At 69.3% G+C, this 55,281-nt stretch carries 54 protein-coding genes (1 of these 54 only partly in view); 34 read left to right on the top strand and 20 right to left on the bottom strand.

Going from position 1 to position 55,281, the window contains the following annotated elements:
* The 6 genes in view from IC63_RS02120 to IC63_RS02095 are tightly spaced (at most 12 nt apart) and all read left to right on the top strand, a layout consistent with a single transcriptional unit that may run on beyond the window.
* Positions 1-234, top strand: partial view of an amino acid ABC transporter permease gene (locus IC63_RS02120; RefSeq protein WP_036716478.1) — the 3' end only. Its footprint begins 420 nt before the window's first position; the window shows 234 of its 654 coding nt (coding positions 421-654); its start codon lies beyond the left edge, outside the window; its stop codon occupies positions 232-234.
* A complete protein-coding gene (locus IC63_RS02115) occupies positions 227-949 on the top strand; it encodes an amino acid ABC transporter ATP-binding protein (RefSeq protein ID WP_036716477.1) in 723 nt (240 codons plus the stop codon). The genes IC63_RS02120 and IC63_RS02115 overlap by 8 nt, the downstream gene beginning before the upstream one ends.
* A gap of 1 nt (position 950) precedes the next feature.
* Complete coding sequence (locus IC63_RS02110; RefSeq protein ID WP_036716475.1) at positions 951-2,186, top strand: NAD(P)/FAD-dependent oxidoreductase; 1,236 nt, start codon at positions 951-953, stop codon at positions 2,184-2,186.
* 1 nt (position 2,187) lies between these two features.
* Positions 2,188-3,189 (top strand): 4-hydroxyproline epimerase, encoded by a 1,002-nt coding sequence (locus tag IC63_RS02105; RefSeq protein WP_036716473.1) that lies wholly within the window; start codon positions 2,188-2,190, stop codon positions 3,187-3,189.
* Entirely contained in the window at positions 3,186-4,844 is a 1,659-nt protein-coding gene (lhpI, locus tag IC63_RS02100; protein ID WP_036716472.1) for a cis-3-hydroxy-L-proline dehydratase, read from the top strand. Before IC63_RS02105 ends, lhpI begins: the two co-directional genes overlap by 4 nt.
* Positions 4,845-4,856: 12 nt before the next feature.
* Positions 4,857-5,885 carry a trans-3-hydroxy-L-proline dehydratase gene (locus IC63_RS02095; protein ID WP_036716471.1) on the top strand — a complete coding sequence of 343 codons (1,029 nt, stop codon included), beginning with the start codon at positions 4,857-4,859 and terminating at the stop codon, positions 5,883-5,885.
* Here IC63_RS02095 and IC63_RS02090 read toward each other — a convergent pair.
* Positions 5,882-6,832: a 1-acyl-sn-glycerol-3-phosphate acyltransferase gene (locus IC63_RS02090; protein ID WP_232222484.1), complete on the bottom strand. Its 951-nt coding sequence runs from the start codon at positions 6,830-6,832 to the stop codon at positions 5,882-5,884. The genes IC63_RS02095 and IC63_RS02090 overlap by 4 nt on opposite strands.
* Before the next feature lie 44 nt (positions 6,833-6,876).
* Positions 6,877-9,447, bottom strand: a complete 2,571-nt coding sequence (gene pepN, locus IC63_RS02085) for an aminopeptidase N (RefSeq protein WP_036716470.1) — start codon at positions 9,445-9,447, stop codon at positions 6,877-6,879.
* Positions 9,448-9,608: 161 nt separating this feature from the next.
* Here pepN and IC63_RS18345 point away from each other — a divergent pair, with 161 nt between their 5' ends.
* The 4 genes from IC63_RS18345 (at position 9,609) to IC63_RS17825 (ending at position 14,028) form a co-directional block, all read left to right on the top strand.
* The gene (locus tag IC63_RS18345; protein ID WP_052041801.1) at positions 9,609-10,193 is read left to right on the top strand and encodes a hypothetical protein; all 585 of its coding nucleotides are present in this window, start codon (positions 9,609-9,611) and stop codon (positions 10,191-10,193) included.
* Between the two features lie 185 nt (positions 10,194-10,378).
* Positions 10,379-11,953, top strand: coding sequence for a Re/Si-specific NAD(P)(+) transhydrogenase subunit alpha (locus IC63_RS02075; protein WP_036716469.1), 1,575 nt, complete (start codon positions 10,379-10,381; stop codon positions 11,951-11,953).
* Positions 11,954-12,034: 81 nt separating this feature from the next.
* On the top strand, positions 12,035-13,489 hold the full coding sequence (locus IC63_RS02070) for an NAD(P)(+) transhydrogenase (Re/Si-specific) subunit beta (protein ID WP_036716573.1): 1,455 nt from the start codon (positions 12,035-12,037) through the stop codon (positions 13,487-13,489).
* A 326-nt stretch (positions 13,490-13,815) separates the two neighbouring features.
* Complete coding sequence (locus IC63_RS17825; protein WP_036716467.1) at positions 13,816-14,028, top strand: hypothetical protein; 213 nt, start codon at positions 13,816-13,818, stop codon at positions 14,026-14,028.
* Here the strand turns inward: IC63_RS17825 and IC63_RS02060 are convergent.
* Positions 14,018-14,527: a L,D-transpeptidase family protein gene (locus tag IC63_RS02060; RefSeq protein WP_036716466.1), complete on the bottom strand. Its 510-nt coding sequence runs from the start codon at positions 14,525-14,527 to the stop codon at positions 14,018-14,020. The two genes, IC63_RS17825 and IC63_RS02060, sit on opposite strands and share 11 nt — an antisense overlap.
* A 136-nt stretch (positions 14,528-14,663) precedes the next feature.
* Here IC63_RS02060 and IC63_RS02055 point away from each other — a divergent pair, with 136 nt between their 5' ends.
* The gene (locus IC63_RS02055; RefSeq protein WP_036716464.1) at positions 14,664-16,013 is read left to right on the top strand and encodes a DUF3422 family protein; all 1,350 of its coding nucleotides are present in this window, start codon (positions 14,664-14,666) and stop codon (positions 16,011-16,013) included.
* A gap of 159 nt (positions 16,014-16,172) precedes the next feature.
* Entirely contained in the window at positions 16,173-16,499 is a 327-nt protein-coding gene (locus tag IC63_RS02050) for an arsenate reductase family protein (RefSeq protein ID WP_052041810.1), read from the top strand.
* A gap of 12 nt (positions 16,500-16,511) precedes the next feature.
* On the opposite strand, the gene IC63_RS02045 is transcribed toward IC63_RS02050, so the two are convergent.
* Both IC63_RS02045 and IC63_RS02040 read right to left on the bottom strand, forming a co-directional pair.
* Positions 16,512-17,150, bottom strand: a complete 639-nt coding sequence (locus tag IC63_RS02045; RefSeq protein WP_052041800.1) for a YitT family protein — start codon at positions 17,148-17,150, stop codon at positions 16,512-16,514.
* A 50-nt stretch (positions 17,151-17,200) separates the two neighbouring features.
* The gene (locus tag IC63_RS02040; protein ID WP_036716463.1) at positions 17,201-18,142 is read right to left on the bottom strand and encodes a nucleoside hydrolase; all 942 of its coding nucleotides are present in this window, start codon (positions 18,140-18,142) and stop codon (positions 17,201-17,203) included.
* A 66-nt stretch (positions 18,143-18,208) separates the two neighbouring features.
* On the opposite strand from IC63_RS02040, the gene IC63_RS02035 reads away from it, so the two are divergent.
* Together IC63_RS02035 and IC63_RS02030 are read left to right on the top strand one after the other, a co-directional pair.
* Positions 18,209-18,481: a DUF4169 family protein gene (locus tag IC63_RS02035; protein WP_332257714.1), complete on the top strand. Its 273-nt coding sequence runs from the start codon at positions 18,209-18,211 to the stop codon at positions 18,479-18,481.
* Positions 18,474-18,725 carry a ribbon-helix-helix domain-containing protein gene (locus IC63_RS02030; RefSeq protein ID WP_052041799.1) on the top strand — a complete coding sequence of 84 codons (252 nt, stop codon included), beginning with the start codon at positions 18,474-18,476 and terminating at the stop codon, positions 18,723-18,725. The genes IC63_RS02035 and IC63_RS02030 overlap by 8 nt, the downstream gene beginning before the upstream one ends.
* On the opposite strand, the gene IC63_RS16795 is transcribed toward IC63_RS02030, so the two are convergent.
* A complete protein-coding gene (locus IC63_RS16795) occupies positions 18,726-19,664 on the bottom strand; it encodes a class I SAM-dependent methyltransferase (protein ID WP_052041798.1) in 939 nt (312 codons plus the stop codon).
* Between the two features lie 222 nt (positions 19,665-19,886).
* Between IC63_RS16795 and IC63_RS02020 the strand changes: the two genes are divergently transcribed.
* Positions 19,887-20,633, top strand: coding sequence for a YebC/PmpR family DNA-binding transcriptional regulator (locus tag IC63_RS02020; RefSeq protein WP_036716461.1), 747 nt, complete (start codon positions 19,887-19,889; stop codon positions 20,631-20,633).
* Between the two features lie 54 nt (positions 20,634-20,687).
* Here the strand turns inward: IC63_RS02020 and IC63_RS02015 are convergent, their stop codons facing one another.
* Positions 20,688-21,947, bottom strand: a complete 1,260-nt coding sequence (locus IC63_RS02015; RefSeq protein ID WP_036716459.1) for a SulP family inorganic anion transporter — start codon at positions 21,945-21,947, stop codon at positions 20,688-20,690.
* Positions 21,948-21,992: 45 nt separating this feature from the next.
* Here IC63_RS02015 and IC63_RS02010 point away from each other — a divergent pair, with 45 nt between their 5' ends.
* Positions 21,993-22,616, top strand: a complete 624-nt coding sequence (locus tag IC63_RS02010) for a LysE/ArgO family amino acid transporter (protein ID WP_036716457.1) — start codon at positions 21,993-21,995, stop codon at positions 22,614-22,616.
* 64 nt (positions 22,617-22,680) lie between these two features.
* On the opposite strand, the gene choV is transcribed toward IC63_RS02010, so the two are convergent.
* Genes choV through choX form a run of 3 tightly spaced genes read right to left on the bottom strand, consistent with a single transcriptional unit; the run spans position 22,681 to position 25,515 of the window.
* A complete protein-coding gene (gene choV / locus IC63_RS02005; RefSeq protein WP_036716455.1) occupies positions 22,681-23,712 on the bottom strand; it encodes a choline ABC transporter ATP-binding protein in 1,032 nt (343 codons plus the stop codon).
* Complete coding sequence (gene choW, locus IC63_RS02000; RefSeq protein ID WP_036716454.1) at positions 23,709-24,560, bottom strand: choline ABC transporter permease subunit; 852 nt, start codon at positions 24,558-24,560, stop codon at positions 23,709-23,711. Before choW ends, choV begins: the two co-directional genes overlap by 4 nt.
* A 1-nt stretch (position 24,561) precedes the next feature.
* The gene (choX, locus tag IC63_RS01995; protein WP_036716453.1) at positions 24,562-25,515 is read right to left on the bottom strand and encodes a choline ABC transporter substrate-binding protein; all 954 of its coding nucleotides are present in this window, start codon (positions 25,513-25,515) and stop codon (positions 24,562-24,564) included.
* A gap of 118 nt (positions 25,516-25,633) precedes the next feature.
* Here choX and betI point away from each other — a divergent pair, with 118 nt between their 5' ends.
* From betI to IC63_RS01975, 4 genes are read left to right on the top strand one after another with little or no spacing between them, the layout of a single operon-like run.
* Entirely contained in the window at positions 25,634-26,212 is a 579-nt protein-coding gene (betI, locus tag IC63_RS01990; protein ID WP_036716452.1) for a choline-binding transcriptional repressor BetI, read from the top strand.
* 40 nt (positions 26,213-26,252) lie between these two features.
* Complete coding sequence (locus IC63_RS01985) at positions 26,253-26,927, top strand: thermonuclease family protein (RefSeq protein WP_036716450.1); 675 nt, start codon at positions 26,253-26,255, stop codon at positions 26,925-26,927.
* A gap of 60 nt (positions 26,928-26,987) precedes the next feature.
* Positions 26,988-29,792, top strand: coding sequence for a DNA polymerase I (gene polA, locus IC63_RS01980; RefSeq protein ID WP_036716449.1), 2,805 nt, complete (start codon positions 26,988-26,990; stop codon positions 29,790-29,792).
* 7 nt (positions 29,793-29,799) lie between these two features.
* On the top strand, positions 29,800-30,753 hold the full coding sequence (locus IC63_RS01975) for a cation diffusion facilitator family transporter (RefSeq protein WP_232222483.1): 954 nt from the start codon (positions 29,800-29,802) through the stop codon (positions 30,751-30,753).
* Positions 30,754-30,811: 58 nt separating this feature from the next.
* On the opposite strand, the gene IC63_RS01970 is transcribed toward IC63_RS01975, so the two are convergent.
* Positions 30,812-31,027 (bottom strand): zinc-finger domain-containing protein, encoded by a 216-nt coding sequence (locus IC63_RS01970; RefSeq protein ID WP_052041808.1) that lies wholly within the window; start codon positions 31,025-31,027, stop codon positions 30,812-30,814.
* 149 nt (positions 31,028-31,176) lie between these two features.
* Between IC63_RS01970 and IC63_RS01965 the strand changes: the two genes are divergently transcribed.
* Complete coding sequence (locus IC63_RS01965) at positions 31,177-32,106, top strand: ABC transporter ATP-binding protein (protein ID WP_036716446.1); 930 nt, start codon at positions 31,177-31,179, stop codon at positions 32,104-32,106.
* On the opposite strand, the gene IC63_RS01960 is transcribed toward IC63_RS01965, so the two are convergent.
* From IC63_RS01960 to IC63_RS01950, 3 genes are read right to left on the bottom strand one after another with little or no spacing between them, the layout of a single operon-like run.
* Positions 32,103-33,062: a magnesium transporter CorA family protein gene (locus IC63_RS01960; RefSeq protein WP_036716445.1), complete on the bottom strand. Its 960-nt coding sequence runs from the start codon at positions 33,060-33,062 to the stop codon at positions 32,103-32,105. The two genes, IC63_RS01965 and IC63_RS01960, sit on opposite strands and share 4 nt — an antisense overlap.
* A 14-nt stretch (positions 33,063-33,076) precedes the next feature.
* Entirely contained in the window at positions 33,077-33,451 is a 375-nt protein-coding gene (locus IC63_RS01955; RefSeq protein WP_036716443.1) for an HIT domain-containing protein, read from the bottom strand.
* A gap of 15 nt (positions 33,452-33,466) precedes the next feature.
* The gene (locus IC63_RS01950) at positions 33,467-35,044 is read right to left on the bottom strand and encodes a DUF5928 domain-containing protein (RefSeq protein WP_036716441.1); all 1,578 of its coding nucleotides are present in this window, start codon (positions 35,042-35,044) and stop codon (positions 33,467-33,469) included.
* A gap of 144 nt (positions 35,045-35,188) precedes the next feature.
* Between IC63_RS01950 and IC63_RS01945 the strand changes: the two genes are divergently transcribed.
* Positions 35,189-36,007, top strand: a complete 819-nt coding sequence (locus tag IC63_RS01945) for a sulfotransferase family protein (protein WP_036716439.1) — start codon at positions 35,189-35,191, stop codon at positions 36,005-36,007.
* Between the two features lie 98 nt (positions 36,008-36,105).
* Here IC63_RS01945 and hemN read toward each other — a convergent pair whose 3' ends face one another.
* Positions 36,106-37,461 carry an oxygen-independent coproporphyrinogen III oxidase gene (hemN, locus tag IC63_RS01940; protein ID WP_036716438.1) on the bottom strand — a complete coding sequence of 452 codons (1,356 nt, stop codon included), beginning with the start codon at positions 37,459-37,461 and terminating at the stop codon, positions 36,106-36,108.
* 54 nt (positions 37,462-37,515) lie between these two features.
* Between hemN and fnrL the strand changes: the two genes are divergently transcribed.
* Entirely contained in the window at positions 37,516-38,262 is a 747-nt protein-coding gene (gene fnrL / locus IC63_RS01935; protein ID WP_052041807.1) for a transcriptional regulator FnrL, read from the top strand.
* A gap of 24 nt (positions 38,263-38,286) precedes the next feature.
* On the opposite strand, the gene IC63_RS01930 is transcribed toward fnrL, so the two are convergent.
* Positions 38,287-39,126 (bottom strand): universal stress protein, encoded by an 840-nt coding sequence (locus tag IC63_RS01930; RefSeq protein ID WP_036716437.1) that lies wholly within the window; start codon positions 39,124-39,126, stop codon positions 38,287-38,289.
* A gap of 173 nt (positions 39,127-39,299) precedes the next feature.
* Between IC63_RS01930 and ccoN the strand changes: the two genes are divergently transcribed.
* From ccoN to ccoS, 8 genes are all read left to right on the top strand, one after another.
* Positions 39,300-40,916: a cytochrome-c oxidase, cbb3-type subunit I gene (gene ccoN, locus IC63_RS01925; RefSeq protein ID WP_036716561.1), complete on the top strand. Its 1,617-nt coding sequence runs from the start codon at positions 39,300-39,302 to the stop codon at positions 40,914-40,916.
* A gap of 11 nt (positions 40,917-40,927) precedes the next feature.
* Positions 40,928-41,653, top strand: coding sequence for a cytochrome-c oxidase, cbb3-type subunit II (ccoO, locus tag IC63_RS01920; RefSeq protein WP_036716436.1), 726 nt, complete (start codon positions 40,928-40,930; stop codon positions 41,651-41,653).
* A gap of 12 nt (positions 41,654-41,665) precedes the next feature.
* On the top strand, positions 41,666-41,869 hold the full coding sequence (locus IC63_RS01915; protein WP_036716434.1) for a CcoQ/FixQ family Cbb3-type cytochrome c oxidase assembly chaperone: 204 nt from the start codon (positions 41,666-41,668) through the stop codon (positions 41,867-41,869).
* A gap of 230 nt (positions 41,870-42,099) precedes the next feature.
* Entirely contained in the window at positions 42,100-42,987 is an 888-nt protein-coding gene (gene ccoP / locus IC63_RS01910; protein WP_052041806.1) for a cytochrome-c oxidase, cbb3-type subunit III, read from the top strand.
* Positions 42,988-43,277: 290 nt separating this feature from the next.
* Positions 43,278-44,738: a cytochrome c oxidase accessory protein CcoG gene (gene ccoG / locus IC63_RS01905; RefSeq protein WP_036716433.1), complete on the top strand. Its 1,461-nt coding sequence runs from the start codon at positions 43,278-43,280 to the stop codon at positions 44,736-44,738.
* A 5-nt stretch (positions 44,739-44,743) separates the two neighbouring features.
* A complete protein-coding gene (locus tag IC63_RS01900) occupies positions 44,744-45,295 on the top strand; it encodes a FixH family protein (RefSeq protein WP_084115392.1) in 552 nt (183 codons plus the stop codon).
* Between the two features lie 16 nt (positions 45,296-45,311).
* Positions 45,312-47,540, top strand: a complete 2,229-nt coding sequence (locus tag IC63_RS01895; RefSeq protein ID WP_052041797.1) for a heavy metal translocating P-type ATPase — start codon at positions 45,312-45,314, stop codon at positions 47,538-47,540.
* Positions 47,540-47,698, top strand: a complete 159-nt coding sequence (gene ccoS / locus IC63_RS01890) for a cbb3-type cytochrome oxidase assembly protein CcoS (protein ID WP_036716432.1) — start codon at positions 47,540-47,542, stop codon at positions 47,696-47,698. The genes IC63_RS01895 and ccoS overlap by 1 nt, the downstream gene beginning before the upstream one ends.
* A 956-nt stretch (positions 47,699-48,654) precedes the next feature.
* Here ccoS and IC63_RS01885 read toward each other — a convergent pair.
* Positions 48,655-50,304, bottom strand: a complete 1,650-nt coding sequence (locus IC63_RS01885; RefSeq protein WP_332257713.1) for a serine hydrolase — start codon at positions 50,302-50,304, stop codon at positions 48,655-48,657.
* A 297-nt stretch (positions 50,305-50,601) separates the two neighbouring features.
* On the opposite strand from IC63_RS01885, the gene clpS reads away from it, so the two are divergent.
* Positions 50,602-50,883 carry an ATP-dependent Clp protease adapter ClpS gene (clpS, locus tag IC63_RS01880; RefSeq protein ID WP_408633541.1) on the top strand — a complete coding sequence of 94 codons (282 nt, stop codon included), beginning with the start codon at positions 50,602-50,604 and terminating at the stop codon, positions 50,881-50,883.
* Positions 50,884-51,876 carry a class I SAM-dependent methyltransferase gene (locus tag IC63_RS01875; protein WP_036716429.1) on the top strand — a complete coding sequence of 331 codons (993 nt, stop codon included), beginning with the start codon at positions 50,884-50,886 and terminating at the stop codon, positions 51,874-51,876. It abuts the gene before it with no gap.
* Position 51,877: 1 nt separating this feature from the next.
* Here IC63_RS01875 and IC63_RS01870 read toward each other — a convergent pair whose 3' ends face one another.
* Positions 51,878-52,291, bottom strand: a complete 414-nt coding sequence (locus IC63_RS01870) for a hypothetical protein (protein ID WP_036716428.1) — start codon at positions 52,289-52,291, stop codon at positions 51,878-51,880.
* Between the two features lie 79 nt (positions 52,292-52,370).
* Between IC63_RS01870 and hemF the strand changes: the two genes are divergently transcribed.
* Positions 52,371-53,243 carry an oxygen-dependent coproporphyrinogen oxidase gene (hemF, locus tag IC63_RS01865; protein WP_036716427.1) on the top strand — a complete coding sequence of 291 codons (873 nt, stop codon included), beginning with the start codon at positions 52,371-52,373 and terminating at the stop codon, positions 53,241-53,243.
* A 3-nt stretch (positions 53,244-53,246) separates the two neighbouring features.
* Here hemF and IC63_RS01860 read toward each other — a convergent pair whose 3' ends face one another.
* Both IC63_RS01860 and hemE read right to left on the bottom strand, forming a co-directional pair.
* The gene (locus IC63_RS01860) at positions 53,247-54,113 is read right to left on the bottom strand and encodes a DMT family transporter (protein WP_036716426.1); all 867 of its coding nucleotides are present in this window, start codon (positions 54,111-54,113) and stop codon (positions 53,247-53,249) included.
* Positions 54,114-54,117: 4 nt separating this feature from the next.
* On the bottom strand, positions 54,118-55,179 hold the full coding sequence (gene hemE, locus IC63_RS01855) for a uroporphyrinogen decarboxylase (RefSeq protein ID WP_052041796.1): 1,062 nt from the start codon (positions 55,177-55,179) through the stop codon (positions 54,118-54,120).
* Positions 55,180-55,281 lie beyond the last annotated feature (102 nt).

Here is a 55,281-nt window from a genome sequence, read left to right as displayed (position 1 = left end):
GCCACCCGCGTCGCGCTGCCGTCATGGATCGGCCTGGCGCTGGGGGTGATGAAGGATTCGGCGCTGGTCTATGTGGTGCAGGTGACCGAGCTGCTGAAATCCACCCAGATCCTCATCACCCGCCTGCAAGAGCCGCTGTTCCTGCTGCTGATCTGCGGCGCGTTCTATTTCCTCATCAGCTTTCCGCTGGCCCGGCTGGGCGGCTATCTCGAAAGGCGCTGGTCCCATGATTGAGATCCAGGACGTCCGTAAGTCCTTCGGCGCGCTCGAGGTGCTCAAGGGCATCGATTTGACCGTTGCCAAGGGCGAGGTGCTGACGGTGATCGGCGGCTCGGGGTCGGGCAAATCGACGCTGCTTACCTGCATCAACGGGCTCGAGCCGATCGACAGCGGCCGCATCCTCGTCGACGGAACCGAGGTTCATGCCAAGTCCACCGACCTCAACAAGCTGCGCCGCAAGATCGGCATCGTGTTCCAGCAGTTCAACGCCTTTCCCCATCTGACGGTGCTGGAAAACGTCACCCTCGCGCCCCGCAAGGTGCTGGGGATGAGCCGCGCCGACGCCGAGGCGGTCGCCGTCCGGCAACTGCAGCATGTCGGCCTGAGTGACAAGCTGGGCGTCTATCCGGGCCGCATGTCGGGCGGCCAGCAGCAGCGCATGGCGATCGCCCGCGCGCTGGCGATGCAGCCCGGCTACATGCTGTTCGACGAGGTGACCTCGGCGCTGGACCCGATGCTGGTGGGCGAGGTGCTGGACACGCTGCGGATGCTGGCGTCCGAGGGCATGACCATGATCTGCGTCACGCACGAGATGAAGTTCGCGCGCGAAGTCTCTGATCGGGTTGCGTTCTTCCACCAGGGCGTGATGGCCGAGATCGCGCCGCCGGCGCAACTGTTCGACGCTCCGCAGACGCCGGAACTGCAGCGTTTCCTTGCCGCGACGGCCTGAGATGCCGGACGTCCTGGTGATCGGCGCGGGCGTTGTCGGGCTGTCTGCGGCGATCGCGGCGCAGGCGCGAGGGCTGTCGGTCACCGTCGTGGACCGCGAGGGGCCGGCGGCGGGCGCCTCGGCCGGCAATGCGGGGGCGTTCGCGTTCACCGACATCCTGCCGCTGGCCTCGCCCGGCATCATGCGCAAGGCGCCGGGCTGGCTGCTGGACCCGCTGGGGCCGCTGTCGGTCCCGCCCCGCTATGCGCTGCGGATCGCGCCGTGGATGGTCCGCTTCGCAGCCGCTTGCCGGCCGGGGCGGGTCGCGGCGTCGGTCGCAGCGCAGACAGCGCTGATGGACCTGTCGCGCGCAGAGTTGGAACCCTTCCTGCGCCAGACCGGCACCCACGCGATGCTGCGCAAGGACGGCAACCTGCAGGTCTATGAAACCGAGGCCGAGTTCGCCGCCGCCGCACCCGGCTGGGCCGCGCGCACCGCGCACGGCATCGCGTTCCGCCATATGGAACGGGACGAGATGGCCGAACTGCAGCCCGGCCTGTCGCCCCGCTTTCTGCGCGGGACCTTCACGCCGGGCTGGTTTTCGATCGCCGATCCCAAGCTCTACACCCTCGCGCTGGCCGATCATCTCCGCGCGCAGGGGGGCAAGATCGTCACCGCCGAGATCACCGCCCTGCGTCCGACAGGCTCGGGGGTCGAGGCCACTGCCGCCGACGGGCGCAGCCTGACCGCGGGGCAGGCGGTGGTTGCGGCGGGGGCCTTCTCACATCGCCTCGCCCGGAGCCTTGGCGAGCGCATCCCGCTGGAAACCGAGCGCGGCTACAACACCACCCTGCCGCCGAACGCGCTGGACCTGCGCACCCAGATCACCTTTGGCGGCCACGGCTTCGTCGTCAGCCGCCTGTCCACCGGCATCCGCGTCGGCGGCGCGGTGGAACTTGGCGGGCTGGACCTGCCGCCGAACTTCGCCCGCGCGCGGGCGATGCTGGACAAGGCCAAGGCGTTCCTGCCGGCGCTGAGGACCGAGGGCGGCACGCAATGGATGGGCTTTCGCCCCTCGCTGCCCGACAGTCTGCCCGCCATCGGCCATGCCCGCGCCAGCCGCCGCGTCGTCTATGCCTTCGGCCACGGCCATCTGGGCCTTACGCAATCCGCCGGCACCGCCCGGCTGGTCGCCGATCTGCTGACCGGCGCCGCCCCGGCGATCGAGCTGTCCCGTTTCTCTCCGCAAAGGTTCTGACATGGCCGTGCATACCTTCTCGTGTCTCGACGGGCACACCTGCGGCAACCCGGTGCGGCTGGTGTCGGGCGGCGGTCCGCGCCTGCAGGGCCGGGACATGCTGGAACGGCGCGCCCATTTCCTGCGCGAGTTCGACTGGATCCGCACCGGGCTGATGTTCGAGCCGCGTGGGCACGACATGATGTCGGGCTCGATCCTGTATCCCCCGACCCGCGACGATTGCGACGTGGCGGTGCTGTTCATCGAGACCTCGGGGTGCCTGCCGATGTGCGGCCACGGCACCATCGGCACGATCACGATGGGGATCGAGAACGGCCTGATCCAGCCGCGCGAGCCCGGCCGGCTGTCGATCGAGACCCCCGCCGGCAAGGTCGACATCACCTATGTCCAGCAGGGCCGCTTCGTCGAGGAGGTGCGCCTGACCAACGTCCCCGGCTTCCTTCATGCCGAGGGGCTGACCGCCGAGGTCGAGGGCCTGGGCGAGATCGTCGTGGACGTGGCCTATGGCGGCAATTTCTATGCCATCGTCGAGCCGCAGAGGAATTTCCGCGACATCGCCGACCACACGGCGGGGCAGCTGATCGGCTGGTCGCCGAAGCTGCGGGCGGCGCTGAACGCGAAATACGACTTTGTTCATCCCGAACATCCCGCGATCAACGGGCTGAGCCACATCCTGTGGACCGGCGCCGCGACCCGGCCGGGGGCACATGCGCGCAACGCCGTGTTCTATGGCGACAAGGCCATCGACCGCAGCCCCTGCGGCACCGGCACCTCGGCCCGCATGGCGCAGCTGGCGGCCAGGGGGCGGCTGGCGGTGGGCGACGAGTTCCACCACGAATCGATTATCGGCAGCATCTTCAAGGGCCGGGTCGAGGCGGCGGCGCGGGTGGGCGACCGCGACGCGATCATCCCCTCGATCGCCGGGTGGGCGCGGATGACCGGGATCAACACCATCTTCATCGACGACCGCGACCCGTTCGCCCACGGCTTCGTGGTGACATGACCGCGACCCTGGTCCTGCCCGGCAGCGCCCAGGGGCCGGTGCTGGCGGCGGACGAGCCGCTCAGCTTCTGGGGCGGGGTCGATCCGGCGACGGGGACGGTGATCGACGTCCACCACGCGCTGGCAGGGCAATGCCTGACGGGCACGGTGCTGGTCCTGCCCGGCACGCGGGGGTCGTGCAGCGGGTCGGGCGTGGTGCTGGACCTGGCCCTGTCCGGCCGCGCCCCGGCGGCGCTGGTGTTTTCCGATCCCGAGGACGTGGCGACGCTGGGCGCGCTGATCGCGGGCCGAATGTTCGGGCGGACGCTGCCGGTGATCCGGCTGTCGGCCGCGGATCACGCCCGTCTGGCGCGGGCCACCCACGCCCGCATCACCCCCGACCGGATCGAGACCGACGGCGCCACCATCCCGCTGACCGCCCCCGACGCGGCCGCGCTGGAGCTGACCGAGACCGAGCGCGCCATGCTGGACGGCCGGAACGGAGAAGCGGCGGCGCTGGCGATGGACATCCTGGCCGCGATGGCCGCCCAGCACGGGGCGCGGCGGCTGATCCCGGTCACCCGCGCCCATATCGACGGCTGCATCTATGCCAGCCCCGCGAACCTGACCTTTGCCCGCCGCATGGCCGACCTGGGGGCGCAGGTGCGGGTGCCGACGAGCACGAACGCGATCTCGGTCGATCACGAGAGCTGGCGCGCGCAGGGCGTGCCGCCGTCCTTTGGCGGCCCGGCGCAGCGGCTCGCCGATGCCTATGTCGAGATGGGCTGCCGGCCAAGCTTTACCTGCGCGCCCTATCAGCACGAGCCTCCGGCCCGGGGCGAGGTGATCGGCTGGTCGGAATCGAACGCCGTGATCCATGCCAACAGCGTGCTGGGCGCGCGGACCGCCAAGCACCCGGATTTCCTGGATCTGTGCATCGCAGTGACGGGCCGTGCGCCGGAAACCGGGGTCTATCTGGATGAAAACCGTGCTGCCCGCCGGATCATCGACGTCTCCCAGCCCCCCGGCGCCGACGATGCGTTCTGGCCGCTGCTGGGGTGGCTTGCGGGCGAACGCGCGCCCGACCGCATCCCGCTGATCCGCGGCGTGGCGGGCGCTTCGGCCGACGACCTGCGTGCGCTGTGCGCGGCTTTCGGCACCACCTCGGCGGCGCCGATGCTGCATGTCGAGGGGGTGACGCCCGAGGCGCATCAGGTCGCGCCCGACGCCGATCGGATGGGGATCACCGCCGCCGATCTCGCCGCCGCCTGGCGGACGCTGAACGACGGGCCCGAGGCGGTGGAGCTGGTCGCCATCGGCAGCCCCCACGCCTCGGCCGCCGAGTGCCGGGCGCTGGCGGGCCTGCTGGGCGGGCCGGTCGCCATCGCGACCATCGTGACGCTCAGCCGCCGGGAACTGGACGCCATCCGCCGCGACGGCACCGCCGCGCGGCTTGAGGCGGCGGGGGTACAGCTGATCCCCGATCTCTGCTGGTGTTCGATCTCCGAGCCGGTGTTTCCGCCCGCGACGCGGACGGTGATGACCAATTCCGGCAAATACGCCCATTACGGGCCGGGCCTGTCCGGACGGGCGCTGCGCTTCGGCAGCCTCGCCGACTGCGCCCGCGCCGCCCGCAGCGGCCGCGCGCCCCGGACACTGCCCGACTGGCTCAGCTGAAAGGAACCCCCGATGCGGTCGACCCAGACCATCCACGTGATCTCCGCCCATGCCGAGGGCGAGGTCGGGGACGTGATCGTCGGCGGCGTCCTGCCGCCGCCGGGCGAGACGATCTGGGACCAGTCGCGCTGGATCGCGCGGGACAGCCGGCTGCGGAACTTCGTTCTCAACGAACCGCGCGGCGGCGTCTTCCGCCACGTCAACCTGCTGGTGCCGCCGAAACACCCCGAGGCCGACGCCGCCTTCATCATCATGGAGCCCGAGGACACGCCGCCGATGTCGGGGTCGAACTCGATCTGCGTCTCGACGGTGCTGCTGGACGGGGGGCTCATTCCGATGACCGAGCCGGAGACGCGGCTAACGCTCGAGGCCCCGGGCGGGCTGGTGCGGGTGCGGGCCGAGTGCCGCGACGGCAAGGCGCAGCGCATCTTCGTCGAGAACCTGCCGAGCTTTGCCGCGCGGCTGGAAGTCCCGCTGAAGGTCGAGGGGCTGGGGACGATCACCGTGGATACGGCCTATGGCGGCGACAGCTTCGTCATCGTCGATGCGGCGGCGCTGGGATTCACGCTGGTCCCCGACGAGGCGCACGAGATCGCCCGGCTGGGGGTGCGGATCACCAAGGCCGCCGACGAACAGATCGGCTTCCACCACCCGACCAACCCGGACTGGCGGCATTTCTCGTTCTGCCTGTTCGCGGGGCCGGTCGCCCGGCAGGGCCGCGAGCTGACCAGCGCCGCGGCGGTGGCGATCCGGCCGGGCAAGGTGGACCGCTCGCCCACCGGCACGGCGCTGTCGGCGCGGATGGCAGTGCTGGCGGCGCGCGGGCAGATGGATCAGGGGGACGTGCTGACGGTGCGCTCGCTGATCGGATCGACCTTTTCGGGTCGCATCCTCGGCCCCGCGAAGGTCGGCGACACCAAGGCGATCCGCCCCGAGATTTCGGGACGGGGCTGGATCACCGGCATCCACCAGCACATGCTGGACCCCGACGATCCCTGGCCCGAGGGCTACCGCCTGAGCGACACCTGGGGCGCGCGCTAGAGCTTTTCGCCCATCGGGCGCCGGATGCCGCGGCGGCGGCGGCGGGCCTCGCGCAGATGCGACATATGCGCGGCATCGGGGCCGGGCGGGGGCAGGTCCAGCACGGCGCGGCGCAGCGCCTCGATCCCGTCCTCGGACCGGGCGGGCAGGGTGGCAGGGTCGATCGGCCTGCCGATGGTGACGCGATAGGTGTGGCCGGCCTTGTTCAGCACCTCGTTGAACAGCGTCACGTCGCGCAGCGTCGGGTGCAGCGCGTCCAGCAGATAGAACAGGGCCGAGTTCCGGGCCCGGATGCGCAGCGGGATCACCGGCACGCCGAACTTGCGCGCGATCATCGCCGCGCTGGTCATCCACGGCCGCTCGTGCAGCGTCAGCCCGTGGCGCTTGGCCAGCCGCCCCGAGGGGAAGATCAGCCCGATCCGCCCCTGACCCAGCGCCTGCCGGGTATAGTCCATCGTGTATTTGGTCTTGGCGTGGGACCGCTTTTCCATCCGCCATTCGACCGGGGCGATCAGCTCCTCGGTCTGCGGCAGGACGCGGATCATGTCGTGGTTGGCATAGATGAACAGGTCGTCCCGGACCGCCGAGACGACCGCGTGCAGCACGATCCCGTCAGCGATCCCGGTCGGGTGGTTCGACACGATCAGCGCCGGGCCGGTGGCGGGGATGTTGTCCAGCCCGTCCACCCGGATGTCGCGCACGATCAGCGCCGAGATGCGGCGCATGATCTCTTCGGTCGGCAGGTCGCGGAATTCCGATGCGAGCGCGATCGAGCGGGGATAGCGCAGCAGCCGCATCATCAGCGCTCGGGCGAGCGTGTGGTGGGGCTTGCCCGAATACAGCCACGGCGCGCGTTCCGCGATCAGCGGGTCCAGCCGCTGCTGCATCTCGACCCGCGCCGGCAGCCGGCTGGCGGTATCGGGGCGTGAGTTGGACGACTGGCTCATCGTGGCCCATTATTTCCGCTGAGACCAACGCCCGCAAGGGAGGCTCAGCTCCCCGCGGCGCGAATCCGCGTGACCATCTCGGCCGTGTTGCCCGAAAGCCCCGGCAGCGCGGCGATACGGTCCAGCGCGGCCACGGCATGGGCGCGGCGAGTCGCGTCATAGCGCGGCCAGGTTTCGAACAGCGAAAACATCCGGGCAGCTGTCTGCGGATTGACCGGGTCCAGCCGGATCAGCCAGTCGGCGACGAAGTCGTACCCCGACCCGTCGGCGGCGTGGAACGCGGCGTGGTTGGCGCCCAGGCCCCCGACCAGCGCGCGGAAGCGGTTGGGGTTCTTCCAGTCGAAATCCGGGCGCTGCGCCAGCCGCCGGGCAACCGCCACGGCGTCGGCGGGGGGCGCGGCCATCGGCTGGACGCCGAAGAACTTGTCCATCACCAGCCGGTTGTCGCGGAACCGCTGCTCCATCTGCGACAGCGCCCCGGCGGCGCGGCCGGTGCGGACCAGCTGGCCCAGCGCGCCCATCTTCTCGGTCATGTTCGAGGCCGAATCCCACAGCGCCGCCGCCCGGTCGCCGCCATCCAGCCGGGTCAGCAGCGCCAGCGCGTCCAGCCGCAGCGCCCGCCGTCCGGCGGGTCCGGCGTCGGGCGCGTAGGGTCCGGGGACCACCATCGCGTCATACAGCCCCGCCAGCGCCGCCTCGTTGGCGGCGGCGAGATCGTGGGCCAGCGCCTCACGCGCGGCGTGGATCGCGTCGGGGTCGGGGGTCAGGCCGCGGTCGGCGATGACCGAGGCGGCCTCTTCCTCGGGCGGCAGGCGCAGGACCAGCGCGGCAAAGGCCGGATCGGCGGCGGCGTCGCGCAGGAAATCGCCGATCGCGGCGATATAGGCCGCGCCGGCATCGGCCGTGCCGGTGGCGCGCGCGATCAGCGCGTCGAGGCCCAGCGAGCGCCCGGCCTCCCACCGCGCGAAGGGGTCGGTGTCGTGGGCGAGCAGCAGGGCGCGGTCGGCCTCTGACAGCGTGCGGCGCAGCATGATGGGGGCGGAGAAGCCGCGATGGGCCGAGACGACCGGGCGCGCGCCCAGCCCCTCGAACCGCCAGCTCTGCTGCGGCTCGGTCAGTTCCAGGATCTCGGTCGGCCGCACCTCGTCGCCATTCGGCCCGATCAGCCCCACGGCCAGCGGGATCACCCGCGGCGGCTTGTCGGGCTGGCCCGGCGTCGGCGCGGTGGATTGCGCGAGGGTGAGGGTCAGCGTGCCGCCGGCCTCGGTCGCGGCCCAGTCCTCGGTCATCACCACATGGGGGGTGCCGGCGTCGGTATACCAGCGCTTGAACTGGGTCAGGTCGCGGCCGGTGGCGTCCTCGAAGACCTTCAGCCAGTCCTCGATCGTCGCGGCGTCCCCGTCATGGCGGTCGAAATACAGGTCCATCGCCGCCTTGTAGCCGTCCTCGCCCACCAGCCGCTTGAGCATCCCGATGACCTCGGCGCCCTTTTCATAGACCGTCGCGGTGTAGAAATTGTTGATTTCCTCGTAGCGGTCGGGCCGAGGCGGATGCGCCAGCGGGCCGGCATCCTCGCGGAACTGGCGGGCGCGCAGGGTCACCACGTCCTCGATCCGCTTGACCGCCGCCGAGCGCATGTCGCCGGTGAACTGCTGATCACGGAAGACCGTCAGCCCTTCCTTGAGGCACAGCTGGAACCAGTCGCGGCAGGTGATGCGGTTGCCGGTCCAGTTGTGGAAATACTCATGCGCGATCACCGCCTCGATGCGTTCATAGTCAGTGTCGGTCGCGGTGTCCGGCGAGGCCAGCACGAGTTTCGAGTTGAAGATGTTCAACCCCTTGTTTTCCATCGCGCCCATGTTGAAATCGTCCACGGCCACGATGTTGAACACGTCCAGGTCGTATTCCCGCCCATAGACCTGTTCGTCCCAGCGCATCGACCGCACGAGGCTGTCCAGCGCGAATCCCGCGCGATCCTCGTCCCCCGGCCGCACCCAGACGTTCAGCGCCACCTGTCGCCCCGACATGGTGGTGAAGCTGCCGCTGACCGCCCGCAGGGCGCCCGCGACAAGCGCGAACAGATAGGCGGGCTTCGGCCAGGGGTCATGCCACTCGGCCAAGCCGGGGCCGCTGGCCACCGGGTTGCCGTTCGACAGCAGCACCGGCAGGTCTGACCGGATGGTGACGCGGAAGGGCGCCATCACGTCGGGGCGGTCGGGATACCAGGTGATGTGGCGAAAGCCCTCGGCCTCGCACTGGGTGCAGAAGATGCCGCCGGACAGATACAGCCCCTCCAGCGCCGTGTTGTCCTGCGGGTCGATCTCGACATCGGCCGCAAAGGTGAACTCGCTGTCCGGCAGCAAGGCTTCGCCGATGGTCAGCGTTTCCTCGCCGATGGACAGATCGGCCTCGTCCAGCGTCCGGCCGTCGATCGAGATTGCGCGGGTGCGCAGCCCCTTGCCCCCGTCCAGAACGAGATCCCCCGGCCCGGTGCGGGACAGCCGCAGGGCCGAGCGCACGCGGGTGCCGCGCGGTGACAGGGTGACGTCCAGCCGGGTCTCGAGAACCGTGAACGGCCAGGGCCGGTAATCGGCCAGAAAACGGGTCCGGACCATGCTTGCCTCTCTGCGAGAAAAATGTTTGGACGGCGGAACTTGTGCTTTGGACGTGTGTTAAGCGCAGGATAGGCGGGTCGCAAGCCAAGGCCGGTCGCCCGGAATGTCGGGTGGCCCTTGGTCGGTGGTCCGGCAGTTTCAGACCTTCCAAGGAGACCATCATGGCCAACTACGATCCGAACGATCCGCGCCGCACCGACGCCACCGACCCGCACCGCCCGGTTGACCCGAGCGGTCGCACCACGGTGGTGACCGAGACCTATGTCGAACCGGTCGAGAAGAAGGCCTCGCCCCTGCCGCTGATCATCGGCATCCTGCTGGCGCTGGCGCTTGCCTGGTGGCTGCTGTCGACCTTCATGGGCAAGGACGAGGTCGTCACGACCGACACCACCACCACCACCACGACCGCGCCGGCGACCACCACGACGACCGACAGCGAGACGACCACCACCGCGCCGGCGACGACGACCACCGACACCACCACCGCACCGGCGGCGACGACGACCGATTCGGCCACCACGACCACGGCGCCCGCCGCTGCGGCTGATGCCGCGGCCGACGCCGCTGGCGAAGCCGCGGAGACCGCCGGCGAGGCCGCTCAGGACGCCGCTGCGACCACGGGCGCTGCGGCCGAGGCTGCGGCCGACACCGCCGCCGAAGCCGCGTCGGACGCGGCCGCTGCTGCGGACGCCGCGACCACCACCACCACGACCACGCCGGTCACCACCCCGGCCCCCTCGAACTGAGGTCGTGACAGAATCGCCGGCCCCTTGCGGGCCGGCATCGAAAGCCGCCGCGCCTCTAGCGCGGCGGCTTTTTTCCGTCGCGGCGGGACATTTCGCACAACGGCAAAACCCGGCCGCACCGCTTGTGAAACATTGTTGCGCGGTGATAATGCGGCCTTGGCACATTCAGCATGGGGAGAAGGCCGGTGAGAATTGGCGCGCTGAAGGAAAGTTTCGACGGTGAGGCGCGGGTCGCGGTCACGCCGTCCTCTGCCGGGCACCTGCAGAAGCTGGGCCACGAGGTCCATGTCGAATCCGGCGCCGGCGCGCGGTCGGGCTTTTCCGACGCCGCCTATGAACGCGCCGGCGTCACCGTGCATCCCAACGCCGCCGCGCTGATCGAGGCGGTGGATGTCGTCGCCAAGGTGCGCCCGCCCTCGGACGCCGAGATGGGGCAGATGCGCGAGGGGCAGACGCTGATCTCGTTCCTGTATCCCGGCCAGAACGCCGAGCTGCTCGAGGCGGCGCGGACCCGGGGCGTCAACGCCATCGCGATGGACATGGTCCCGCGGATCAGCCGCGCGCAGAAGATGGACGCGCTGTCCTCGATGGCCAACATCGCCGGCTATCGCGCGGTGATCGAGGCCGCGAACAATTTCGGCCGCTTCTTCACCGGGCAGGTGACCGCGGCGGGCAAGGTGCCGCCGGCCAAGGTGCTGATCGTCGGCGCCGGCGTCGCGGGTCTGGCCGCCATCGGCGCGGCCACCAGCCTGGGCGCGCAGGTCTATGCCTTCGACGTCCGCCCCGAGGTCGCCGAGCAGATCGAATCGATGGGCGCCGAGTTCGTCTATCTCGACTTTGCCGAGGAACAGACCGACGGCGCGGCGACCGGCGGCTATGCGGCACCCTCGTCGCCCGAGTTCCGCGAGGCGCAGCTGAAGAAATTCCGCGAGCTGGCGCCGGAGATGGACATCGTCATCACCACGGCGCTGATCCCCGGCCGCCCCGCGCCCAAGCTGTGGACCGAGGACATGGTTGCGGCGATGAAGCCCGGCAGCGTCATCGTGGACCTTGCCGCCGAACGCGGCGGCAACTGCGACCTGACCGTGCCGGACGAGAAGATCGTGACCGAGAACGGCGTCACGATCATCGGCTATACCGACTTTCCGTCGCGGATGGGTGCGCAGGCGTCCGAGCTTTACGGCAACAACATCCGCCACATGCTGGCCGATCTGACCCCCGGCAAGGACGGGACGGTCGTGCACAACATGGAGGACGACGTGATCCGCGGCGCGACCGTGACCAAGGATGGCGACGTCACCTGGCCGCCGCCGCCGCCCAAGGTGCAGGCGATCGCGGCGCAGAAGCCCAAGGAAAAGCCCAAGGAGCTGACCCCCGAGGAACGCCGCGCCAAGGAACAGGCCGATTTCCGCGCCCAGACCCGCAGCCAGATCACCATGCTGGGTGCCGGCGCGGTGCTGATGCTGCTGATCGGGCTGTTCGCTCCGGCCTCGTTCCTGTCGCATTTCATCGTCTTCGTGCTGGCCTGCTTCATCGGCTTCAGCGTGATCTGGAACGTCGCCCATTCGCTGCACACGCCGCTGATGGCGATCACCAACGCGATCTCGTCCATCGTGATCCTGGGCGCGCTGCTGCAGATCGGGTCGGGCTCGGCCTGGGTGGTGATCCTGGGCGCGCTGGCTGTGCTGATGACCGCGGTCAACATCTTTGGCGGCTTCCTGGTCACGCGCCGGATGCTCGCCATGTTCCAGAAGTCGTAAGAGGGGTGTGACCGCATGGAAACCACTGTGATCACCACCGAACCGGGGCTGGCGCCCGTCGTGTCCCACGGGCCCGGCGTCATGGACGCGCTGCCGGCCTTCGGCTTCACCACCGCCGCCTATGTCGTCTCGGCGGTGCTGTTCATCCTGTCGCTGGGCGGGCTGTCGGGCCAGGAAAGCGCCAAGCGCGCGATCTGGTACGGCATCGTCGGCATGGCGCTGGCCGTTGTCGCCACGCTGTTCGGCCCGGGCCTCGGCAACTGGTGGCTGTCGCTGGTCATGATCGCCATCGGCGGCGCGGTCGGCTATGTGCTGGCGACCCGCGTGCAGATGACCGAGATGCCGCAGCTGGTCGCGGCGATGCATTCGCTGGTCGGCCTCGCGGCCGTCTTCATCGGCCTGAACGCGCAGATCGAACTGGGCCGCGTGATCCGCGCCCGGCTGAACGGCGTGACCGACATCTTCGACGGCTTCGCGGCCGTCCTGGCCCACAAGACCCCGGCCGAGATCGCCATGCTCAAGGTCGAGGTCGCGCTGGGCGTCTTCATCGGCGCGGTGACCTTCACCGGGTCGGTCGTGGCTTATGGCAAGCTGGCCGGCAAGATCGACGGCAAGCCCAGGAAGCTGCCCGGCGGGCACATGCTGAACCTCGGCGCCGCGATCGCCTCGCTGCTGCTGACCATCCTGTATGTTACCGGGATCGGCCCGGCGATGCTGTGGCTGCTGCTGCTGGTGCTGATTGCCTGCTTCATCGGCTGGCATCTCATCATGGGGATCGGCGGGGCGGACATGCCGGTCGTGGTGTCGATGCTGAACAGCTATTCCGGCTGGGCCGCGGCGATGATCGGCTTTACGCTGTCCAACGACCTGCTGATCGTGACCGGGGCGCTGGTCGGATCCTCGGGGGCGATCCTGTCCTATATCATGTGCCGGGCGATGAACCGGTCGTTCGTCAGCGTGATCCTCGGCGGCTTCGGCGGCGAGACGGGGCCCGCGATGGAGATCGAGGGCGAACAGGTCGCAATCGACGCCGAGGGCGTGGCCGCCGCGCTGAACGAAGCCGACAGCGTCATCATCGTGCCCGGCTATGGCATGGCGGTGGCCCAGGCGCAGCAGTCGGTCAGCGAACTGACCCGCAAGCTGCGTGCGGCCGGGAAAGAGGTGCGCTTTGCCATCCACCCGGTCGCCGGCCGCCTGCCGGGGCACATGAACGTGCTGCTGGCCGAGGCCAAGGTGCCCTATGACATCGTGATGGAAATGGACGAGATCAACGACGATTTCCCGTCCACCGACGTGGTGATCGTCATCGGCTCGAACGACATCGTGAACCCGGCCGCGCAGGAAGATCCCAACAGCCCCATCGCCGGCATGCCGGTGCTGGAGGTCTGGAAGGCCAAGCATGTCTTCGTCAGCAAGCGCGGCCAGGGCACCGGCTATTCCGGCATCGAGAACCCGCTGTTCTACAAGGAGAACACGCGGATGTTCTATGGAGACGCCAAGAAGTCTCTGGATGCGCTGCTGCCGCTGATCGACTGAACCGCAGGCGCCCGACGTTCCTGCCGGAGCCTCCGGCGGGGATATTTAAGACCGCCCGAGAGACAGGCCCCTGCCCGATGCGGCGGGGGCTTTCTATTTGGCCGCAGGCTTCCTTCGGGATGGCTTGTCCCGGTTCGCGCGGGCAACGGCCCGGATCCGCGCCTTGAAGGCCCGGGCGTCCAGCCTGTCGCCCTCGGCCCGATCGATGGCGCGGCGGGTGTTGCCGTTGAGGCTGGCGTTGAACAGCCCCTTGGGGTCGGGCAGGGAGGCGCGCCCCTGGCGAATGTCAGCTTGACCTTGTCGCGATAGCTTCGCCGGTGCACGGGATGCCGTCCTGTTCCCAGACCGGCACGCCGCGCCACTTCCAGGATTTCCCCGACATCGGGCAGGGCGGCGTGGATCAGCTCGCGCACCCGGCCCGGCATCTTGCCGCGCCATTCGTCCAGCTCGGCGATACGGACGTCGATGCGTGCGGCGGCATCGGGTCCGGTCATGGCGAGACCTCGTTACTGCGCTTGGCCGCAGCCCTCAGGGGTTGATCTGGATCGGCGTGCCGTCCTGGACCATCGCATAGATGTCCTCGGCCTCGGCATCGGTGACGGCGATGCAGCCCGCGGTCCAGTCGCGCTTGATCCGGGACAGCGCCTTGCCCTCGGGGCCCTGGCCGTGGATGAAGATGTCGCTGCCCGCCCGCTGGCCCAGCGAGGCGGCATAGGCCGCATCGGTCGGGTTCGGATAGGAAATCCCGATCGACAGGTGATAGCGGCTGTCGGGGTTGCGGCGGTCGATATAGTAAAGCCCCTCGGGGGTGCGGCCGTCGCCCTCGAACTGCTTGTGGCCGACAGGTTCGTTGCCGAGGCCCACGTTGTACGCCTTGATGATCGTGTTGCCGGACAGGAACAGCATCTGCCGCGCCGACTTGTTCACCACGATCTGCGTGACCGGCGGGCCGTTATAGGTCTTGAACTTGCCGGGCGCGCACGAGGCCGCCAGCGCGACCAGGAACACGGCGATCAGCCAGCGGAAAGTGCGCATCATTCGTCTGCCCTCGTGTGTTTGCAGCAAATCTGCCCAATGCCGGCGGCAGGTGCAACGGGGGGCGGGGTCACGAAAGCCTTATCCCATGCCTACGAACGGCTTGCACCGCCCCCCGCTTTGAGGCTTGGCTGGCGCCATGAGCCCTGCACACGCGCCCGACGCCGCATCGCCCCCCGCGCTGGACCATCCGCTGCGCTTCGAGATGGTCAACGAACTGCACGCCCGGCCCTCGCCGCGGCTGATGGCGCCGTGCAAGGTCGCCTACCTGGCCTTCAAGGAACCCCGCGACGCGGCGAACCGGGACCGGGCGCGCGACATCGCCCATCTGGCCGACTTGGCGCGACGGCACGGCGCCTCGCTGCCGCAGCCGGGCATCGGGCATTACGCCGCCCAGATGGGCCGGCACGAGCTGCGCTGGGAAGGGCATACCGAGTTCGTCAGCTACCTGGGCTCTACCCCCGGAAAGGCGGTGCGCCCCTTTGATCCGGCGCTGGCCGAGCTGTTTCCTGCCGACTGGCAGGCTGCCGCGCCGGGCCGGCGGCTGGTCGCGGCGCTGATCCATGTCGACGTGATGCCGGACGATCCCGACAGCCTGTCGGCCCGGTTCGCGGAATGGTTCGCCATCGACGGGCTGACCGCCGTCGAGGTGCTCGACGGCGCCGCCGTGATCGCCACCGATTTCCGCATCGACCCGGCGGGCTGGATGCGGTTTGCGGTCTTTGCCCGGCCGGAACTGGGGCCGGGTCGGCTGGGGCGGGTGGTCCAGCGCCTGACCGAGTTGGAAACCTATCGCGCCATGTCGATGCTGGGCCTGCCCCGCGCGCGGACGCTGACGGCGACGCTGAACGCGCTGGATGCGCGGCTGACCGCGCTCGTCGACGGGCTGGGCGACGACGACCGGCCGGCGGAAACGGTGCTGCACGATCTGCTCAAGGTCTCGGCGCTGCTGGAAACCGAGGCGACGCAGCACAGCTTTCGCTTTGGCGCCACCCGCGCCTATGAGGCGATCGTGCAAGACCGCATCGCCGCGCTGCGCGAGTCGCGCTTTCAGGGCCGCCAGACGCTGACCGAGTTCATGACGCGCCGCTACGAGCCCGCGATGCGGACCGTGCAGTCGGCCGAGGCGAGGCTGGATGCGATGCTCGACCGCGCTGCGCGTGCCGGCGAATTGCTGCGCACCCGCGTCGACGTGCAGCGCAGCGCGCAGAACCAGGCGCTGCTGGAACGCATGGACCGCCGCGCCGATCTGCAGCTGCGTCTGCAGCACACGGTCGAGGGGCTGTCGGTGGTGGCGATCAGCTATTACGCCGTGGGTCTTCTGGGTTATGCCGTCTATCCGCTGGCGGCCGAGTTGGGGCTGGACAAGGCGGTGCTGGTCGCCGGGCTGACGCCGCTGGTGGTGCTGGCGGTCTGGTGGGGGATGCGGCGCGTGCGCGCGCGGCTGCATGATGCGGCCGGCGATCACGCGGGGCACGGCGATCTGTGACTTGCAGCCCGGCCGGCGCATGGCCAATCTGCGCCCCGGTCCGAACGGAGGAATGACGATGAAGACCCTGCTGGCCCTTGCCTCGCTGCTGGCCCTGTCCGCCTGCGGCATCCCCTTGGTGCCGTTCATCTGATGGGGGGCCAGGGAAAGCGCCTGAGCATGTTCGGGCTAGCGCATTGCTCGACCTGCCAGAAGGCGCAGGCGGAGCTTGAGGCTGCCGGCTGGACGGTCGATTTCCGCGACGTGGCGCAAGAGCCCCTGTCCGAGGCCGAACGTCAGCGTCTCGCCGCCGAGTTCGGTGCGCGGATCGTGAACCGGGCGAGCCTGACCTGGCGCGGCATGTCCGAGGCCGAACGGGCCGCCGATCCGGTGGCGATGATGGGCGCCAAGCCCTCGGTGATGAAGCGGCCGGCGATCGTGGCGGGCGACCAGCGGCTGCTGGGCTGGACGGCGAACGTCAAGCGCGCGCTGGGCGTCGCGGTCTGAGTCGCCGTCTGATCAGACGATATAGCGGTCGCGGCGGTGGTTGATCGCGATCACCAGGTTCAGCACCGCCGCCCCCAGCGCCGACCACAGCGCCCGGTCCCACGGCAGGACCAGGAATGCGAACGCGAACAGCGCCGCATCAAAGCCCATCTGCACCCAGCCTGCCTTGATCGCGGTGCGGTCCTGCACGTCCAGCGCGACCGCGCCGATGCCCCCAAGGCTTGCCCGGTGCCGGAACAGCGCCAGCAGCCCCGCGCCCGATACCAGCCCGCCCAGCACCGCCGCCGCGGCGGGGTGGAGCAGGTCGAACGACATCAGCCGCGGCAGCGCCAGGCTGGTCGCCACCATCAGCAGCACCGCCGCGATGGTGCGGCGCAGGAACCCCGCCCCCAGCCGGCGATAGCCGAAGCCGTAGAAGGGCAGGCTGAGCACCAGGTAGACCGGCCCGAAGCTGTAACCCGTGGCCTGCGACAGCAGCAGCGCGAGGCCCGCCAGCTGCCCCGTGATCAACCCCGCCGAGCCCAGCAGAAAGGCGCTGAACGCCGCCATCGCGGCGCCGAAGGCGATGCCCTGGGCGTCGTCGGCGCGCGTATGGGTATGGGGCGGCTGGGTCCGAGTCACGGTTTCGGGCACGATGGGGGTCGCGGTCATGGCGCCGCGATGCCCGATGCGGGCCAGCCTGTCCAGCCCCGGCGGCCGGCTCAGGCCCGGCCCAGCGCCCCGATCCGGTCGGTCAGCAGCGCAAAGAGCGCCTCGGCCCGCACGTCGCGCAGGAACAGGGCATTGGGCGCCCGGCCGCTGACCCCCCACCAGTCGGCGACGGTCATGCCGCGGGTCCAGCGCCCCTCGGTCTCGATCTCGACATTGATCCGGCGGCCGCTGAACAGGTCGGGCGCGATCAGCCAGGCGATGGCGCAGGGGTCGTGCAGCGGCGCGCCCTCGTGGCCGTATTTGGCGCGGTCGTAGCGTTCGAAGAAATCCGTCCAGCTGGCCACCACCGCGCCGACCCGGCCCTGCCCGCGCATGGTTTCCACCCAGGCGCGGTTGGTCAGCGCCCGGTGCGTCACGTCCAGCGGCACCACCACCAGATCGACGCCGGAGGCAAAGACCTCGGCCGCGGCGACGGGATCGACGTAGATGTTGAACTCGGCCGCGGGGGTGACGTTGCCGACCTCGAAATAGGCGCCGCCCATCAGCACGATGCGCTGCACCCGCGCCACGATGTCGGGGGCGCGGCGAAAGGCGGCGGCGATGTTGGTCAGCGGGCCGATCGGGACCAGCGTCACGGTGCCGGGCGGTTCGGCGCGCAGCGTGTCGATGATGAAATCGACCCCGTGGCGGTCCTGCACCGGCATCGTCGGCTCGGGCAACGCCACCCCGTCCAGCCCGGTCGCGCCGTGGACGTTTTCGGCCGTGACCAGCGTCCCTTCCAGCGGCGCGTCGCAGCCAGCGAAGACCGGGACGTCCGGGCGGCCGGCCAGTTCGCAGACCACACGCGCGTTGCGCAGGGTGAGGGGCAGGGGCACGTTCCCGGCCACCGCGGTGACGCCCAGCACCTGAAGCTCGGGCGAGGCCAGCGCAAGCAGGATCGCCACGGCGTCGTCCTGCCCCGGATCGGTGTCGATGATGATCTTCTGCGCCATGTCGTCCCCTTGCTGTCGCGGCAGCATGGCGCGGGCGCGCGGGCGGGGAAAGGGGGCGCGTCGGGAATGGAAATCGCGCCGCGCCGGGGCTATGGTCGGGGCATGGCCGAGATCACCAACCTGACCCGCTTTCGCAAGGCCCGGGCCCGCGCCGACAAGCGCCGGCAGGGCGACGAGAACGCGGCGCTGTTCGGCCGCACCAAGGCGCAGAAGGCCGCCGAGGACGCCGACCGCACCCGCGCCGCGCGCACCCTCGACCAGCATCGCCGCGAGGACGCGGCGGGGGACGACGCGGGCGACGACGCAGGGGACGGGGGCGAGGACGGGGCCGATGGCTGACGCGCTGCCGCTGCGGCTGCCGGCGATGACGCCGCCGCTCAAGCGGTCGGTCGCGATCGAGGGCCACCGCACCAGCGTCAGTCTCGAGGACGCCTTCTGGCGCGGGCTGGGCGAGGCGGCCCGGGCCCGCGGCACGACCCGCGCCGCGCTGATCGCGCAGATCGACAGCGCCCGCCCGGCCGAGGTGGGACTGGCCACGGCGCTGCGGCTGTTCGTCTATGCCGCGGCTGCCGGGCCCGACTGATCAGGACCTGGCGACCTCGCGCCGGCCGTTCCAGCGGAACCAGAAGCTGCCGCCGCCGGGCCGGGCCTTGCCGCCCATCAACTGCTCGACCGTCGACCGCGCCCGCAGGTTGGCGAACACCGCGCCAAGCAGGAACTCGGCCTTGGGGTTGTCGCACAAGAGCGCGGCCAGAAGATACTGCTCGGTCCAGTAGATCTGCCTTTCGATCGCGTTGTTGACGTTGATCCCCTGGGGCAGGGCGATGTCGTGGACATGCACGATCACGTTCCGTCGCAGTTGCGGCAGGATGCGCAGATACAGGTGACAGCAATCCGAACTGGCCTTGACCGTATGGGTGCTGTCGATGAAGAACACGTCCCCGTCGGCCAGCTGGTCGTTGAAGAACTCGGGGCCGAAATCCTGCGCAAACCCGGTCTGCAGGGTGATCGGCATGTTCTTGAGCGCGTCCGAGGGGTAGGGTTCGATCGACAGCAGCTCGCCCGAGCCATTCCGGTCCAGCGCCTGCAGCGCGACCCGCGTGGAATGGCCGGACCCGATCTCGAGCACGCGACGCGGCTGGAAATGCCGCAGGATGCAGTAATAGGCCATCGCGTCGAGATTCGAGAACATCCCGTTCTTCCAGCCATAGCGAAGCCCGTCCTCGGATGGCTCCTGCGGCGGATCGAATTCCCCGGCGAACGGCATCATCGCGGCCAGCATGCGATGCTGCGCGGCCTCGTCGAAGAATTCCATCAGGTAGGGCGCCGCTTCGCGGGTCTCGAACCCGTTGCGCAGTTCCTCGATGGTCGGAATGTCGTTGTAGAAATTGGCCGGGCTGATCGAGACGCCCTGTTTCTGAAGCTCTTCGCGCGCCTTGCTGTCCCACATCACCTGCTTGGCCATGCGGACGAGAACGGGAAGGGACAGCACCGTCCCGGTCTCACGGATCTTGGAAAGCATGGGATATCCTTGGATGCGGCTGCCGCACCATAGGACGATGCCGGTCGGGAAAAAAGTGTCTCCTCGCGACAGCGCGCGGCGGCTTGCGGGTCCGCGCGCCCCCGACTAGAACACGCCGCACAGCGGTGGGGGCCCCGCTCGTGGCGCAGACTCGACCGGCCGTCGCCCGTATCCTCATTCCGGCGCCCCGCGATGGCGCGCCCCGCAGCAAGGACCGGACCAATGGCAGGCCATTCCAAATGGGCCAACATCCAGCACCGCAAGGGCAAGCAGGACAAGCTGCGCGCCAAGCTGTTTTCCAAGCTTTCCAAGGAAATCACCGTCGCCGCCAAGATGGGCGACCCCGACCCGGAAAAGAACCCGCGGCTGCGGCTGGCGGTCAAGGAAGCCCGCGCGAGTTCCATGCCCAAGGACGTGATCGACCGCGCGATCAAGAAATCCCAGGGCGGCGACGCGGAATCCTATGAAGAGATCCGCTACGAGGGTTATGGCCCCGGCGGCATCGCCGTCATCGTCGAGGCGATGACCGACAACCGCAACCGCACGGCGTCGAACGTGCGCAGCTATTTCACCAAGGCCGGCGGCGATCTGGGGCAGACCGGCTCGGTCAGCTTCATGTTCGACCGGGTGGGCGAGATCATGTATCCGGCCACCGCCGGCGACGCCGACACGGTGATGATGGCGGCGCTGGAAGCCGGGGCCGAGGACGTGGAATCGGATGACGAGGGCCACTGGATCTATTGCGCCGACACCGATCTGGCCGAAGTCTCGGCCGCGCTGGAAGGGGCGCTGGGCGAATCCGAGACCGCCAAGCTGATCTGGAAGCCGCAGGCCCCCACCGAGGTCGGCGAGATGGACCAGGCGCAAAAGCTGATGAAGCTGATCGACACGCTGGAAGAGGACGACGACGTGCAGAACGTCACCGCCAATTTCGACCTGTCCGAGGACGTGGCAGCGCAGCTGGGCTGACGCCCGACCTGTCCGGGCGCTTCCTCCGGGGGGCGCTGGGATCTCGTTACGGCGTCAATGCGATGGCGGAGTCCAGTCGCTGGGCACGTCGCGCCGCGCCAGCCGCAGCGCGAGCCCGGCGACGACCCCGACCCCGATGGCGATGGTCAGGTCGGCCAGCACCGTCAGCAGCATCGTCATCGCCAGCAGCACCTCGTCCGACCGGCGCAGCGTCAGGCGATGGCGCCACTTGTGCGGCTCGGTCATGTTCCAGGCGGTCAGGATCAGCAGCCCGGCCAGCGCCGGCATCGCCAGCGCGCCGGCCAGGGGCGCCGCGACCATCATCACGATCAGGATCACCACGGCGTGGACCAGCCCGGCGACCGGAGTCCGCGCTCCGGCCCGGACGTTGGTCGCGGTGCGTGCGATGGCCCCGGTCGCGGGCAGGCCGCCGAACAGCGCCGATCCGATATTGGCCCAGCCCTGGGCCATCACCTCGGCGTTGGGGCGGTGGGAGCCACCGATCATCCGGTCGGCGACCAGCGCCGACAGCAGCGATTCGATGCCGGCGAGGAAGGCGATGACGAGGGCCGAGGGCAGCAGCTCGGTCACCCGTGCCCAGCCGAGTTCGGGCAGCGCCGGCATCGGCAGCCTGTCGGGCAGGGCCCCGAAGCGCGAGCCGATCGTGTCCACCCCCAGCCCCAGCGCCAGCGCCGCGGCCGAGGTCGCCCCGACCGCCACGATCAGCCCCGGAAACCGCGGGAACGCCCGGCGCAGCGCGGTGATGGCGATCACCGTCGCGATCCCGACCCCCAGCGCTGCCGGGTCGATCTGGCCGCGGGCGGACCAGATCGCGGCCAGCTTGGGCAGGAACTCGGCCGGGACATGGGCCAGGTGCAGCCCCAGCAGGTCGGGCAGCTGGCTGGTCGCGATGATCACGCCGATGCCGATGGTGAAGCCGTCGATCACCGGCTCGGGGACATAGCGCACCAGCGCCCCGGCCTTGAAGACCCCGGCCAGGACGAGGATCACCCCCGCCATCAGCGTGGCGACGATCAGCCCGTCATGGCCGTGGGCAGCGACGACTCCGGCCACGACGACGATGAAGGCGCCGGTGGGGCCGCCGATCTGCACCCGGCTGCCGCCCAGCGCCGAAATCAGGAACCCGCCCACGATGGCGGTGACCAGCCCCACCCCGGGCGGCACCCCCGAGGCGATGGCGATGGCGAGGCTCAGCGGGATCGCCACCATCGCAACGGTGATGCCGGCCAGCGTATCGGCCATCAGGTCGGGGGCCCGGTAGCCGGGCAGGGTGGACAGGATCTTGGGTTTCATGAAATGCCTCGCGGACCGGATAGTGGCGCGGGAACGGGGGCTGCAATGGGAGCGATCGGTGCAGCCTCGACCGGCGCCTACTTGGCCGGGCTGGGCACCGGGCTGTCGCTGATCGTGGCGATCGGTGCGCAGAACGCCTTTGTGCTGAAACAAGGGCTGCTGCGCCAGCACGTGTTCTGGGTGTGCCTGTTCTGCGCCGTCTCGGACGCCGTCCTGATCGCCGCCGGCGTCGCCGGGGCGGGCGCGATCGCGGAACGCGCGCCGTGGTTCCTGGCGGCGATGCGCTGGGGCGGGGCGGCGTTCCTGATCTGGTACGGCGCCCGATCGGCCCGCGCGGCCTGGCGCGGCGGCGAGACGCTGCGCGCCGCTGGCGCCGCCCCGCCCTCGCTGGCGGCGACGCTGGCCACCATCGCCGCGCTGACCTGGCTGAACCCGCATGTCTGGCTGGATACGGTGGTGCTGCTGGGCGCGGTCAGTTCGACCTGGGCCGACAGGCTGTCCTTCGCCCTGGGCGCGATGAGCGGGTCGTTCCTGTTCTTCTTTGCGCTCGGCTATGGCGCCCGGCTGCTGGCCCCGGTCTTTGCCCGCCCGCTGGCCTGGCGGGTGCTGGACGGGCTGGTCGCGCTGGTGATGTGGTCGATCGCGGCGGCGCTGATCTTTCGGGGGTGATGGGGGCCGGGGGCGACAGGAAACCGCACCCCGGACAAGTCCCGTCATGCGCTGCGCGACGACCCTAACCCCGCAGTCCCGCCAGCCGCGCCAGCACGCCGGCGCGCGTCACCCGGCCGCCGCCCGAGACGGGCAGGGCCTCGGCCCGCGACAGCGCCGCCATCACCTCGCGCACCGGCATCGTGGCGGGCAGGGGCGCGCCCTCGGCCTCGCCAGGCTCGACCAGGTCGGCGGCGGTCAGCACCACCAGCGGGTCCATGTGGGCCACGAAGTCGGCCACATAGTCGCTGGCAGGGTTGCGGATGATGTCGCGGGCGGTGCCGACCTGCACGATGCGCCCGCCTTCCATCAGGGCGATGCGGTTGCCCAGGCGGAACGCCTCGTCCAGGTCGTGGCTGACGAAGATGATGGTGCGCCGCATCCGCGACTGCATGTCCAGCAGATCGTCCTGCAACCGGGTGCGGATGAGCGGATCGAGGGCCGAGAACGGCTCGTCCATCAGCAGGATCGGGGCCTGGGTGACGAAGGCGCGGGCGAGGCCGACGCGCTGCTGCATCCCGCCGGACAGGTCGCCGACCCGGCGGTCGGCCCATTCGGCCAGCCCGACGACAGCCAGTTCCTCGTCCACCCGCGGCCGGCGGCGGGCGCGGGACTGGCCGGCGAACTCCAGCCCAAGCCCCACATTCTCGCGCACCGTCCGCCACGGCAGCAGGCCGAATTGCTGGAACACCATCGCCACGTGGCGCAGCCGCAATTCGCGCAGCGTCTCGCGGTCGGCGTTGGCGATGCCGACCATGCGGTCGCCCATGCGGACGCGGGTCTCGCCCCGCACCATCGGGTTCAGCCCGTTCACCGCGCGCAGCAGCGTCGACTTGCCCGACCCCGACAGGCCCATCAGCACCAGGATCTCGCCCTCGGCCACGGTCAGCGAGGCGTCGTGGACCCCCAGAACCTGCCCCGTCGCCTCGCGGATGGCGCCCCGGTCCAGCCCCTGGTCGGCCAGCGGCAGCGCCCGCTGCGGCTTGTCGCCGAAGATGATCGAGACATTGTCGAATTCGACCGCCGGCCGGCCCGAGGTGAGATCGGCCTGCGTCATGACTTTTTCCGCCTTATGGCGAACATGCGGTCCAGGATGATCGCCACCACCACGATGACGAAGCCGGATTCAAAGCCGAGCGCCGTGTTGACGCTGTTCAGCGCCCGGACGACCGGCACGCCCAGCCCCGCCGCCCCGACCAGCGCCGCGATCACCACCATCGACAGCGACAGCATGATCGTCTGGTTCAGCCCCGCCATGATCTGCGGAAGGGCGCTGGGCAGTTCGACCTTCCACAACAGCTGCCGCGGGGTGGCGCCAAAGGCGCGGGCGGCCTCGGTCAGCGCGACGGGGGTGGACGAGATGCCCAGGTAGGTCAGCCGGATCGGCGCCGGCAGCACGAAGATCACCGTGGCGATCAGCCCCGGCACCATGCCGATGCCGAAGAACACGATCGCCGGGATCAGGTAGACGAAGGTCGGCAAGGTCTGCATCAGGTCCAGCAGCGGCTGGACATAGCGATACAGCCGCGGCCGGTGGGCGAGCGCGATGCCGATCGGCACCCCCACCGCCATGCAGACCACGCAGGCCGACAGCACCAGGGTCAGCGACTGCATCGTCTCGTCCCAGTAGCCCTGGTTGAGGATGAACAGGAAGCCCACGCAGACCCAGACGCAGGTCCGCCAGCTGCGCCGCAGGAACCACGCCAGCGCCACGGCCAGCGCGGTGAAGACCAGCGGATGCGGGAATTCCAGCACCGTCTGGATGCCCGCGATCAGCCGGTCCAGCGCCACGGCGATGGCGTCGAACAGCGGGCTCGCATGGGCCTTGAGCCAGTCGAAGCCCAGCTTGGCCGTCCGCCCCACCGGCAGCTTGTGATCCGTCAGCAGGGCAGAGATGCGGTCCATGTCAGTCGCCCAGCGCCTCGGTCAGCGCGGCCTTGGCGTCGCCGCCGTCAAAGGTGGTCACGCCTTCCAGCCAGGGGGTGGCGGCATCGGGGTTGGCCTTCAGCCACGCCGTCGCGGCCTTGCCCGGATCGGTGCCGTCATTCAGGATCGCGCCCATGATCTCGTTTTCCATCGGCAGCGTGAATTCCAGATTCTGCAGCAGCTTGCCGACATTCGGGCAGTCCGTGACATAGCCGGCGCGGGTGGTGGTCTTGACCTCGGCGCCGCCCAGGTTCGGGCCGAAGATCTCGTCGCCGCCGGTCAGGTAGGTCAGCGCGAACTGGGTGTTCATCGGGTGCGGTTCCCAGCCCAGGAACACCACCGGCTTGCCGGCGCCATCGGCGCGCGCGACCTGCGCCAGCATCCCCTGTTCCGAGGACTCGACCAGCTCCATCGTGCCCATGCCGAACTTGTCCTGCGCGATCATGTCCAGCAGCAGGCGGTTGCCGTCATTGCCGGGCTCGATCCCGTAGATCTTGCCGTCCAGCGCGTCCTTGTGTTCGGCGATCCTGGCGAAGTCCGTGATCCCCAGGTCGGCGCCGGCCTTGTTGGTGGCCAGCGTGTATTTCGCGCCGGTCAGGTTGGTGCGGACGGTGTCGACGGTGCCGGCGTCGGCATAGGGCTTGATGTCGGCCGCCATGGTCGGCATCCACAGGCCCAGGAACACGTCCACGTCATCGGTGGACAGCGCCGTGAAGGTCACCGGCAGCGACAGGACCTTGACCTCGGGCTGATAGCCCAGCGCGGTCAGCAGCGTCGTGGCGATGCCGGTGGTGGCCGAGATGTCGGTCCAGCCGACATCGGAAAACCGCACCGACTTGCAGGACGCAGGCTCGGCGGCAAGGGCCGTGACGGGCAGGGTCATGGCGGGCAGGGCGGTGGCCGCCAGCGCCAGCAGCATGTTGCGGAAGATCATCGCGTGGTGTCCTTCTTGTCTGTGCGCCGGGCGTCTGCCCCGGGCGGTTTGTTGATTGACGGATCAATCAACGCGCGGTATTCCTTCGGCGCGGAGTGATTCTGCCGAGGGGCCAGTTATGCCCAAAATCGGGGCCGAGGCCAGCCGAAAGGCTGCGCTTGTCGATGCCGCCATCGCCGCCGTCGGGCGGTCCGGTACGCAGGACGTCACCGTTGCCAAGATCGCGCGCGAGGCCGGCATGTCACCCGCGCTGGCGCATCACTATTTCGGCTCCAAATCCCAGATGCTGACCGCCGCCATGCGGCACATCCTGACGGTCTATGGCGCCGCCGTGCGCGCCGCCCTTGCCGCGGCAGCGCCCGACCAGCGCGCCCAGGCGATCATCGCGGCCAGCCTCGACGGCGCCCATTTCGACGCCGAGACGATGGCCGCCTGGCTGAACTTCTATGCGCTGGCGCTGACCGAGCCCGAGGCCGCGCGGCTGCTCGCGATCTATCACCGGCGGCTGCGGTCGAACCTGATCCATGCCCTGCGGCCGCGGACCGGCGAGGATGCGCCGCGGCTGGCCGAGACGCTGGGGGCGCTGATCGACGGCGTCTATCTGCGCGCGGTCCTGGACGGCCGCGGGCCGGCACCGGACACCGCGCACGCGATGGTGCGGCGCTGGCTGGACGAGGCGCTGACCAGGACCGCGTGAGCCTCTTGAACATAGCAAGAACATTCCCCTAATCAGGGGAATGTTAAGGCTTTGTTTACTCTTCGCGCTGACCCTGCCGATCCCCGCCTGGGCGGGCGATCCGACGGGTCCCGGGCGGGTCATCGACGGCGACACGCTGGGGCTCGCCACGCCGGGCGGCGAGGCGATCATCCGCCTGCACGGCATCGATGCGCCGGAACAGGCGCAGACCTGCCTCGACGCGACCGGCGCGGCCCGGCGCTGCGGGGACGAGGCCGCGGCCGCGCTGACCGCCCTGATCGGCGGCGCGGTGGTCACCTGCCAGCCGCTGGACATGGACCGCCACGACCGCATCGTCGCGCGCTGTCAGGCGGCGGGCCGCGATCTGGGCGCGGAACTGGTCGGGCAGGGCATGGCGCTGGCCTATGCGCGCTATTCGACCGACTACGTGGCCGCCGAGGCGCAGGCCCGCGCGGCCGGCTCCGGCTTCTGGTCCGGCACGGTCGAGCCGCCCGAGGTCTATCGCATCGCCCATCGCTCCGCCCCGACCGCTGCGCCCCGCGCGCCGGCCGCGGATTGCGCGATCAAGGGCAACATCTCGGCCAACGGGCGCATCTATCACCTGCCGGGCGGGCGCCATTACGACCGCACCGGCATCGACGAGGCGCAGGGCGAACGCTGGTTCTGTTCCCCGGCCGAGGCCGAGGCCGCCGGCTGGCGCGCCGCCCGCGGCTAGGTTTGCACCCCGCCCCGGCGCGTGGCAGAACGGCGGGCAACCCCGGCAAGGAATCCCCACATGAACGACGAAGGCTTCGGCAAGGGCAGCCACCTGCATCTGATCGACGGCTCGGCCTTCATCTTCCGCGCCTATCACGCCCTGCCGCCGCTGACCCGCAAGTCCGACGGCCTGCCGATCGGCGCGGTGGCCGGGTTTTCCAACATGCTGTGGAAGTACATCGAGGACGCCCGCGGCGCCGACGCGCCCACCCATGCGGCGGTGATCTTCGACCACTCCTCCAAGACCTTCCGCAACGAGATCTACGCCGACTACAAGGCCAACCGCCCGGAACCGCCGGACGAGCTGAAACCGCAATTCCCCCTGACCCGCGAGGCGACCCGCGCCTTCAACGTCGCCTGCATCGAGATCGCCGATTTCGAGGCCGACGACATCATCGCCACGCTCGCCTGCCAGGCGCGCGCGCTGGGCGGGCGGGTGACGATCATCAGCTCGGACAAGGACCTGATGCAGCTGGTCGGCGACGGGGTCGAGATGCTGGACCCGATCAAGAACCAGCGCATCGGCCGCGACGAGGTGTTCGCCAAGTTCGGCGTCTATCCCGAGCGGGTGGTGGACGTGCAGGCGCTGGCCGGCGACAGCGTGGACAACGTCCCCGGCGCGCCGGGAATCGGCATCAAGACGGCCGCGCAACTCATTGGCGAATATGGCGATCTCGATACGCTGCTCGCACGCGCCGGAGAGATCAAGCAGCCCAAACGGCGCGAGACGCTGCTGAACCATGCTGACCAGATCAGGGTGTCCCGCCGGCTGGTGCAGCTGGATTGCCAGACACCGATCGACTTTGCGCTGGCCACGCTGGAGGTCACCGACCCCGACCCGGCCACGCTGATGGAGTTCCTGAACCGGATGGAGTTCCGCACCCTGACCAACCGGGTCGCGGAACGCTTCAAGGCGCCGCCGCCCGAACCCGTGGCCCCGCCGCCGGAAACCGCCTCGCCTGCCGCGCCGGAGTTTCCGCCGGTCAACTGCGCCGATTACGTCACCATCCGCGACGCGGCGACGCTGGCCCAGTGGATCGCCGCGATCACCCAGAAGGGCGCGGTCGCCATCGACACCGAAACCACCAGCCTGGACGAGATGCAGGCCGATCTGGTCGGCATCTCGCTGTGCCCCGATGTGGGGCTGGCCGCCTATGTGCCGCTCGCCCATGTCGAGGGCGCCGCGGACCTCTTCGGCGGCGGCCAGCGTGCCGAGGGGCAGATCCCGATGGACCAGGCGCTGGCGATGCTGAAGCCGATGCTGGAAAACCCGGCGGTGCTGAAGATCGTCCACAACGCCAAGTATGACTGGAAGATCCTCGCCCGCCACGGCATCCGCATGGACCCGGTCGATGACACCATGCTGATGAGCTATGCGCTGAACGCCGCGCTGCACAATCACGGCATGGACGAACTCGCCGACACCTATGTCGGCCACCGCTGCCAGCCGATCAAGGAGCTGCTGGGTACTGGCAAGAACGCCATCACCTTTGCCCAGGTCCCCATCGACGCCGCCACCCGCTATGCCGCCGAGGATGCCGAGATCACCTGGCGGCTGTGGCAGCATTTCCGGCCGCAGCTGCCCGCCGCGCAGGTCACGACGGTCTATGAGACGTTGGAAAAGCCGATGATCGAGGTGCTGGCGGGGATGGAGATGGCCGGCATCCAGATCGACGCCGACCACCTGCGCCGCATGTCCGGCGCTTTCGCGCAGAAGATGGCGGCGCTCGAGGATGAGGCGCACCAGCTCGCGGGCGGCAAGTTCAACCTCGGCTCACCCAAGCAGCTGGGGGAAATCCTGTTCGGCCAGATGGGGCTGGCGGGGACCAAGGCGGGAAAGTCGGGGGCGCTGTCCACCTCGGCCGACGTGCTCGAGGACATGGCGGCCGAGGGGCACGAGCTGCCGGCCCGCATCCTCGACTGGCGGGCGATTTCCAAGCTGAAATCGACCTATACCGACGCGCTGCCGACCTATGTGAACCCCGACACGGGGCGGGTGCATACCTCGTATTCCATCGCCGGGGCCTCGACCGGGCGGCTGGCCTCGACCGATCCCAACCTGCAGAACATCCCGGTGCGGACCGAGGAAGGCCGCCGCATCCGCGAGGCCTTCGTCGCGCCCGAGGGCAAGCGGCTGGTCTCGCTCGACTATTCCCAGATCGAGCTGCGGATTCTCGCGCATATCGCCGACATCCCGGCGCTGAAGCAGGCGTTTTCGGACGGCATCGACATTCACGCGATGACCGCGTCGCAGATGTTCGGCGTCCCGGTCGAGGGCATGGACCCGATGATCCGCCGGCAGGCCAAGGCGATCAACTTCGGCGTCATCTACGGCATCTCGGGCTTCGGCCTCGCCCGCAACCTGCGCATCCCGCGGGCCGAGGCGCAGGCCTTCATCGACACCTATTTCCAGCGCTTCCCGGAAATCCGCGCCTATATGGACCGCACCACGCGCGAGGCAAAGACCTACGGTTATGTCCGCACGCTGTTCAACCGCCGCATCCACACGCCGGGGATATCGTCGTCCGGCCCGGCGGCGGCGGGGGCGCGGCGCGCGGCGATCAACGCGCCGATCCAGGGGACGGCGGCCGACATCATCCGCCGGGCGATGATCCGGATGCCCGCGGCCATCGAGGGGCTGCCGGCGCGGATGCTGCTGCAGGTCCATGACGAGCTTGTCTTCGAGGCCGACGAGGACGCGGTCGCCCCGCTGATCGCCGCCGCCCGCGAGGTCATGGCGAACGCCGCCGCCCCGGCGGTCGACCTGTCTGTGCCGCTGGTGGTCGATGCCGGATCGGGCGCGACCTGGGCCGAGGCGCATTGAGCGCCGGATGATGAGCCAGGATCACCACCACCATGGGCGCGACCACCCTCACGGAGACGGCCACGGCCATCCGCACGACCACGGCAAGGGCCTGAGCGACAGCGCGTTGCTGTGGGCGGTGGTCATCAACCTCGGCCTGACCGCGGCGCAGATCGCCGGCGGGCTTGCCGCCGATTCCGTGGCCCTGGTGGCGGACGGGGTGCACAACCTGTCGGATGCGCTGGCGCTGGTGCTGGCCTTTGGTGCCCGCAAGCTCGCCGCGCGCCCCGCCACCCCGGCGATGAGCTTCGGCTGGTCGCGGGCCGAGATCGTCGCGGCCTTCGTCAACTACCTGGCGCTGATCGCCGTGTCGGTGTGGCTGATGGTCGAGGCGGTGGGCCGGCTGACCGATCCGCCGCCCGTGGCGGGCGGGCTGGTCATGGCGCTGGCGGCGCTGGCGCTGGTGGTCGATCTGGGCACCGCCTGGCTGACCGCGCGGCTGGCGAAGGAAAGCGTGAACATCCGCGCCGCCTGGCTGCACAACCTGGCCGATGCGGCGGTGTCGGTCGCGGTGCTGATCGGCGGCGCGCTGATCCTTGCCTTCGGCTGGCGGATCGCCGACCCGATCCTGACCATCCTCATTTCGGTGGTGATCCTGTGGCATATCCGCGGCGACACGGGGCCGATTCTGCGGATGCTGATGCTGGGCGCCCCGGCCGGGATCGACGACCCGACGCTGCGCCGGGACGTGCTGGCCGTCGCGGGCGTTACCGGGCTGCATCACCTGCATGTCTGGCAGATCGACGAAAAGCGCCGCTCAGCCGAAATGCACGTGGTGATCGCGGACGATGCCGACCCCTACGCCACCCGGCTGGCCGTCAAGCTGGTGCTGCACGACCGCCACGACATCGCCCATTCGACGATCGAGATCGAAACCCGCACCAGCGGCTGCGCCGACCCTGTGGCCGGCGAGGGGCACTAGCCCGAGCCCGACGCGATGCACCAGCCGGCCCTGCAACCGCCGCGGGGGAACTCGCCGGTCAGTGGTCGTCGTGGGCGTGGGCGCGGTCGATGACGAAGCGCTTGTCGCAATAGCCGCACTCGACGAAGCCGGTCGCGGGCGAGATCGCCAGCCACACCCGCGGATGCCCCAGCCCCAGCGCCTCGTCGCCGGCGCAGGCGACCTTCCAGCGGGTCACCGTTTCGGTGGCCGGCGCCGGGCGGACCGCGGCGGCCGGGTCCTGGTTGGTGGACATCGGGGTCTCGGTCGTGGGATGGCGCATCGGGGCTCTCTTGTGCTGGCGGGCAAAGGCCGGTTTAACGGCGCGGTCATTCTAGCCAGCCAGCGCGCCCCCGCAAGCCCGGCGGCGCCCTCCCTCTCGTCCCCTGGTCCCCCGAGCCTGCCATGCCCGACGCCGCCATCCGCCTGACCGACCTGCGCAAGACCTATGCCGCCTCGGGCAAGGTGCCGGCGAAAGAGGCACTGAAGGGCATCGACCTGACCATCCCGCGCGGCTCGATCTTTGGCCTGTTGGGCCCGAACGGGGCCGGGAAATCGACGATCATCAACATCCTCGCCGGGCTGGTGAACAAGACCGCCGGGCGGGTCGAGATCTGGGGCTTTGACCAGGACGTGAACCCGCGCCAGTCCCGCGCCGCCATCGGGGTGATGCCGCAGGAGTTGAACATCGACCCGTTCTTCACCCCGCGCGCCAGCCTCGAGGTGCAGGCGGGGCTGTATGGCGTGCCCAGGGCCGATCGCTGGACCGACGAGATCCTGGCGCTCGTCGGGCTGACCGCGCAGGCCGAAAGCTATACCCGCCAGCTGTCGGGCGGGATGAAGCGGCGGCTGCTGCTGGCCAAGGCGCTGGTCCACCGCCCGCGCATCCTGGTGCTGGACGAACCCACCGCCGGCGTCGACATCGCCCTGCGCGAGATGCTGTGGACCAACGTGCGGGCGCTGAACGCGCAGGGCATGACGGTGATCCTGACCACCCACTACCTCGAGGAAGCCGAACAGATGTGCGACGAGATCGCCATCATCAACCACGGCGAAAAGGTCGTGCAGGACCGCACCGACAGCCTGCTGGCCTGCGCCGACAGCAAGACGCTGGTGGTCGATCCGGGGCCGTGGGCGGGCAGCCTGCCGCCGCTGCCCGAGGGCGTCACCGCCGAGCGGCGCGCGGACGGGCGGCTGGCCCTGACCTATGCGCCCGGCCGGGTTCAGGCCGACCGCATCATCGACGCGCTGCGGCAGGGCGGGGTGCCGATGGCCGACGTGTCCAGCGAACAGCCCGACCTGCAGGACGTGTTCCTGTCGATGACCCGCGGCTAGAGCCAGCGTTTCCAGCGCGCCAGCGCATAGATCCCCAGCGCCGACAGCACCATCGCGCCGATCGCCATCGGATAGCCCCAGACCCAGTGCAGTTCCGGCATGTGGTCGAAGTTCATGCCGTAGATCGAGGCGATCATCGTCGGCGGCAGGAACAGCGCCGCGACTACCGACAGCACCCGCACGGTGTTGTTCTGCTGCAGGTTGATGAGCCCCAGCGTCGCATCGACCGTCATCCCCAGCCGCGAGCCCAGGAAGTCCGCGTGCACCTCGAGCGCCTGGACGTCGCGGTTGATCGACTTGGCCAGCGCCTGCAGGCGTTTGGCATCGGGGTGATCGTCGGCGGCGGCGGTGTAGAAGCTCAGCACCCGCTCGACCGACAGCAGTCCCAGCCGGACCCGCGCCATCAGTTCGGACTGCCGGCCGATCTTGATGAGCGCAGCCCGCAGCACGACGTCGCGGATATTGCTGGCGTCCTCGAAGACATGGGTGCCGGTCTGGTCCAGCACCTTGCCGACGCCCTCAAGGATATCTGCAAGCCGGGCGACGATCTCCTCCATCAGGCCAAGGAAGATGCGATCCGGCCCCGACACGCCGGACGCCGACCGTTCTGCCCGCGTCGGAAACGTGGTGAACGGCCGCGGCGCGTGGTGGCGCACCGTCACCAGCCGGTCGGGGGACAGGATGAAGGTCACCGGCATCGCCACCGGCTTGCCGTCCGGCATCTCGCCCGGCAGCACCGCGGTCATGTAAAGCAGGTCGCCCTCGCGATACAGGCGGTTTGAGATCTCGATCTCTTCCATGTCCTCGAGCGTCGGCACCTCGACGCCAAAGCCGCGCATCAGCCGGACCTGCTGGTCCAGCGGCTGATACAGGTCGATCCACCGCCCGCGCGCCGGGTCCTCGCCGTGGGGCAGCGGCGCGAGGCCGCCGAGATGGGGGGCATAGGCGGTCAGCATGGCCTGGCCCCGGATCAGTCGCGCGACACCATCCGCCCCATCGGCTGCCCGCCGAGCAGGTGCAGGTGGAAATGCGGGACCTCCTGCACGCCGTGGGCGCCGGCGTTGGTGATGGCGCGGAACCCCGCGCCGCCCTCGGCCAGGCCGATGCCCTCGGCCCGCACGACCTCGGCCACCAGCCGGTTGAACCCCAGGATTTCCGCGTCCGAGGCGTTGGCCGCGAAGTCGTCATAGCTGACATAGCGCCCCTTCGGGATCACCAGGATATGCACCGGCGCCTGCGGGCGGATGTCGCGGAAGGCCAGCGCGTGGTCGTTCTGGGCAACGGTGTCGTTGGGGATCTCGCCGCGCAGGATGCGGGCAAAGATGTTGTCGTCGTCATAGGTCATGTCAGGCCTCGGCGGTCAGTCGGCAAAAAGATCATCGGTCTGCGCCAGCGTCAGCGCAAGCTCGGGCGTGACGTCCAGGAAGCGCTGCAGGGCGGCGGCGTTCTGGGCCTCGTCCCAGGCGGGCGAGATCACTTCGAACCCGTCCAGGTCCAGGTCGCGGATATGGTCGGCCTCGTGTTCCAGGTCGCTGCGCACGGCCGGGATCAGGCGGTTCACGTAATCCGGCGCGCTGTGCCGGCCGGCGAGGCCGACGCGCTCGATATGGCCGCGGACATAGTCGTCGTCGAAATCGGACTCGATCAGCAGCAGGCGGGTGTCGGCCTTGTCCTCGACGAAGTCCTGGATCAGCCCCAGCGCCGAGGGGTCGAGGCAGATCGCCACGCAGCGGGATTCCAGCTGGTCGAACAGCATCTTGACCAGCGCCCGGCGGTGGCGTTCGCGCTTTTCCACGGTGGTCTCGATGCCGCCCATGTCGGGCAGTTCGGCGTCCAGCTCGTTGAACAGATAGTTCACCGCGGGAATCCCGGTATGCCAGCGGATCGCGGCGGTCAGGCGCTTGGCGACGTGCCACTTCTTGCAGACGATCAGCAGCAGCGTGTGGCCGCGGCCCAGCGTTCCCTCGGCCTCCCAGAAGCGCTGGCCAAAGCGCCGGCCGATGCGACCGCGCTGGGTCAGGAAGCGGTAGAGGCCCGCGGCCTCGTTCGAGATCGGGAACCGCACATCATCGGCCTGCCACAGCGCCCCCAGCCGCTCGCGCAGCTGGATCGCCTCGGCGCTGATCTTGCGCGCGAACAGGTAATCCTGCCGCAGCAGCAGGTCGTAGTGGTCGTTGTGGAACGTCACCGGCATGCCGTAATCGGTGAACATCAGGAAGGTCAGGGTGCGGGCGCGGATTTCCTTGCGCGGCACCACGTGCGGCACGATCGTCTGGAAGAACGTCTCGTCCGGGATCCACGTCGTCGCAAAGAACCGCATCACGTCGGGGCGCGAGTCGCAGAAGGCCAGCACCTTTTCCACTGTCTGGCGGCGCAGGCACCACCATTGCGAGCCGATCATCACCTGGATGTCGGCCGGCACCTCGCGGGTGATGCCCAGCCGGCGCTGGATTTCGTAGCTGCCGTAGAACAGCTTCTTCTGGGTGCGCTCGTTGAACCAGTGGCGATAGATCAGGCGTTCTTCCTTGAACCCGGTCTTGATCCAGTCGCTGTCGAAGAAGTCGAAATTCTCGATGTAATCCAGTTCGTTGGCGTCAAGGAAGTCATGCGCATAGGCAGCCGACTTGATTGGCATGCAGTCGCCCGACAGCATGTAGAAATGGGTGGCCGCCGGGAAGGCGGCGACGGCGGCGCGCACCGCTTCCAGCGTGGCGGCGACCAGCGACCATTCCCCCCAGCCGCATTTCAACCGCCGTGCGGCGAAGGTCACGCCGGGGTTGCTGCCCAGCGCGGCCCGGATGGCATCGAAATCGGCAGGGTTGGCGCGGGCGTCGAAGTGGATCGAGACATAGTCGCCCGACTGGGTCAGCCGCAGCGCCTGCGCGATGATCCCCTTGGGATCCTTGTGGCACAGCAGGATGAATGCGATCCGCGCCATGACCTCGGGTACCCCGCAACCAGCGTCCACACAATGGATTCACCCGGTTTCCGCGCGGAAACGCCCCAGGCGAGTTGCGTTGGGTGCTTAACGATTTTATGGGCAGGGGCAAGCCGACAGCGCTCGATCAAAGGATCCGACATCATGGCCTTCCCCGGCACCTGGCTCACCGAAAGCGAGAGCATCGCCTATCGTGTGGTCCCCAAATGCGCCTGCTCGACGATCGGGCAGATCATGTATTACTCGGACCACGGGCGCTACTTCGACGGCGACATCCACGATTCCACCAGCGGCCTGCACAAGTGGAACCAGGAAGACAGCCAGCCGATCATCGACCGCGCCGTCAAGTCGCGCAAGGCGGTCAGCTTTACCTGCGTGCGCAACCCGTATTCGCGCATCCTGTCGTCGTTCTTCGACAAGATCGCCGGCATCCAGCGCAACGGCAAGCGCTATCGCGGCAACCTGATCCCGCAGATCGTCCAGCGCTACGGCATCGAGGTCGGCAGCCCCGAGGACAACTTCGACTTTGACCAGGTGGCGAGCTTCCGCCGCTTCCTGCTGTTCGCGCGCGACACCATCCGCTGGCGCCGCCCGATGGAGCCGGACATCCACTGGTCGGCCATGTCGGGCCACATCGCGACCTTCATCGTGAATGGCGGCCGCTATGACCAGATCTTCTTCACCGAGAAGTTCAACGAGGGCATGCAGAAGGTTCTGGATGCCGCCGAAACGCCGGTGAAGGTCGACGTGAACGCGGTGCCGCGCTTCAACGAATCCGAGGGTCACGGCCCCAAGCGGGCACACAAGGTCAGCGACTATTTCGACGACCTGTCGCGGCACCTCGTCTGGGAAATATACAAGAAGGATTTCCAGCTGTTCCGCTATGACTTCGACGACCCCGACAACAAGATGCCGAAGGGCGAGGTCGATCTGGACGAGGTCCACGCCAAACTGGGCCGCTGATCCGGCGTAGCCGAAGGGACCAGCCCGAGCCCGCGCTTCGGGCGGTCCCGAATATCCCGGGGTCCGGGGCAGCGCCCCGGCTTTGGGCGCGACATCGGTCAGATCGCCGGGCTGTGGCCCTTGGCCTCCATCTCGTAGCCGTCGAACATCCGCGCAATCATCCGGGTCAGCGGCCGGCCCCGCTCGGGGATCGCCAGCCCGGAAGCGGACACCGTGACCATGTCCCCGAACTGCGCCTTGACCGGGGCGAACAGCGCCGCCAGCGTCGCGGGGGTAAAGCCGTGGTCGGCGATGAACTCGTCGGCGCGGATCTCGAAATCGCACATCAGCGCCTCGATCATCCGGGCCCGCCACACGTCCTCGGGGGTGAAGACATGCCCGCGGGTGGTCGAGAACCGCCCCTCGCGGATCGCCTTGACATGGGCGCCGGTCGCCGGCGCGTTCTGCGCATAGCCCTGCGGAAAGCGCGAGATCGACGACGCCCCCATGCCGATCAGCGCGGTGGCCAGGTCGTCGGTATAGCCCTGGAAGTTCCGGCGCAGCAGCCCGGCCTTCTGCGCTGTGGCCAGCCCGTCGCCGGGGCGGGCGAAATGATCGATGCCGATCTCCTCATAGCCGTCGGCGACCAGCAGGTCGCGGGCGACCTCGAACAGGCGCAGCCGGGCCTGCGGGTCGGGCAGGGCGGCGTCGGGGATCATCACCTGCCGCTTGGCCATCCACGGCACGTGGGCATAGCCGTAAAGCGCGATCCGGTCGGGGCTCAGCGCCATCAGCTTCTGGATGGAATCGGCGATCCGGTGCGGCGTCTGGTGGGGCAGGCCGTACAGGATGTCGGCGTTCACGCTGTCGATGCCGCGGGCGCGGATCATGCGGACCGCCTCGGCGGTCACCTCGAAGCTCTGGTCGCGGCCGATCGTGGCCTGGATGTCGGGATCGAAGTCCTGCACCCCGATCGAGGCGCGGGTCAGCCCCGCCTCGGCCAGCGCGTCCATCCGCGCCTCGTCGATCTCGTTGGGGTCGATCTCGACCGAGAACTCGGCCCCCGGCGCCAGCGGGAAGGCGTCGAACACCGCCCCCGCCACCCGGCGCATCATGTCCGGCGGCATCAGCGTCGGCGTGCCGCCGCCCCAGTGCAGCCGCGACAGAGTGACCCCCGGGGCCAGCGAGGCCTTCAGCAGCTCGAGTTCCTGCAGCAGCACGTCGGCATAGGCGCGCACCGGCGCGTCGGACTGGGTGCCCTGGGTGCGGCAGGCGCAGAACCAGCACAGCCGCCGGCAGAACGGGACGTGCATGTACAGCGAGATCGCCGCCCCCGCCGGGATCGCCTGGACCCAGCGGGTGAAATCGGCCGGACCGACGGTGGGCTTGAAATGCGGGGCGGTGGGATACGACGTGTAGCGGGGCACACGCGCGTCAAACAGTCCCAGCCGGGTAAGTTGCGATTCCTGTTCCATGGCCCTAGTCAGTTACCATTACGGCAGGGACACGCTTTGACACAGGTCAAGACCATATCCGCTGAGGGATGCCACCCGCTGCAGCTTCCGTGCGAAGACTGCCCGATCCGCTATCGCGCCGTTTGCGCGACCTGCGAGACCCCCGAGCTGACCGAGCTGGAGGGCAGCAAGTATTACCGCCGCTACGAGGCCGGGCAGACCGTCGTGCTGTCGGGCGAGCGGATGGACTTCGTGGCCTCGGTCGTTTCGGGCATCGCCAGCCTGACCCAGACGCTCGAGGATGGCCGCACCCAGATGGTGGGGCTGTTGCTGCCCTCGGATTTCCTCTGGCGTCCGGGGCGGGATTCCTCGCCCTATGACGTGACAGCGGTGTCCGACCTGCTGCTGTGCTGTTTCCGCCGCCGCCCGTTCGAGGGGCTGCTGCGGTCGAGCCCGCGCATCGCCGCGCGGCTTCTGGACATGACGCTGGACGATCTGGACGCGGCCCGCGACTGGCTGCTGCTGCTGGGACGCAAGTCGGCGCGCGAGAAGATCGCTTCGTTCCTGACCATCCTCGCCCGCCGCGACGCGATGCTGCGGCAGGCGCAGACGCCGGGTCTGGTCGTGCTCGACCTGCCGCTGACCCGTGAGGCGATGGCCGATTACCTGGGTCTGACGCTGGAAACCGTCAGCCGCCAGATCTCGGCCCTGCGGCGCGAAGGGGTGATCGCGCTGGATGGCAAGCGCCGGGTGATCGTGCCCGACTTCAACCGCCTCGTCGCCGAAAGCGGCGACGATTCCGACGGCGGACTGCCCAGCTGAGCCAGGCCGTTCTGCCGGCGGGCGTCAGCGTGCCATCAGCACCGGCACCTTGGCGCGTTCCAGCATGTGGCGCGTGGCGCCGCCCATGATCGCCTCACGCAGCCGGGAATGGCTGTAGGCGCCCATCACGATCAGGTCGGCCCCGGTTTCAGCGGCGCGGCGGTTCAGCACCTCGGACACCGTGGGCAGCGTCTTGGCCAGCACCACGACCTCGGCCTTGATGCCGTGCCGGGTCAGCATCTGGCACAGCGCCCCGCCCGGGTCCGAGCCTTCGGGCGAATGCGGCGAGGGATCGACGACGGTGATCTCGACCAGGTCGGCGGACTTGAGGATCGGGAGGGCGCGGCGGATCGCGGTCAGCGCCTCGTCCGACTGGTTCCAGGCGACGATGACCCGCCGGCCGATGCCGGCCACGTCGCTCTGGCCGTGCGGCAGGATCAGCACCGGGCAGCTGCCGTCGAACAGCGCCGCCTCGACCACCGCCTCGGCATCGGGGGCGGCGCCCTCGCCATAGGGCTGGGCCAGCACCACCAGATCGGCGAATCGCGCCCGCTGCGCGATCAGCGCGCCGACGCCGCCCATCTGCGCCACGGCGCTTTCGGCCGACCAGCGGATGTCCTGGGCGCCCAGATGGCCGCGGACCTCGGTTTCCAGCGCCTCGGCCGAGGCCATGGCTCGGTCGATCGCCTCCTGGAAGACATAGGCCGAGGCGCCGGCGTAGTAATAGCCGGTCTGGGTGTGGTCCACGCCCAGGCAGAACACGTCCAGATGCGCGGCCTCGCGGCGCGCCAGCGCCACCGCGGCGTCCAGCTGGGCGGTCTGACCGGGCTGGGTGATGACGGTCAGGATGGTCTTGTAGCCCATGTGCATTTCCTCCGGTCGATAAGGGCGAAATTACACCGCAGATTGGACGGGTTTTGTTGACGCAGATCAATGTTTGGTCAACCTAGTGGCAATAGGACACATGCCACGGTGACCCCCTGCGCGCGGATTTCCGCGATTCGACGGGGTTGCGCAAGGACAAGGAACAAGACGACATGTGGGATGTCATCAAGCTGATCGTGCTTGGCGTGATCGCGGTGCTGGCCGCGATCGGCGCCAACTATGCGCACGATCTGGCCTATATGGTGAACGCGCTGACGGTGATGCTGGCCGCCGGGCTCACCTTTCTGTGGCAGCTGCGGCATATGGACGACCCGCGCCAGCCGGCGCGCCTGGCCGTGGCGCAGGGCGAATACCTGGATGGCGTGGTCCGGGCCGGCGTGATCGCCACCGCCTTCTGGGGCGTGGTGGGCTTTCTGGTCGGGGTCGTCATCGCCGCCCAGCTGGCCTGGCCGGCGCTGAACTTTTCGGAACTGTTCCAGGGCTTCACGAACTTTGGCAAGCTGCGGCCGTTGCACACCTCGGCGGTGATCTTCGCCTTTGGAGGCAACGCGCTGATCGCGACCTCGTTCTATGTCGTCCAGCGGACCTGCGCGACGCGGCTGTGGGGCGGCAATGCCGCCTGGTTCGTGTTCTGGGGCTATCAGCTGATGATCGTGCTGGCCGCGACCGGCTATATCCTCGGCGCCACGCATTCCAAGGAATACGCGGAACCGGAATGGTACGTCGACTGGTGGCTGACCATCGTCTGGGTGGTCTACCTGGCCGTCTACCTCGGCACGATCATGAAGCGGCGTGAACCGCACATCTACGTCGCCAACTGGTTCTACCTGTCCTTCATCGTGACCATCGCCATGCTGCACGTGGTCAACAACCTGGCGATCCCGGTCAGCGTCTTCGGGTCCAAGTCGGTGCAGCTGTTCGCCGGCGTCCAGGACGCGATGACCCAGTGGTGGTACGGCCACAACGCGGTGGGCTTCTTCCTGACCGCCGGGTTCCTGGGGATGATGTACTACTTCATCCCCAAGCAGGCCGAGCGTCCGATCTACAGCTACAAGCTGTCGATCATCCACTTCTGGGCCCTGATCTTCATGTATATCTGGGCCGGCCCGCACCACCTGCACTACACGGCGCTGCCGCAATGGGCGTCGACCCTGGGGATGGTGTTCTCGGTCATGCTGTGGATGCCCTCGTGGGGCGGCATGATCAACGGCCTGATGACGCTGTCGGGGGCTTGGGACAAGCTGCGCACCGACCCGATCCTGCGGATGATGGTCGTGGCCGTCGGCTTCTACGGCATGGCGACCTTCGAAGGGCCGATGATGTCGATCAAGGCCGTGAACTCGCTGTCGCACTACACCGACTGGACCATCGGGCACGTCCATTCGGGCGCGCTGGGCTGGAACGGGATGATCACCTTCGGTGCGCTCTACTACCTGACCCCGCGTCTGTGGGGGCGTGAGCGGCTGTATTCGCTGACGCTGGTGTCCTGGCACTTCTGGCTCGCGACCATCGGGCTGGTGCTCTATGCCTCGTCGATGTGGGTGTCGGGCATCATGGAGGGTCTCATGTGGCGCGAGGTGGACAGCCAGGGCTTCCTGGTCAACGCCTTCGCCGACACGGTGATCGCCAAGTATCCGATGCTTGTGGTGCGGACGCTGGGCGGGGTGTTCTTCCTGCTGGGCGCGATCATCATGTGCTACAACCTGTGGGCCACGGTGGCCCGCCAGCCCCGCGTCGCGGAAACCCGCGTCGCCCTGCCGGCCGAATGAGGATCTGACAGATGGCAATTCTTGACCACCACAAGATCCTTGAAAAGAACGCGACGCTGCTGCTGGTGTTCTCGTTCCTTGTCGTGACGATCGGCGGGATCGTGGAAATCGCCCCGCTGTTCTACCTGGAAAACACCATCGAGAAGGTCGAGGGGGTGCGCCCCTACACGCCGCTCGAACTCACCGGCCGCGACATCTATGTCCGCGAGGGCTGCTATGTCTGCCACAGCCAGATGATCCGCCCGATGCGGGACGAGGTCGAACGCTATGGCCATTACAGCCTTGCGGCGGAATCGATGTACGACCACCCCTTCCAGTGGGGATCGAAGCGGACCGGGCCGGACCTGGCCCGGGTGGGCGGGCGCTATTCGGACGAATGGCACATCGACCACCTCATCAACCCGCAGTCGGTGGTGCCGGAATCGATCATGCCGGGCTACGGATTCCTGCGCGACCGGATGATCGAGCCGACCCATATCGACGCCCGGATCACCGCCGATCGCCGCGTCGGCGTGCCCTACAGCGACGAGATGCTGGCCGAGGCCCGCGCCGACTGGCTGGCCCAGGCCAACCCGGATGCCGATGCCGCCGGGCTGCAGGAACGCTATCCGGGGGCGCAGCAGCGCAACTTCGACCGCCAGGCCGGCGTGTCGGAAATGGACGCGCTCATCGCCTATCTGCAGGTCTTGGGGACGATGGTCGATTTCTCGACCTTCCAGCCCGACCAGCATCGCTGACAGGCGCGGGGCATGGATAGCTATTCCATCCTGCGCCAACTCGCCGACAGCTGGGTGCTGCTGGTCCTGACGCTGTTCTTCCTGGGGGTGGTGCTGTTCGCCTTCCGCCCGGGGTCGCGCCGGGTCCAGCGGGACGCCGCAGAAAGCATCTTCCGCAACGAGACGAAACCCGCGCCCGAGCCTGTAGCCGACGCGGCCCGCAAGGAGGTCGATTGATGGCCGATCCCAGAGACCAAGACCCAAACGCCACCCCGACCCCGCGCGAGGAGCAGGTGGCCCGCAATGTCGGCGCCGACCCGACCGATCCGCATGAAAGCCCGGCCAACCCGGACAACCGCATTTCCGTCAGCCGCCGCGCGGCCGACGCCGAAAACGCGCAGCAGATCATCGAGAACGCGCCCGAGACGCTGACCGGGGTCAAGCCCGGCGCCCGCCCGACCTCGCGGATGAGCCAGCGGCGCCGCGTCGGCAAGAACGTCGTCGAGGTGCAGTCCACCGGCCACAGCTGGGACGGGATCGAGGAATACGACAACCCGCTGCCGCGCTGGTGGCTGTGGACCTTCTACGCGACCATCGTCTGGTCGGTCGGCTATGTCCTGGCCTATCCGGCCATCCCGCTGATCCACGGCTCGACCCAGGGCTTCATCGGCACCACTCCGCGCGACGAGGTGGCGGTCGACATCAAGCGCTTTGCCGACGCCAACGCGCCGATCCAGCAGAAGCTGGCCTCGGTCGAGCTGGGCACGATCAAGGACGACCCCGAACTGGTGAACTACACGGCCAACGCCGGCCGGGCGGTGTTCAACACCTGGTGCGTCCAGTGCCACCAGGCCGGCGGGGCGGGGGCCAGCGGCTATCCCGCGCTGGTGGACGACGACTGGCTGTGGGGCGGCACCATCGACGACATCCACACCACGATCCTGCACGGCATCCGCAGCCCGGACGACCCGGACTCGCGCTATTCGGAAATGCCGCGCTTCGGGGCCGACGGGATTCTGGACGCGGCCCAGATCGACCAGGTCACGAACTACGTCCTGGCGCTGGCCAAGCTGCCCCATGACACGGCCAAAGCCGAGGCGGGCGCGACGGTCTATGCCGACAACTGCGTGGCCTGCCACATGGAGGACGGGACCGGCGACCGCGCCCAGGGCGCGCCGAACCTGACCGACGCCGTGTGGCTCTATTCCGAACAGGGCCGGCCGACCGAGGCCCGCATCCGCCAGATCATCCATGACGGCCCGTTCGGCGTGATGCCGGCCTGGTCGCAGCGGCTGAGCGAGGCGGACATCCGCGCCGTGGCGTCCTATGTCCACAGCCTGGGCGGCGGCGAGTAACGGGCGCGCCGGGGTGCGGTCCTGCCGCGCCCCGCTTGGCCCGAGCGGCGGGTGATGCGCGCCGGCCGTTTGCGCTGTTCAGCGCGCGCCCGGCGTGTCAGCCTTGCCTTCAGGGCCGCCCGCACCGGCGGCGGTGAAGGCGACGGCTGGAGCCAAGCGGATGTGCGACAAAGCGTCTCTCTCGGACCCATGCAGGACTGCATATATTCCTCGCCGGCGAGCCGTGGTCCTGACCGTCATCCAGATCCCGCTGCCCGCCCGTCCCGGCCCGCGCCACGCAGGAGTGTTCCATGTCCACCGTCGAGAATGAACCGCCGCGCCTTTACGCGGCGCGCGAGCCGATCTTTCCGCGGCGGGTGCAGGGCAAGTTCCGCAACCTGAAATGGGTGCTGATGGCGATCACCCTGGGCATCTATTACATCACCCCCTGGATCCGCTGGGACCGCGGCCCCGGCCTGCCGGACCAGGCGGTGCTGGTCGACCTGGCGAACCGGCGCTTCTTCTTCTTCTGGATCGAGATCTGGCCGCACGAATTCTATTTCGTCGCGGGCCTGCTGATCATGGCCGGGCTCGGGCTGTTCCTGTTCACCTCGGCGCTGGGCCGGGTCTGGTGCGGCTATGCCTGCCCACAGACGGTGTGGACGGACCTCTATATCCTCGTCGAACGCTGGGTCGAAGGGGACCGCAACGCCCGCATCCGCCTGTATGAACAGCCCTGGACCGCGCGCAAGGCGCGGCTGCGGATCACGAAATGGGCGCTGTGGCTGCTGATCGGCCTGCTGACCGGCGGCGCCTGGGTGTTCTATTTCGCCGACGCGCCGACGCTGTTGAAGGATCTCGTGACCGGACAGGCGCATGCCGTGGCCTACATGACCATCGCGATCATGACCGCGACGACGTTCTTCTTTGGCGGCTTCGCGCGCGAACAGATCTGCATCTATGCCTGCCCCTGGCCGCGCATCCAGGGCGCGATGATGGACGAGGACACGCTGACCGTCGCCTATCGGGAATGGCGGGGCGAGCCGCGCGGCAAGATCCGCAAGGGCGAGCCGACCAAGTCCGACGTGCCCCCTGGCGCCAAGGGCGACTGCATCGACTGCTATGCCTGCGTGAACGTGTGCCCGATGGGCATCGACATCCGCGACGGCCAGCAACTGGAATGCATCACCTGCGCCCTGTGCATCGACGCCTGCGACGAGATCATGGACAAGATCGGCAAGCCCCGCGGGCTGATCGACTACATGGCGCTGAGGGACGAGCGGGCCGAGAAGGTCGGCCACGAGGGCGCCTCGCTGTGGCGCCACGTGCTGCGGCCGCGGACGCTGCTGTATTTCACCCTATGGGGGGCGATCGGGGTGGGGCTGATCGTGGCGCTGTTCCTGCGTTCGCCCTATGACCTGAACGTCTCGCCGATCCGCAGCCCGCTCTTTGTGACCATGTCCGACGGCTCGATCCGCAACACCTACGAATTGCGGCTGCGCAACAAGCAGGGCGAGGCCAAGCGCTTTGCGGTCGGCGCCGGGGACGCCGCGGGGGCGCCGATCGAGGGGCTGAGCGTGTCGCTCGAGGGCGGGCAGGGCGCGGTCGAGGTGGCCCAGGACGCCACCTTCGAGCAGCGGGTCTATCTGACCGTCCGCCCCGATGCCGCGCTGGCCGAGGCCGGCCAGACCGAGATCACCATGTGGATCGAGGACGAGGCCTCGGGCCGCCGCGCCGCGGTCGACACCGTCTTCCACGGGCGGGGGCGGTGATCGCGATGCCGGCGCCGCTGTCCAGCCTTGCCGCTTATCTGCCGGTCCTGGCGGTCGCGGCAGTCTTCGGGCTGCCGTTCCTGCTGTTTTCCGCCTCGCGCCGGTTCACCGGACGGCACATGCTGATCTTTGCGCTCGCCATGTTCGGGGTCATCATCGGGGTGAACATCTGGCTTGCGGTCAAGGCCGTGGGGACCTTTCCGGGCCTCGAGACCCCGAACTCCTATGTCGCCTCGCAGGTCTTCGACAAGGAGCGGGTGGCGCAGGATTCGCTGGGCTGGACGGTGACGCCGGAATATGACGGCAAGGAGCTGACGCTGATGATCCGCGATAGGCAGGGAAACCCGGCCCGGGTGCGGTCGCTGACCGCCACGGTCGGGCGGCCGACCCATGTCCGCGACGACCAGACCCCGCAATTCACCTATCAGGACGGCATCTTCCGGGCGCCGATCAAGCTTGCGCCGGGGACGTGGAACATCCACCTGACGGCCGAGGCGTGGGACGGGACGCTGTTCCGCCAGCGCATCGACCATTATGCGGGCAGTCAGGCGCAGTGACGAAGGCGGGACGGTGATGGCAGACGCGACGGCGCAAGGCGGCGGACAGTTCGCAGGCGGGCTGCGTGCGGTTGCCGAGGCTGAACATCCCGGCCGGCTCAGCGCCTGCCCGGCCTGCGATGCGGCGCCTCTGGCCGAGGCGCTCGCGCGGTCGGGTCCGGCGCGCGGCGACATCATGCTGTCGGTGCCCGCCGTCCATTGCGCGGCCTGCATCGTCGCGGTGGAACGGGCGCTGAACGCCGCGCCCGGAGTCCATGCCGCCCGCGTCAACCTGTCGCTGCGCAGGGTCATCATCGATGCCGAGGCCGGGATCGGCGCCGCCGATCTGATCGCCGTGCTGGACCGGATCGGCTACGAGGCGCACGAGCTGGACCCCGGCGCGCTGACCGCGACCGCCGCCGACCGGCAGGGCCGCGACATCCTGATGCGGGTCGGCGTCGCGGGCTTCGCGATGATGAACATCATGATCCTTTCGGTCGCCGTCTGGTCCGGGGCCGATGCGGCGACGCGCGACATGTTCCACTGGATCTCCGGCGCCATCGCTCTGCCGACCGTGGCATTCGCCGGCCAGCCCTTCTTTTCCAGCGCCTGGCGCGCGCTGCGGGCGGGGCGGCTGGGGATGGACGTGCCGATCTCGCTGGCGCTGATCCTGGCCAGCGCGATCTCGGTCTTCGAGACGCTGCATTCCGGGCACCACGCCTATTTCGATGCCGCGGTGATGCTGTGCTTCTTCCTGCTGGTCGGGCGCTATCTCGACTATCGCACCCGCGCCGTCGCCCGCTCGGCGGCCGAGGAGCTGACCGCGCTCGAGGTGCCGCGGGCGGTGCGGTTGACGGACGGCGCCGAACAAACCGTGCGGGTCGCCGACCTGGCGCCGGGCGACCTGGTGCTGGTGCGACCGGGCGGGCGCATCCCCGCGGACGGCATCGTGGACGAGGGCGGGTCCGAGATCGACCGTTCGCTGCTGACCGGAGAATCGGCGCCGGTCGCCGCGCGCCCCGGCGACGTGGTATCGGCCGGCGAGGTCAACCTCACCGGCCCGCTGACGCTGCGGGTGACGGCCGCCGGGCGGGACAGCTCGCTGGCCCGGCTGACAGCGCTGGTCGCGGCGGCGGAATCGGCGCGCGGGCGCTATACCTCGGTCGCCGACCGGGCCAGCCGCGCCTATGCGCCGGTCGTGCATCTGATGGCGCTGACGAGTTTTCTCGGTTGGCTGTGGGTGACCCGCGATGCGCGGCTGTCGCTGAATGTCGCGGCCGCGGTGCTGATCATCACCTGCCCCTGCGCCCTGGGACTCGCGGTCCCGGCGGTGGTGACGGCGGCCTCGGGGCGGCTGTTCCGCCGCGGGCTGCTGATCAAGGACGGCACAGCGCTGGAGCGGCTGGCCGAGGTCGATACGGTGGTCTTCGACAAGACCGGCACGCTGACGATGGGGACGCCGCGGGTCGCGGCGAACGCCCTGCCCCCCGAGGCGCAGCCCGTCGCCGCGGCGCTGGCCGCCGGGTCGGCGCATCCGCTGTCCCGCGCCCTAGCCGCGGCGCTGGAGGTGGCGCCGGCTGCGCTGGACGACCTGCGCGAGGTCCCGGGTTATGGGGTCGAGGGGCGGTGGCAGGGTCAACTCGTGCGGCTGGGCCGTGCCGACTGGACCGGAGCGGCCGACGACGCCCCCGGCGCCGCGACCTGGCTGCGGATCGGCGAGGCGGTGCATCGCGTCGACTTCACCGACAGCCTGCGCCCCGGCGCCGCCGAGGCGGTCGCATCGTTGCGGGCGGCCGGTCTGCGGGTGCTGATGCTGTCGGGAGACGGGCAGGGCGCGGTGGCCGACATTGCCGCACGGCTGGCGATCCCCGAATGGCGCGCGGGCGTGACGCCGCAGGACAAGGCAGCCGCCGTCGCCGCCCTGACCCGCAGCGGCGCGCGGGTGCTGATGGTGGGCGACGGGCTGAACGACACCGCGGCGCTGGCCTCGGCCCATGCCTCGATCTCGCCGGCGAGCGCGCTCGACGCCGCGCGCGTCGCGTCTGACATGGTGCTGGTGGGCAGCTCGCTTGCCCCGGTCCCCGAGGCGGTGGGCGTCGCCCGCGCCGCCGCGCGTCGCATCCGCGAGAACTTTGCCCTTTCGATCCTCTACAACATCGTCGCCGTGCCCTTCGCCGTCGCCGGGCTCGCCACGCCGCTGATCGCGGCGCTGGCGATGTCGCTGAGTTCCATCAGCGTGACGCTGAACGCCTTGCGGCTGCGCTGATGGAGGTGCTGGTTTTCCTCATTCCGGCCTCGCTCGGGCTTGGCGCGCTGGGGCTGCTGGCGTTCCTGTGGTCGCTGCGCAACCGGCAATACGAGGACCCCAAGGGCGACGCCGAGCGGATCCTCAGCGACGAATGGGACGACCGGCCGAAGCCGTAGGGAGAGTGGTGGCGAGCCGGGCCGCGCGTTCTGTTCTGGCTTCATCTACAGCGAGATCGCGGCAGCCGGGTTCTGCCCATGCTCGAAGAGCGGTTCGGGAATAGAGTTGCGCCGGTCCCTCGGGAGATACGGTGCGGCAGTCCTCCGTGCACCAGCCCGGCGGACATGCTGAACGCCACCACGACGGTTTGAGAGGGGATGTCCGGCGGTGTCGAACAGCTCGGACCCGAACGACGTGCCGATGAAGTTGCCGTGCTGGTTCCTGGCATTCGAGCGCGAACGTTGCGACCTGCAGCAGAACCCGGCGTGCTGAATATTGCGTGCGCAACCATGCCCTTTGCCAAGCTGCCGGGATGAGGCGGCAATATGCTGCTACTGCTCGCGGCATCGTCTGCCCAATCCCTCGTGGGGAGGCGCCAAGCGCCCACGCGTGACTTGCTTAGCAGCCGGTGGGATCGTCGGCTCATTCTTCCGTAGCGAGGATGGCCCAGCAGCCTCCCTTGTGGCAGCATCCGTGGCTCCTTCCCAGACCGTCGATCTTCCCCACTCGCCAACTAAGCGCGTCCTGTAGCTAGGTCTCGTGCCGTCAACCCGGCAGCGGGAGGCGGTCAGCATCACGGCGGGCCGCGCCGGTGTCCTGGACTGCAATAGCGCATATCTACCTAGGTCGAAGATATCGACTTTGGTCTCGTAGCATCCCCTGTTCGATGCGCCGCGACCAATCTGTCAGACAAGGCACGATCGATCGTCTGGCACGCGTTCCGTGGCGGTCGCTCGATCTCAGAACGTGGATATGACAGTGGCCATGGGGGACGGCCTTGCATCCCACGTATTGCGCCGCGCGCCGCGCGAACCGGCGGAGCCGCATCGCGGCTGCCCAGCAAAAAGGCCCGGGAGGACCCGGGCCTTGCGTCGTCCGTTTAGCGCCCCGACCACCTGGCAGCCGCGCCGGCGCCTCAGTTGCCCAACACGCTGCATTTCTGCGACCGCGCGGCCAGCTTGTCGCAGGCGAGGTGCGCCGCGTCGCGGGTCAGGCCGGTGAAGTTGGCCTCCCACCCGCGCTTGGTGTTGCCCACCCGGCGCGCGGCGCTGTCCAGAACAGCGCTCTCCTGCAGCGCGATGCGCAGCAGCAGCTGTTCGGCCTCGGCCTTGGTCTTGAAGCGGCCGATGTTGATGGCGAACTTGCCGCGGCCCTTGGTCGAGGGACGCGAGACGATCTCGGTCGCCTCGGGCTCGGACCGGTCGCCCTCTTCCTCCATCGCCGCGATGATCACCGCTTCCGACTTGCGCGCGGGCTTGTCCGAACTCGCAAGGCGGGATCCCTTGGCCGGCGTCTCGGCCGCGAAGGTCGAGCCCATCGGGCGCGGCGCCTTGGCCTTGGCGGCCTTGCCCTCGGTCGAGGCGGTCTGGACGGCCTCGGCACGACGCGGGGCCCGCGACGGCCGGTTGCCCTCGGGCGACGCGACCTTGCGGTCAGGAAGCGGATCCGCCGCAGCCGCGTCCGTTTCGGCGGGGGTCACCGCCGCAGCCGCGGCAACCTTGGGCCGACGCGACGGGCGCGAGGGATCGACGCTGTCGGCGACCGCCCTGGCCACGGCGACGGCTTCCACGTCCGGGGCCTGCGAAAGGACTTTCGCCGGCGCCGCGCGCCGTGCGGGTTCCACGACGACCGTCGAGCCGCGCACCGGCCGTGCCGATACCACGACCTGCGGTGCCGGTTCGACCCGGGCAACCTTCACCGAGCGCTTCTTTTCGACCAGATAGGCCGGCGCTGCCGGGCGGATTTCGCGCACCTGCGCCGGCGCGCGGCCAAATCCCGCGTCCAGCAGCTGGGCCATCACCGCGTTGCGCTGGGCGGTCGACTGCCCGCCCATCACCGTGGCGATGATGCGCTTGGACCCGCGCTGCGCCGACGCCGTCAGGTTGAACCCTGCGGCCCGCGTGTAACCGGTCTTGATCCCGTCCGCGCCCGGATAGCTGTCCAGGAAGCGCTTGTTGGTGCTGGCGACCATGGCGACGCCCGCATCCGCGCTGCGCCGTGAGAAGATCGAATAATACTGGGGGAAATCGTAGAACAGCCGCCGGCCGAGGATGCTGAGATCGCGGGCCGAGGAATAATGCCCGTCCTGCGTCAGCCCGTTGGCGTTGCGGAAGTTCGAGCTCCGCATCCCCAGTGCCCGCGCCATGCCGGTCATCTGCGCCCCGAACTGGGATTCGGACCCGGCCAGTCCTTCGGCGATGACGGTGGCCGCGTCGTTGGCGGATTTCACCGCCGCGGCGCGGATCAGATAGCGCAGCTCGATCTGCTGGCCGGGGCGCAGCCCCAGGCGCGACGGCGGCTGCGAGGCGGCGTGCTGGGTCACCGTAAAGCGGGAATCCAGCCGCACCTGGCCACGCTCGATGGCGGTGAAGGCCATGTACAGCGTCATCATCTTGGTCAGCGAGGCGGGGTGCAGCCGCGCATCCGCGTTCTGCGAATAGATTTCCTTGCCGGTCCGCCCGTCCATGACGAACGCGGCGAACGGGGCGGCAGAGGCGACCATCGGCACCATCATGCCCATGACGACAAGCCACCCTGCGATGAGGGTTCGATAGATTCTGTTCACTACCCCGGTCTCTTCTGCCTCGCGGACGCGTTCTTTATGCACGTCCTTCATTAATGAACCGACAATAGCACGCGGCTTTCCGGGCGTGAACCGCGTATTTTACTCGATTCTCGGGAAATCTCGCGATCGGCGGCGCCGCGCCGCGGTTGGCGGACTTTTCTTGCTCGCCACAATCCCTATATTGCCCGCTGATCGGGCCTTGGCCCCAAGTCTGCAGGACCGAACCGCGTGACCCCGTCCTTCGCCCCTCCGTTCCGCCTTTCCGATCCCCCGTCGCGCAACGACGAGGACGTCGATCTGGCGGTCAAGACCAAACCCCGGACGCAGCGGCCGCCGCTTTACAAGGTGTTGCTGTTGAACGACGATTTCACACCGATGGAGTTTGTCGTGCACATCCTGGAACGGCTGTTCGGCATGACCCACGCGCAGGCGATCGAGGTCATGCTGACCGTGCATCGCAAGGGGGTCGCGGTGGTGGGCGTGTTCTCGCACGAGATCGCGGAAACCAAGGTGGCGCAGGTGATGGAGCTTGCGCGCCGCCAGCAGCACCCGCTGCAATGCACGATGGAAAAGGAATAGATGGCCGGTTCGCGGCTGGAGCAGGTCGACCCGCCAGAGGGCCGGCTGCTGGTGATCGGCGCCGGGGCGGGCGACGTCGCGTCCTTCGATCCCGCGCGCACCGTGGTCGTCCAGCGGCAGAAACCGGCCCATGACGCCGTTGCCGCGCAGGGGTTCCGCACCCTCGTCGCGGTCGATGGCCCCGCCGACGGCGCGGTCGTGATCCTGCCGCGGGCCCGGGCCGAGGCGCGTGCGAGCGTCGCCGCTGCCGCCGCCGCCCTGCCCCCCGGCGCGACGCTGTGGATCGACGGGCAGAAGACCGACGGCGTCGACGCGATGCTCAAGGATCTGCGGGCGTTGGGTCCGGTCGAGGACGTGCGGTCGAAGGCGCATGGCAAGATCTTTCGGGTAACGGTCCCCGAGGGGGACTGGCTGCCGCAAGAATGGGCGGCGGCGGAAACGCGGGTCGGTAACTTCGTGACCCTGCCCGGCGTGTTCTCGGCCGATGGGCCGGACCCCGGTTCGCAGCTGCTGGCCGCCCATCTGCCGGACCGGATGCCGACCCGCGTCGTCGATCTGGGCGCGGGGTGGGGCTGGCTGGCGGCGCAGATCCTGTCGCGCCCGGGTGTCGAGGTCGTCCATCTGGTCGAATCCGACCATGCCGCGCTGGACTGCGCGCGGCGCAACGTCACCGATCCGCGGGCGCAGTTTCACTGGGCCGACGCGACGGCGTTCCGCCTGCCCGACCCGGTGAACGGCGTGGTGATGAACCCGCCCTTCCATGCCGGCCGCGCCGCCGATCCGCATCTGGGCGCGCGGTTCATTCGGGCCGCCGCGGGCCTGCTGACCGGGGCCGGGCGGCTTTGGATGGTCGCCAACCGGCACCTGCCCTATGAGGCGGTGCTGACCGAACACTTCGCCGAGGTGACCGAAGTTGGCGGCGACAACCGCTTCAAGCTGATCGAGGCGACCGGCGCCGGTCGCGCCGGCCGGAAATCCGCCCGCGGGCGCTAAGTCAGCGTCGCTCTTCGGGATAGGCGGCGCGGCAGGCGCGGACGGCCTCGTCGGCCTGCGCGCTCAGCGCGGCGCGGCGCTGACGCAGGTTGTCCGCCTTGCGCCGTTCCGCGGCGGGGTCTATCGCCACACGGTAGCGTTCCGTATCCGAGACGTCGCGCAGGCAGGGGCGGTCGATCCAGCGCGCGTTGCCGTCCTTGTCGCGCACCACGACCGGGCAATCGCGCCACTCGGTCCGGGTCACCTCGCGTTCTTCCCAGGCATAGCCGCGGGCGAGGTTCGCCTCGACCTCGCGCAGCAGGTTGCTGACCACGCGGTATTCGCGGGTATTCTGCGAGATGCACTGCTCTTGCGGCGTCCCGCAGGCGACGAGCGTCAGGCAGCCAAGCAGGGTCAGGGTCAGGTTGCGGGTCATCGGGCGCGCCTCTAAGCAGATCGGGACCCAGCCTAGCGCGGCGCCCCGCCGGCTTGCAAATCACGAAAGGCAGCATTCGATGGAGATGACGGCGGAACGTCACCAGGCCGCGGCATGGTTTCGGGAACTGCGCGACCGCATCGTCGCGGCCTTCGAGGCGCTGGAGGATCGGGCCCCCGCCGACGCGACCGCCGACACGCCCCCCGGTCGCTTCGAGGTGACGCCGACCGCCCGCGCCGAGGATGGCGGCGGCGGCATCATGTCGGTGATGCGCGGCGGCCGCGTGTTCGAAAAGGTCGGCGTGAACTGGTCCGAGGTGCACGGCACGCTCGCCCCCCGCGCGCAAGGGGCGATGGCCGCGCGCGGCGTGCCGGGGATCGAGGCGGACCCGCGCTTCTGGGCCTCGGGCATCAGCCTCGTCGCCCATATGCAGAACCCGCATGCGCCCGCCGTTCACATGAACACGCGGATGTTCTGGACGCCGGGCGCCTGGTGGTTCGGGGGCGGGTCGGACCTGAACCCCTGCCTGGAATATGCCGAGGACACGGCGCATTTCCACGACACGCTGCGCGCTGCCTGCGGGCCGCACGGCGCGGATTACTATGACCGCTTCAAGGCCTGGGCGGACGAGTATTTCTTCATCCCCCACCGGGGCCGGGCCCGCGGGGTCGGCGGGGTCTTCTATGACGATTTGAGTACCGGCGACTGGGCGGCGGATTTCGCCTTTACCCGCGCGGTGGGCGAGGCGTTCCTGCCCGCCTTCCTGCCGTTGGCCGGACGGCGCATGGGGCAGCCCTGGAGGGACGCGGACAAGGACGCGCAGCTGATCCACCGTGGGCTCTATGCCGAATACAACCTGGTCTATGACCGCGGCACGAAATTCGGGCTGGAAACCGGGCACAACCCCGATGCGGTGCTGATGAGCCTGCCGCCGCTGGCGAAGTGGGTCTGACGCTCAGGCGGCCCGCAACAGCCACGCCACACCGACGAGGATCAGCACCATGCCGGCGATCTCGCGCAGGCCCATCGTCTCGCGCCGGCGCCGCGAGACGGCGGCGGCGAAGATGACCTCGACCAGCGCCAGGGTGCGGACATCGGCGGCCGGGGCGAGGGCAAACCCGATGAACCAGAATTGCGAGGCGAGCGCCCCCAGGAACCCCGCCGCGAGCGACTCGGGCCAGGCCTGCGCCATCCCGCGCAGCGCGGCGCGGTTGGTCAGCGCCAGCCAGCCGCCGACCATCGCCGTTTGCAGGGCCAGCGACAGGGCCAGAATAATCGTGGCGCGAACCACGTATCCGCCGGTGTCGAGCGACAGGATCGCGCCACGGAACCCCAGCGCCGACAGGCCGAACAGCGCGCCGGCAGACACCGCGATCGCCAGCGGCAGCATCCCGGCCCGGCGCCAGCTGGTGCCCGACAGGGTGAGCACGCCGAGCGTCGCGACCAGGACCGCGCCCATTCGCTGAAGCCCCAGCCGCTCGTCCAGGACCAGCGCGCCCATCAGCGCGAGCGTCACCGGCTCGGTCTTGACCAGCGCCGTCGCCACGGCAAAGCCGCGCAGCTGCATCGCCGACAGCATCAGCGCGGTCGCCCCGATCTGCGCGGCGGCACCGACCGCGGTCCACGCCAGCGCCCGAGGGGGAATGGCGGGCAGGGGCTGCCACAGCGACACCAGCGCCAGAAACAGCAGCGCAAAGGGCAGGCCGAACAGGAACCGCACGCCCGTCGCGCCGATCGTCCCCAGCCGCGCGCTCAGCCCCGCCTGCGCGGCGTTGCGGCCGGTCTGCGCCAGCGCCGCGATCAGGGTGGCGGCGACCCACACGCCGTCAGGCGCCGGCGCGCACGGTCTCGACCATCAGCGCCACGTTGTCGGGGTCCGCGTCCGGCGTGATCCCGTGGCCGAGATTGAAGATATGCGGCCCCTGCGAGAAGGCGCGGACGATTCGGCGGGTCTCGTCGACCAGCGCCTGACCTCCGGTCACCATGTGCCCGGGCGCGAGGTTGCCCTGGACGCAGCCGTCGGTCTGGACATGCGCGGCGGCCCACGCGGCGTCGACCGAGTTGTCCAGCGCCATGCAGTCCGCGCCGGTCGCGCGGGCGAAGCCGACACAGCGCTCGCCCGCCTCGCGCGGGAAGGCGATGACGGGGATCGACGGGTGGCGCGCCTTGAGTGCGCCGATGATGCGCCGGGCGGGGGCCAGCGCATAGTCATCGAAGTCGCGACCGGTCAGGCTGCCGGCCCAGCTGTCAAAGAGCTTGACGACCTCGGCCCCGGCCTCGATCTGGGCCGACAGGTATTCGATGGTGGCGTCGGTGATGCGGTCGATGAGCCCGGCGAAGGTCTCGGGGTCGGCGGCCTTCAGCGCGTGGGCCGGGCCCTGATTCTTGGTGCCGCGCCCGGCGATCATGTAGGTCGCGACCGTCCAGGGCGCGCCGGCAAAGCCGATCAGCGTGGTCTCCTCCGGCAGTTCCCGGCGCAGGATGCGCAGCGTTTCATAGACCGGGGCGAGGCGGTCGTGGACGGCGTCGGCCGGGCGCAGCGCCGCAACGCCCGCCGGGGTCGTCACGGTTGACAGGCGCGGTCCTTCGCCGGTCACGAACCACACATCGGTGCCCAGGGCCTGCGGGATCAGCAGGATGTCGGCGAACAGGATCGCCGCGTCGAAGCCAAAGCGCCGGATCGGCTGCAGCGTGACCTCGGCCGCCAGCTCGGGCGTGTAGCAGAGCGACAGGAAATCGCCGGCCTGGGCACGGGTGGCGCGGTATTCGGGCAGATAGCGGCCCGCCTGCCGCATCATCCAGATCGGCGGCGTCGGCAGGCGTTCGCCGGCCAGCGCGCGCAGAATGGTCTTGGCGGGTTTGGCGGGGGAAAGCGGAGCCTGGGTCATGCGCCCTTGTTGCAGCGGCCCGCGCTTTTCGCAAGCAGCGCCACGCCGCTGCGCCGGAACGCCGCAAGCCGAGCGGGCGGGGGCGGTTGTCAAGCGCGGGCC

This window comes from Paracoccus sphaerophysae, assembly GCF_000763805.1.
Taxonomy (GTDB): Bacteria; Pseudomonadota; Alphaproteobacteria; order Rhodobacterales; family Rhodobacteraceae; genus Paracoccus; species Paracoccus sphaerophysae.
This window is presented reverse-complemented; position numbering and strand designations above follow the sequence as displayed.

Excerpts from the sequence above, each read along its gene's own strand:
- IC63_RS01950 (WP_036716441.1), bottom strand. The coding sequence starts at position 35,044 with ATGGCGCGGATCGCATTCATCCTGCTGTGCCACAAGGATCCCAAGGGG.
- hemE (WP_052041796.1), bottom strand. The coding sequence starts at position 55,179 with ATGACCCAGGCTCCGCTTTCCCCCGCCAAACCCGCCAAGACCATTCTG.
- ccoP (WP_052041806.1), top strand. The coding sequence starts at position 42,100 with ATGAGCCAGCGGCGCCGCGTCGGCAAGAACGTCGTCGAGGTGCAGTCC.
- IC63_RS02020 (WP_036716461.1), top strand. The coding sequence starts at position 19,887 with ATGGCAGGCCATTCCAAATGGGCCAACATCCAGCACCGCAAGGGCAAG.
- IC63_RS01875 (WP_036716429.1), top strand. The coding sequence starts at position 50,884 with ATGGCCGGTTCGCGGCTGGAGCAGGTCGACCCGCCAGAGGGCCGGCTG.
- pepN (WP_036716470.1), bottom strand. The coding sequence starts at position 9,447 with ATGGTCCGGACCCGTTTTCTGGCCGATTACCGGCCCTGGCCGTTCACG.
- IC63_RS01960 (WP_036716445.1), bottom strand. The coding sequence starts at position 33,062 with ATGCTGACCGCCTATGCCCCCCATCTCGGCGGCCTCGCGCCGCTGCCC.
- IC63_RS01985 (WP_036716450.1), top strand. The coding sequence starts at position 26,253 with ATGTTAAGGCTTTGTTTACTCTTCGCGCTGACCCTGCCGATCCCCGCC.
- IC63_RS01955 (WP_036716443.1), bottom strand. The coding sequence starts at position 33,451 with ATGACCTATGACGACGACAACATCTTTGCCCGCATCCTGCGCGGCGAG.
- IC63_RS02015 (WP_036716459.1), bottom strand. The coding sequence starts at position 21,947 with ATGAAACCCAAGATCCTGTCCACCCTGCCCGGCTACCGGGCCCCCGAC.
- hemF (WP_036716427.1), top strand. The coding sequence starts at position 52,371 with ATGGAGATGACGGCGGAACGTCACCAGGCCGCGGCATGGTTTCGGGAA.
- IC63_RS02105 (WP_036716473.1), top strand. The coding sequence starts at position 2,188 with ATGGCCGTGCATACCTTCTCGTGTCTCGACGGGCACACCTGCGGCAAC.
- ccoS (WP_036716432.1), top strand. The coding sequence starts at position 47,540 with ATGGAGGTGCTGGTTTTCCTCATTCCGGCCTCGCTCGGGCTTGGCGCG.
- IC63_RS02050 (WP_052041810.1), top strand. The coding sequence starts at position 16,173 with ATGTTCGGGCTAGCGCATTGCTCGACCTGCCAGAAGGCGCAGGCGGAG.
- IC63_RS02045 (WP_052041800.1), bottom strand. The coding sequence starts at position 17,150 with ATGACCGCGACCCCCATCGTGCCCGAAACCGTGACTCGGACCCAGCCG.
- ccoG (WP_036716433.1), top strand. The coding sequence starts at position 43,278 with ATGTCCACCGTCGAGAATGAACCGCCGCGCCTTTACGCGGCGCGCGAG.
- IC63_RS16795 (WP_052041798.1), bottom strand. The coding sequence starts at position 19,664 with ATGCTTTCCAAGATCCGTGAGACCGGGACGGTGCTGTCCCTTCCCGTT.
- choX (WP_036716453.1), bottom strand. The coding sequence starts at position 25,515 with ATGATCTTCCGCAACATGCTGCTGGCGCTGGCGGCCACCGCCCTGCCC.
- IC63_RS02110 (WP_036716475.1), top strand. The coding sequence starts at position 951 with ATGCCGGACGTCCTGGTGATCGGCGCGGGCGTTGTCGGGCTGTCTGCG.
- hemN (WP_036716438.1), bottom strand. The coding sequence starts at position 37,461 with ATGGAACAGGAATCGCAACTTACCCGGCTGGGACTGTTTGACGCGCGT.
- polA (WP_036716449.1), top strand. The coding sequence starts at position 26,988 with ATGAACGACGAAGGCTTCGGCAAGGGCAGCCACCTGCATCTGATCGAC.
- IC63_RS02040 (WP_036716463.1), bottom strand. The coding sequence starts at position 18,142 with ATGGCGCAGAAGATCATCATCGACACCGATCCGGGGCAGGACGACGCC.
- IC63_RS18345 (WP_052041801.1), top strand. The coding sequence starts at position 9,609 with ATGGCCAACTACGATCCGAACGATCCGCGCCGCACCGACGCCACCGAC.
- IC63_RS02035 (WP_332257714.1), top strand. The coding sequence starts at position 18,209 with ATGGAAATCGCGCCGCGCCGGGGCTATGGTCGGGGCATGGCCGAGATC.
- choV (WP_036716455.1), bottom strand. The coding sequence starts at position 23,712 with ATGACGCAGGCCGATCTCACCTCGGGCCGGCCGGCGGTCGAATTCGAC.
- IC63_RS02060 (WP_036716466.1), bottom strand. The coding sequence starts at position 14,527 with ATGATGCGCACTTTCCGCTGGCTGATCGCCGTGTTCCTGGTCGCGCTG.
- IC63_RS01975 (WP_232222483.1), top strand. The coding sequence starts at position 29,800 with ATGATGAGCCAGGATCACCACCACCATGGGCGCGACCACCCTCACGGA.
- IC63_RS17825 (WP_036716467.1), top strand. The coding sequence starts at position 13,816 with ATGCCGTCCTGTTCCCAGACCGGCACGCCGCGCCACTTCCAGGATTTC.
- IC63_RS02030 (WP_052041799.1), top strand. The coding sequence starts at position 18,474 with ATGGCTGACGCGCTGCCGCTGCGGCTGCCGGCGATGACGCCGCCGCTC.
- ccoO (WP_036716436.1), top strand. The coding sequence starts at position 40,928 with ATGGCAATTCTTGACCACCACAAGATCCTTGAAAAGAACGCGACGCTG.
- IC63_RS01900 (WP_084115392.1), top strand. The coding sequence starts at position 44,744 with ATGCCGGCGCCGCTGTCCAGCCTTGCCGCTTATCTGCCGGTCCTGGCG.
- choW (WP_036716454.1), bottom strand. The coding sequence starts at position 24,560 with ATGGACCGCATCTCTGCCCTGCTGACGGATCACAAGCTGCCGGTGGGG.
- IC63_RS02095 (WP_036716471.1), top strand. The coding sequence starts at position 4,857 with ATGCGGTCGACCCAGACCATCCACGTGATCTCCGCCCATGCCGAGGGC.
- IC63_RS02070 (WP_036716573.1), top strand. The coding sequence starts at position 12,035 with ATGGACGCGCTGCCGGCCTTCGGCTTCACCACCGCCGCCTATGTCGTC.
- IC63_RS02115 (WP_036716477.1), top strand. The coding sequence starts at position 227 with ATGATTGAGATCCAGGACGTCCGTAAGTCCTTCGGCGCGCTCGAGGTG.
- IC63_RS01870 (WP_036716428.1), bottom strand. The coding sequence starts at position 52,291 with ATGACCCGCAACCTGACCCTGACCCTGCTTGGCTGCCTGACGCTCGTC.
- betI (WP_036716452.1), top strand. The coding sequence starts at position 25,634 with ATGCCCAAAATCGGGGCCGAGGCCAGCCGAAAGGCTGCGCTTGTCGAT.
- IC63_RS01895 (WP_052041797.1), top strand. The coding sequence starts at position 45,312 with ATGGCAGACGCGACGGCGCAAGGCGGCGGACAGTTCGCAGGCGGGCTG.
- ccoN (WP_036716561.1), top strand. The coding sequence starts at position 39,300 with ATGTGGGATGTCATCAAGCTGATCGTGCTTGGCGTGATCGCGGTGCTG.
- IC63_RS01945 (WP_036716439.1), top strand. The coding sequence starts at position 35,189 with ATGGCCTTCCCCGGCACCTGGCTCACCGAAAGCGAGAGCATCGCCTAT.
- lhpI (WP_036716472.1), top strand. The coding sequence starts at position 3,186 with ATGACCGCGACCCTGGTCCTGCCCGGCAGCGCCCAGGGGCCGGTGCTG.
- IC63_RS02010 (WP_036716457.1), top strand. The coding sequence starts at position 21,993 with ATGGGAGCGATCGGTGCAGCCTCGACCGGCGCCTACTTGGCCGGGCTG.
- IC63_RS01970 (WP_052041808.1), bottom strand. The coding sequence starts at position 31,027 with ATGTCCACCAACCAGGACCCGGCCGCCGCGGTCCGCCCGGCGCCGGCC.
- IC63_RS02090 (WP_232222484.1), bottom strand. The coding sequence starts at position 6,832 with ATGAGCCAGTCGTCCAACTCACGCCCCGATACCGCCAGCCGGCTGCCG.
- IC63_RS01915 (WP_036716434.1), top strand. The coding sequence starts at position 41,666 with ATGGATAGCTATTCCATCCTGCGCCAACTCGCCGACAGCTGGGTGCTG.
- IC63_RS01930 (WP_036716437.1), bottom strand. The coding sequence starts at position 39,126 with ATGGGCTACAAGACCATCCTGACCGTCATCACCCAGCCCGGTCAGACC.
- IC63_RS02055 (WP_036716464.1), top strand. The coding sequence starts at position 14,664 with ATGAGCCCTGCACACGCGCCCGACGCCGCATCGCCCCCCGCGCTGGAC.
- IC63_RS01965 (WP_036716446.1), top strand. The coding sequence starts at position 31,177 with ATGCCCGACGCCGCCATCCGCCTGACCGACCTGCGCAAGACCTATGCC.